52 protein-coding genes and 2 pseudogenes (1 of these 54 cut by a window edge) are annotated in these 56665 nt (G+C 63.2%); 18 read left to right on the forward strand and 36 right to left on the reverse strand.

The features are described from left to right. Positions 1-288: 288 nt before the first annotated feature. The 5 genes from ACZYOF_RS13940 (at position 289) to ACZYOF_RS13960 (ending at position 4139) form a co-directional block, all read left to right on the forward strand. Positions 289-918 carry an HAD-IA family hydrolase gene (locus ACZYOF_RS13940; protein ID WP_463716113.1) on the forward strand — a complete coding sequence of 210 codons (630 nt, stop codon included), beginning with the start codon at positions 289-291 and terminating at the stop codon, positions 916-918. 9 nt (positions 919-927) lie between these two features. Beyond that, complete coding sequence (locus ACZYOF_RS13945; RefSeq protein WP_463716114.1) at positions 928-2142, forward strand: molybdopterin molybdotransferase MoeA; 1215 nt, start codon at positions 928-930, stop codon at positions 2140-2142. A 204-nt stretch (positions 2143-2346) separates the two neighbouring features. Then, entirely contained in the window at positions 2347-3048 is a 702-nt protein-coding gene (gene lexA / locus ACZYOF_RS13950; RefSeq protein ID WP_028162734.1) for a transcriptional repressor LexA, read from the forward strand. Between the two features lie 293 nt (positions 3049-3341). Then, positions 3342-3767, forward strand: a complete 426-nt coding sequence (locus ACZYOF_RS13955; RefSeq protein WP_130583616.1) for a hypothetical protein — start codon at positions 3342-3344, stop codon at positions 3765-3767. A gap of 186 nt (positions 3768-3953) precedes the next feature. Then, positions 3954-4139, forward strand: a complete 186-nt coding sequence (locus ACZYOF_RS13960; RefSeq protein WP_463716115.1) for a hypothetical protein — start codon at positions 3954-3956, stop codon at positions 4137-4139. Between the two features lie 9 nt (positions 4140-4148). Here the strand turns inward: ACZYOF_RS13960 and ACZYOF_RS13965 are convergent, their stop codons facing one another. Continuing rightward, entirely contained in the window at positions 4149-6437 is a 2289-nt protein-coding gene (locus ACZYOF_RS13965; RefSeq protein WP_463716116.1) for a ComEC/Rec2 family competence protein, read from the reverse strand. Positions 6438-6839: 402 nt separating this feature from the next. On the opposite strand from ACZYOF_RS13965, the gene ACZYOF_RS13970 reads away from it, so the two are divergent. Further along, complete coding sequence (locus ACZYOF_RS13970) at positions 6840-8168, forward strand: MFS transporter (RefSeq protein WP_130577942.1); 1329 nt, start codon at positions 6840-6842, stop codon at positions 8166-8168. A gap of 105 nt (positions 8169-8273) precedes the next feature. On the opposite strand, the gene ACZYOF_RS13975 is transcribed toward ACZYOF_RS13970, so the two are convergent. Beyond that, positions 8274-8636: an SPW repeat domain-containing protein gene (locus ACZYOF_RS13975; protein WP_165421042.1), complete on the reverse strand. Its 363-nt coding sequence runs from the start codon at positions 8634-8636 to the stop codon at positions 8274-8276. A gap of 248 nt (positions 8637-8884) precedes the next feature. On the opposite strand from ACZYOF_RS13975, the gene ACZYOF_RS13980 reads away from it, so the two are divergent. Both ACZYOF_RS13980 and glnA read left to right on the forward strand, forming a co-directional pair. After that, a complete protein-coding gene (locus ACZYOF_RS13980) occupies positions 8885-9067 on the forward strand; it encodes a hypothetical protein (RefSeq protein WP_463716117.1) in 183 nt (60 codons plus the stop codon). 116 nt (positions 9068-9183) lie between these two features. Beyond that, positions 9184-10614 (forward strand): type I glutamate--ammonia ligase, encoded by a 1431-nt coding sequence (gene glnA, locus ACZYOF_RS13985; RefSeq protein ID WP_282528888.1) that lies wholly within the window; start codon positions 9184-9186, stop codon positions 10612-10614. A gap of 29 nt (positions 10615-10643) precedes the next feature. Here glnA and ACZYOF_RS13990 read toward each other — a convergent pair whose 3' ends face one another. Together ACZYOF_RS13990 and ACZYOF_RS13995 are read right to left on the reverse strand one after the other, a co-directional pair. Then, on the reverse strand, positions 10644-11036 hold the full coding sequence (locus tag ACZYOF_RS13990; RefSeq protein ID WP_130577975.1) for a YybH family protein: 393 nt from the start codon (positions 11034-11036) through the stop codon (positions 10644-10646). Positions 11037-11047: 11 nt separating this feature from the next. Beyond that, the gene (locus ACZYOF_RS13995; protein WP_463716118.1) at positions 11048-12745 is read right to left on the reverse strand and encodes a glutamine--tRNA ligase/YqeY domain fusion protein; all 1698 of its coding nucleotides are present in this window, start codon (positions 12743-12745) and stop codon (positions 11048-11050) included. Between the two features lie 222 nt (positions 12746-12967). Here ACZYOF_RS13995 and gltX point away from each other — a divergent pair, with 222 nt between their 5' ends. After that, positions 12968-14392 (forward strand): glutamate--tRNA ligase, encoded by a 1425-nt coding sequence (gene gltX, locus ACZYOF_RS14000; RefSeq protein ID WP_463716119.1) that lies wholly within the window; start codon positions 12968-12970, stop codon positions 14390-14392. A gap of 161 nt (positions 14393-14553) precedes the next feature. Continuing rightward, positions 14554-15858 (forward strand): citrate synthase, encoded by a 1305-nt coding sequence (gene gltA, locus ACZYOF_RS14005; RefSeq protein WP_130577947.1) that lies wholly within the window; start codon positions 14554-14556, stop codon positions 15856-15858. A gap of 94 nt (positions 15859-15952) precedes the next feature. Here the strand turns inward: gltA and ACZYOF_RS14010 are convergent, their stop codons facing one another. Beyond that, positions 15953-16339 (reverse strand): carbohydrate porin, encoded by a 387-nt coding sequence (locus ACZYOF_RS14010; protein WP_463716140.1) that lies wholly within the window; start codon positions 16337-16339, stop codon positions 15953-15955. Continuing rightward, on the reverse strand, positions 16291-17286 hold the full coding sequence (locus ACZYOF_RS14015) for a carbohydrate porin (protein ID WP_463716120.1): 996 nt from the start codon (positions 17284-17286) through the stop codon (positions 16291-16293). The genes ACZYOF_RS14010 and ACZYOF_RS14015 overlap by 49 nt, the downstream gene beginning before the upstream one ends. A 252-nt stretch (positions 17287-17538) precedes the next feature. Between ACZYOF_RS14015 and ACZYOF_RS14020 the strand changes: the two are divergent. Both ACZYOF_RS14020 and ACZYOF_RS14025 read left to right on the forward strand, forming a co-directional pair. Continuing rightward, positions 17539-17697, forward strand: a pseudogene (locus tag ACZYOF_RS14020) (transposase domain-containing protein); the annotation flags it as partial. Between the two features lie 13 nt (positions 17698-17710). Further along, entirely contained in the window at positions 17711-18082 is a 372-nt protein-coding gene (locus ACZYOF_RS14025; protein WP_245475797.1) for a DUF3024 domain-containing protein, read from the forward strand. Positions 18083-18244: 162 nt separating this feature from the next. On the opposite strand, the gene lpxB is transcribed toward ACZYOF_RS14025, so the two are convergent. From lpxB to ACZYOF_RS14120, 19 genes and pseudogenes are all read right to left on the reverse strand, one after another. Continuing rightward, positions 18245-19432, reverse strand: a complete 1188-nt coding sequence (lpxB, locus tag ACZYOF_RS14030; RefSeq protein WP_165421041.1) for a lipid-A-disaccharide synthase — start codon at positions 19430-19432, stop codon at positions 18245-18247. Further along, positions 19432-20289, reverse strand: a complete 858-nt coding sequence (locus ACZYOF_RS14035; RefSeq protein WP_130577952.1) for an LpxI family protein — start codon at positions 20287-20289, stop codon at positions 19432-19434. Before ACZYOF_RS14035 ends, lpxB begins: the two co-directional genes overlap by 1 nt. 19 nt (positions 20290-20308) lie before the next feature. Further along, complete coding sequence (gene lpxA, locus ACZYOF_RS14040) at positions 20309-21106, reverse strand: acyl-ACP--UDP-N-acetylglucosamine O-acyltransferase (protein WP_282528882.1); 798 nt, start codon at positions 21104-21106, stop codon at positions 20309-20311. 156 nt (positions 21107-21262) lie between these two features. Then, positions 21263-21721 carry a 3-hydroxyacyl-ACP dehydratase FabZ gene (gene fabZ, locus ACZYOF_RS14045; protein WP_130577954.1) on the reverse strand — a complete coding sequence of 153 codons (459 nt, stop codon included), beginning with the start codon at positions 21719-21721 and terminating at the stop codon, positions 21263-21265. Beyond that, complete coding sequence (lpxD, locus tag ACZYOF_RS14050; protein WP_394566918.1) at positions 21721-22788, reverse strand: UDP-3-O-(3-hydroxymyristoyl)glucosamine N-acyltransferase; 1068 nt, start codon at positions 22786-22788, stop codon at positions 21721-21723. Before lpxD ends, fabZ begins: the two co-directional genes overlap by 1 nt. 32 nt (positions 22789-22820) lie before the next feature. Further along, entirely contained in the window at positions 22821-25400 is a 2580-nt protein-coding gene (bamA, locus tag ACZYOF_RS14055) for an outer membrane protein assembly factor BamA (protein WP_463716121.1), read from the reverse strand. A gap of 175 nt (positions 25401-25575) precedes the next feature. Continuing rightward, positions 25576-26727 carry an RIP metalloprotease RseP gene (gene rseP / locus ACZYOF_RS14060; protein ID WP_463716122.1) on the reverse strand — a complete coding sequence of 384 codons (1152 nt, stop codon included), beginning with the start codon at positions 26725-26727 and terminating at the stop codon, positions 25576-25578. A 42-nt stretch (positions 26728-26769) separates the two neighbouring features. Next, the gene (dxr, locus tag ACZYOF_RS14065) at positions 26770-27993 is read right to left on the reverse strand and encodes a 1-deoxy-D-xylulose-5-phosphate reductoisomerase (RefSeq protein ID WP_282528877.1); all 1224 of its coding nucleotides are present in this window, start codon (positions 27991-27993) and stop codon (positions 26770-26772) included. A 4-nt stretch (positions 27994-27997) separates the two neighbouring features. Then, a complete protein-coding gene (locus ACZYOF_RS14070; protein ID WP_463716123.1) occupies positions 27998-28846 on the reverse strand; it encodes a phosphatidate cytidylyltransferase in 849 nt (282 codons plus the stop codon). Continuing rightward, a complete protein-coding gene (locus ACZYOF_RS14075; protein WP_463716124.1) occupies positions 28843-29601 on the reverse strand; it encodes an isoprenyl transferase in 759 nt (252 codons plus the stop codon). The genes ACZYOF_RS14070 and ACZYOF_RS14075 overlap by 4 nt, the downstream gene beginning before the upstream one ends. Positions 29602-29615: 14 nt before the next feature. Then, positions 29616-30179, reverse strand: coding sequence for a ribosome recycling factor (frr, locus tag ACZYOF_RS14080; protein WP_130229726.1), 564 nt, complete (start codon positions 30177-30179; stop codon positions 29616-29618). Positions 30180-30391: 212 nt separating this feature from the next. Next, positions 30392-31108 (reverse strand): UMP kinase, encoded by a 717-nt coding sequence (gene pyrH, locus ACZYOF_RS14085; RefSeq protein WP_394566912.1) that lies wholly within the window; start codon positions 31106-31108, stop codon positions 30392-30394. A gap of 66 nt (positions 31109-31174) precedes the next feature. Beyond that, positions 31175-32098: a translation elongation factor Ts gene (gene tsf / locus ACZYOF_RS14090; protein ID WP_463716125.1), complete on the reverse strand. Its 924-nt coding sequence runs from the start codon at positions 32096-32098 to the stop codon at positions 31175-31177. 126 nt (positions 32099-32224) lie between these two features. Beyond that, positions 32225-33223, reverse strand: a complete 999-nt coding sequence (locus tag ACZYOF_RS14095; RefSeq protein ID WP_130577963.1) for a 30S ribosomal protein S2 — start codon at positions 33221-33223, stop codon at positions 32225-32227. Positions 33224-33397: 174 nt separating this feature from the next. Beyond that, positions 33398-33664, reverse strand: a pseudogene (locus tag ACZYOF_RS14100) (type II toxin-antitoxin system RelE/ParE family toxin); the annotation flags it as partial. A 16-nt stretch (positions 33665-33680) separates the two neighbouring features. Next, positions 33681-33947, reverse strand: coding sequence for a CopG family ribbon-helix-helix protein (locus ACZYOF_RS14105; protein ID WP_463716126.1), 267 nt, complete (start codon positions 33945-33947; stop codon positions 33681-33683). Between the two features lie 64 nt (positions 33948-34011). Continuing rightward, on the reverse strand, positions 34012-37458 hold the full coding sequence (dnaE, locus tag ACZYOF_RS14110; RefSeq protein WP_463716127.1) for a DNA polymerase III subunit alpha: 3447 nt from the start codon (positions 37456-37458) through the stop codon (positions 34012-34014). Between the two features lie 444 nt (positions 37459-37902). Beyond that, a complete protein-coding gene (locus ACZYOF_RS14115; RefSeq protein WP_463716128.1) occupies positions 37903-38088 on the reverse strand; it encodes a hypothetical protein in 186 nt (61 codons plus the stop codon). Between the two features lie 137 nt (positions 38089-38225). Then, positions 38226-38975: an outer membrane protein gene (locus tag ACZYOF_RS14120; RefSeq protein ID WP_130577966.1), complete on the reverse strand. Its 750-nt coding sequence runs from the start codon at positions 38973-38975 to the stop codon at positions 38226-38228. A 296-nt stretch (positions 38976-39271) separates the two neighbouring features. On the opposite strand from ACZYOF_RS14120, the gene ACZYOF_RS14125 reads away from it, so the two are divergent. Then, the gene (locus ACZYOF_RS14125; protein WP_282528870.1) at positions 39272-39568 is read left to right on the forward strand and encodes a DUF3551 domain-containing protein; all 297 of its coding nucleotides are present in this window, start codon (positions 39272-39274) and stop codon (positions 39566-39568) included. Between the two features lie 139 nt (positions 39569-39707). After that, a complete protein-coding gene (locus tag ACZYOF_RS14130) occupies positions 39708-40001 on the forward strand; it encodes a DUF3551 domain-containing protein (protein WP_130577968.1) in 294 nt (97 codons plus the stop codon). Positions 40002-40011: 10 nt separating this feature from the next. Here the strand turns inward: ACZYOF_RS14130 and ACZYOF_RS14135 are convergent, their stop codons facing one another. The 8 genes from ACZYOF_RS14135 to ACZYOF_RS14170 all read right to left on the reverse strand — a co-directional run bounded on the left by ACZYOF_RS14135 (position 40012) and on the right by ACZYOF_RS14170 (position 48845). Continuing rightward, positions 40012-40710: an ABC transporter ATP-binding protein gene (locus ACZYOF_RS14135; RefSeq protein ID WP_028162765.1), complete on the reverse strand. Its 699-nt coding sequence runs from the start codon at positions 40708-40710 to the stop codon at positions 40012-40014. An 8-nt stretch (positions 40711-40718) separates the two neighbouring features. Then, positions 40719-41999, reverse strand: a complete 1281-nt coding sequence (locus ACZYOF_RS14140; RefSeq protein ID WP_130577969.1) for a lipoprotein-releasing ABC transporter permease subunit — start codon at positions 41997-41999, stop codon at positions 40719-40721. A 74-nt stretch (positions 42000-42073) separates the two neighbouring features. Next, the gene (gene proS, locus ACZYOF_RS14145; protein WP_130577970.1) at positions 42074-43393 is read right to left on the reverse strand and encodes a proline--tRNA ligase; all 1320 of its coding nucleotides are present in this window, start codon (positions 43391-43393) and stop codon (positions 42074-42076) included. Positions 43394-43694: 301 nt separating this feature from the next. After that, the gene (locus tag ACZYOF_RS14150; protein WP_130577971.1) at positions 43695-44225 is read right to left on the reverse strand and encodes a copper chaperone PCu(A)C; all 531 of its coding nucleotides are present in this window, start codon (positions 44223-44225) and stop codon (positions 43695-43697) included. Between the two features lie 31 nt (positions 44226-44256). Continuing rightward, entirely contained in the window at positions 44257-44760 is a 504-nt protein-coding gene (locus ACZYOF_RS14155; RefSeq protein WP_463716129.1) for a TlpA family protein disulfide reductase, read from the reverse strand. Continuing rightward, positions 44757-45947: an exo-alpha-sialidase gene (locus ACZYOF_RS14160; RefSeq protein WP_463716141.1), complete on the reverse strand. Its 1191-nt coding sequence runs from the start codon at positions 45945-45947 to the stop codon at positions 44757-44759. The genes ACZYOF_RS14155 and ACZYOF_RS14160 overlap by 4 nt, the downstream gene beginning before the upstream one ends. 47 nt (positions 45948-45994) lie before the next feature. Beyond that, positions 45995-48388 (reverse strand): TonB-dependent receptor family protein, encoded by a 2394-nt coding sequence (locus tag ACZYOF_RS14165; protein ID WP_463716130.1) that lies wholly within the window; start codon positions 48386-48388, stop codon positions 45995-45997. Between the two features lie 88 nt (positions 48389-48476). Further along, positions 48477-48845 (reverse strand): DUF2946 domain-containing protein, encoded by a 369-nt coding sequence (locus ACZYOF_RS14170; RefSeq protein WP_463716131.1) that lies wholly within the window; start codon positions 48843-48845, stop codon positions 48477-48479. Positions 48846-49297: 452 nt separating this feature from the next. Between ACZYOF_RS14170 and ACZYOF_RS14175 the strand changes: the two genes are divergently transcribed. From ACZYOF_RS14175 to ACZYOF_RS14190, 4 genes are all read left to right on the forward strand, one after another. Continuing rightward, a complete protein-coding gene (locus ACZYOF_RS14175) occupies positions 49298-49702 on the forward strand; it encodes a globin (RefSeq protein ID WP_463716142.1) in 405 nt (134 codons plus the stop codon). 118 nt (positions 49703-49820) lie between these two features. Next, positions 49821-50843 carry a sugar ABC transporter substrate-binding protein gene (locus ACZYOF_RS14180; RefSeq protein WP_463716132.1) on the forward strand — a complete coding sequence of 341 codons (1023 nt, stop codon included), beginning with the start codon at positions 49821-49823 and terminating at the stop codon, positions 50841-50843. 9 nt (positions 50844-50852) lie between these two features. Beyond that, complete coding sequence (locus ACZYOF_RS14185) at positions 50853-52355, forward strand: sugar ABC transporter ATP-binding protein (protein WP_463716133.1); 1503 nt, start codon at positions 50853-50855, stop codon at positions 52353-52355. 11 nt (positions 52356-52366) lie between these two features. After that, positions 52367-53401, forward strand: coding sequence for an ABC transporter permease (locus ACZYOF_RS14190; protein ID WP_463716134.1), 1035 nt, complete (start codon positions 52367-52369; stop codon positions 53399-53401). A 55-nt stretch (positions 53402-53456) separates the two neighbouring features. On the opposite strand, the gene ACZYOF_RS14195 is transcribed toward ACZYOF_RS14190, so the two are convergent. The 3 genes from ACZYOF_RS14195 to ACZYOF_RS14205 form a co-directional block, all read right to left on the reverse strand. Next, positions 53457-55259 (reverse strand): NAD(P)/FAD-dependent oxidoreductase, encoded by a 1803-nt coding sequence (locus ACZYOF_RS14195; RefSeq protein ID WP_463716135.1) that lies wholly within the window; start codon positions 55257-55259, stop codon positions 53457-53459. A gap of 85 nt (positions 55260-55344) precedes the next feature. Further along, a complete protein-coding gene (locus ACZYOF_RS14200) occupies positions 55345-56421 on the reverse strand; it encodes a 2,3-butanediol dehydrogenase (RefSeq protein WP_463716136.1) in 1077 nt (358 codons plus the stop codon). Positions 56422-56500: 79 nt separating this feature from the next. Next, positions 56501-56665, reverse strand: partial view of a hypothetical protein gene (locus ACZYOF_RS14205; RefSeq protein WP_463716137.1) — the 3' end only. It continues 312 nt past the right edge of the window; only the last 165 of its 477 coding nucleotides appear in the window; its start codon lies off the right edge, out of view — the gene reads right to left on this strand; it ends in the stop codon at positions 56501-56503.

Raw genomic sequence — 56665 nt, forward strand, 5'->3', positions numbered from 1 at the left:
CGACGTATCCATTCCAATGCGGATAATCTGCGTCACGGACGGCTCCCTCGTTTGAGATTTCGACAACCTCATTCTGGCACAACTGATGCCGTAGGGGGCCGTCCACCCCATCAACCACAGGCCTTTGTAGTGCGCTCCGCTACCACCGCTTGCTCACGCCACAACAATCGCCTGTGGTTATGGGTCCCGTCTTTCGACGGGACGACAGCGGTATGTGTGTCACCGTTCCCGGTTGTTACAATCGAAGACATTGCCGCCTCCTTGGGATTTTCGTACACAGCCCTCGCCATGACTCAACCGCCCCTCTCCCCCGGCGCCGCCGATGTCCTGTTGTTCGACCTCGGCCGCGTCGTGCTCGATATCGATTTCGGCAAGGTGATGACCACCTGGGCCGGCCATGCCGGCTGCGAGCCCGGCGAGCTCGCCACCCGCTTTGTGATGGACGAGAGTTACAGACATCACGAGGTCGGCAAGATCGATGACGCCGCCTTCTTCGCAAGCCTGCGGCAGTCGCTCGGCATCGGCATCTCCGACGCCCAGTTCCTGGAAGGCTGGAACGCGATCTTCGCCGGCGAGATGCCGGGAATCGCCGCGCACCTGGCGCGCGCCAAGACGCGCCTGCCGCTTTATGCTTTCTCGAACACCAATCCGCCCCATATCGAGCATTTCTCGACAGCCTATTCGGACGTGCTCGGCCACTTCCGCCAGATCTTCTTCTCGTCGACGATCGGGCTACGGAAACCCGACGCGGAAGCCTATGATTACGTCGTCAAGGCGATCGGCGCGCCGGCCTCGCGCATCGTGTTCTTCGACGATTCCACCGAGAACATCCGCGGCGCACGGGCGGCGGGTCTCACAGCCATTCACGTCACATCGTCAGATGATGTGACGAACGCGCTTCTCGCGCTCGGAATTTAGGAGTTGCCCGTGGCCCTGATGCCGGTCGCCGATGCGCTAGCCGCGGTCCTCGCCGGCGCGGAACCATTGCCGGAAGAGATGGTCGCGCTCGATGCCGCCTATCACCGCACGCTCGCCCGTGACGTCGCAGCAAAGCGTACTCAGCCGCCACTGGCGATGTCGGCGATGGATGGCTATGCGGTGCGATCCGCCGATGCCGCCGATCTCAGCGCGCGGCTGAAGGTGATCGGCGAAGTCGCCGCGGGCCGGCCGTTCGATCGGGAACTTGGTCCGCGGGAAGCGGCACGGATCTTCACCGGCGGCGTCATTCCCGCCGGCGCCGATGCCGTCGTGATCCAGGAAGACACCCGGGTCGATGGCGATCACATCACCATCACCGAAGCTGCCATCGCCGGGCGGCATATCCGTCCCGCCGGCGTCGATTTCCGTGAAGGCGACGTGCTGCTCAGGCGCGGAAGCCGGCTGACCGACCGCGCGCTGTCGCTGGCGGCGGCGTCGATGAACTATCCGGAACTTCCCGTGCGGCGCCGGCCGAAGGTGGCCGTGCTCGCGACCGGCGACGAACTGGTGATGCCGGGCACCTCTCCGGGCCCGGGCCAGATCGTCTATTCCAACGGCTATGCGCTGCGGGCGCTGGCGCGCGCGGAAGGCGCTGAAGCGATCGATCTGGGGGTCGCCGCCGACACGGTTGCCGCCACCACCGAGGGCATCCGCCGCGCGCATGCCGCGGGCGCCGACATCCTCATCACCACCGGCGGCGCCTCGGTCGGCGACCACGACCTCGTAAAGCCGTCGCTCGAGGCCGAGGGCGTCACCATGGCGTTCTGGAAGATAGCGATGCGGCCCGGCAAGCCGATGATGCATGGCCGACTCGGTGCGATGCGGGTGATCGGCCTGCCCGGCAATCCGGTGTCGTCCTATGTCTGCGCCTACCTGTTCCTGGTGCCGTTGATTCGTGCCCTCCTCGGCCGCTCGGCGATTCATCACGTCATGGAAAGCGCCCTGCTCGGCCGCGATCTCGCTCCCAATGATCAGCGCGAAGATTATCTCCGCGCGCTTCTCGAAGAGCGCGACGACGGCACGCTGATCGCAACGCCAGTCACCAAGCAGGACAGTTCGCTGCTTGGGAATCTCACTGCGGCGCAGGCACTTGTGATCCGTCCGCCATTCGCGCCGGCTGCCGCAAAAGGCGCGTCTTGCGACATTCTCCGATTGCCTGAATGACGCCGCGACCAGCACCTACTGGAGCAGCATCTCTGATCGCGTTCACCAGAAATTAAGTGGTTGCGGAACACATATCGAACATATAGTGTCCGTTCATGATTTGTTTCGAAACTCGCTGTCTACGAATGGGAGTGCGTGACTCCCGAGATCAGCTCTTCACAAGTCTCGGATCGAACGACGCTACCAACCGGGGGAATGCTCGCGATGCTTACGCGCAAACAGTATGAACTTCTGCGTTTCATCAACGAACGGCTGAAAGAGGCCGGCGTGCCTCCTTCCTTCGACGAGATGAAGGACGCACTCGACCTGCGCTCGAAGTCCGGCATCCACCGCCTGATCACGGCGCTAGAGGAACGGGGCTTCATCCGCCGCCTGCCGAACCGCGCCCGCGCGATCGAGGTGATCAAACTGCCTGAGCTCTCGGCCGCCGGCAACGGCCGCCGCGGCTTCACGCCGAGCGTCATTGAGGGCACGCTCGGCAAGCGCACGACCAGCGCGGCCGTGGCCGAGGACGATGGCAACCGTCCCGTTGCTGTTCCCGTGATGGGCCGGATCGCGGCGGGTACGCCGATCGAGGCGCTGCAGACCCGCAGCCACACCATCAGCGTGCCGCCCGACATGCTCGGCTCCGGCGAGCATTATGCGCTCGAGGTGCGCGGCGATTCCATGGTGGAGGCCGGCATCCTCGACGGCGACATGGCGCTGATCCAGCGCAACGACACCGCCAACACCGGCGACATAGTGGTGGCGCTGATCGATGAGGAGGAAGCGACGCTGAAGCGCTTCCGTCGCCGCGGCGCGTCAATCGCGCTTGAGCCTGCCAATGCGGCTTACGAAGTCCGCATCCTGCCGCCGAACCGGGTGCGGATCCAGGGCAAGCTGATCGGGCTTTATCGCAAGTACTGAGCGGCCGGCGACGCAGCAGCTCGTCCGGTACTTTGGTGGGTGCTCTGCCCTCAAGGACACTGACAAGAGCTGCTTAGAATGATTAGAATAAGGCCCCCGGTAAGTTCGCCGGGGCACTCTCGGTGCAAGGAGATGTGCGGCGGCGCCTCGCTATCGTGTTTGTGAACGGTGAGAGGGCGCGGGCCGTACAAATGCCAAGAACGGAGCAGAGGCTTATTAGTTATCGTCCACTCTGATAGAGGCCTGCGCCTCTCCCAGGCCCGGGTCGGCTATCTCGAATGAGGAGCAATCCGATGTGTGACTATAGCCTGCACGCCGTGGCGACGCGTCCCGCCCAGGTTGGAGAGACGCTTATCACCACCACCTTCCGCGGCACCTCGACCCGCGGCTTCGCTTCGGAAAGCGATCCGACGGTCGCAGTCTGCATGCTTCCCGGGACCGAACTCGCGTTCGCCGATAACGTCCGTTACGACAATCGCTGGATCTGGACCAAGACGACCGGCTTCCGTGTCGGCAAGTTCAACCAGATCGATCCGCATATTCGGGATCGTCATCACGACGCGATCGAATTCCCCGATGGCAGCCATGTGCTGGTGACCCAGCTCTGCGAAGGGCAGCGGGCGACCGTGCTGCAATTGCCAGTGACGCATCATGTTGCAGAGCCGGCACCGAAGGCGGTCGAGCAGCGCCCCGCGCCGAACCCGCTGTTCATCGGCTGACAGCTTCCGGCAGCGTGCGCCGCCGGTCTCGGCCGGCGGAGCGTTGCCGCGAGTGAAAAGCAAAGTGTTTTGAGCGGCCCCGGAGGTCATCCGGGGGCGCATGTGATTTTGTGTTGAACGGACGCTTTATTCGCCAAGGGGGCGTGATCGGTGGTCACCAAGATCACGTGGCAAAGAGCCGGACGAGTGGCTGAGCCCGGCCGATACATGTTCAGGTTCGGCTGGCTCACCGTCGCAGCGGAAGATCTCGCGATCTGGGAGCGATTTCCGGATGCGACCTTCACGCTTGTGCAAATGCCGTCGCATTCGGGCGGCCCGGATGAGTTTCGGCTCGGCGCCTTCGAGCTAGCGGCCAACGCCGGCGGAGATTGAACGGGGCGCTCAGTCTTCCGACTGCAGGTCGGATTCGGACGGGGTCGCATCGATGGCGCGCGGCACGGGTGCCCCCTGGATCCGGATCGTGGTCTCGACCTCGCCTTCGCCTGACATCGCAGGCGACCACGGCCGGTCGAGGCCGGCGGGCCTGACCGCGTCGATGACGAAGCCGTTCCGGTTCCGCCTTAGCGCCAGCCCGCCCTGCCGCCGCAGCCGCTCGGCATCGATGACCGCCGCCGCGCAGCCTGGCGGCACCGGCCGTGCGGTCACGATCAGCACCGCCCGCTCGCAATCGTCCGCGAGCGCCTCGGATCGCTGGGTGAGCGCGATGAACGCGCCACCGGCCGCAGAGGTCACGCAGCCGCTCTCATCGCAGGACACGCCCTCGGTCAGCGACGAATCGCCCGCGGTGCGGGCATCGGCATCCGCGGCCAGCCACTCCTTGGCGAGAAACGCATCCTTCGCAGTCCGCATCAGGTGCAGCCGCCCGTCACCGCCGCGGACGGCGACATTGCGGCCGTCGCCGGAAATCAGGATGTCCGGTTGCGGCGCCCCCACCGCCCAGACCACCGCAATGAGAAGCACGGCCGCGCCGACGAAGCGCAGCGGCGTGCGCAACAGCCCGAGCAGGATGACGCCCAGGCTCGCGGCGATCAGCGGGCCGATCCCGAACGCACTGACGTGGCCGACCGCGCCCGGCAGCGCGGCGACTCCCTGCGCGACCACGATCATCCAATCGATTCCAGTGCCCATGATCGCCCAGAACACACCGTCGAAACCGAACGGCATCGCCAGCAGGCCAAGCAGGCCGGCCGGCATCACCAACGCCGACACCACCGGCATCGCCGCGAGGTTGGCGAGCACGCCAAAGGGCGCCACCCGGTGGAAATGAAAAGCGGCATAGGGCGTGGTCGCCAGCCCCGCCACCAACGACGCCAGCAGCAGCATCGCGACCTCACGCCCGCCCCACAGCGCGATCCGCGCGGTCGTGGAATGGTCTGGCGCGGCAAACAGATGCGGCATGCCGATCTGCACCAGCGCCACCAACCCGAGCGTCGCCGCAAACGACATCTGGAAGCTTGGATGCACCAGCGCCTCCGGCGCGATCGCGAGCACGATCATGGCCGCGACCGCGAGCGTCCGGAACGTCACCGCGCGGCGGTCGACCATGACGGCGATCAGCACCACTGCGGTCATGAGGAACGAGCGCTGCGTCGCGACCTCCGCACCCGACAGCAGAAGATAGAAGGCGGCCGCCACGAGCGCCGCCGCGGCAGACCATTTCTTGATCGGAAAGCCCACGGTGAGCACCGGAAACAGCGCAAGCAGCGCGCGAACCGCGAAGAAGACCACGCCCGCGACCACGGCCATGTGGTAGCCCGAGATCGACAGCACGTGCCCGAGCCCCGAGATGAACATCGCATCATTCACCGGCTCGGAGATCGCATCGCGCCGGCCGGTCAGGAGTGCGGTCGCGATCGCGCGATTGTCGCCTTCGAGCACGTTGCGGATCCGCGCATCGATCGCATCGCGCATGCCCTGCATGAAGGCCGCATAGCGCAGCGTAAATCCGCGGCCTTCCGGCGGCGCGGTCGTCTTGATGGCGCCGAGTACGAAACCGGACGCGCCGATGCCCTGGAAATAGAGATCGCGGCCAAAATCGTAGCTCCCGGGCCGCAGAGGAGCGAGCGGCGGCTGCAGCCGCGCCTTCAATTCGACGAAGCTGCCGACTTCGGGGGCAGTGCCCTTCTTCACCGACAGCCGAACGCGCTCAAGTTTCGGCGTGCCGCGCTGGCTTTCGATGCTTGCGACGCGCAGCACGAAACGGTCGGTGCGCTCGCGGATGTCACGCGTCTCGACAAATCCGGTGAGTGACACCGAGAACATCGGCCGCGCCAGCACGCCATGCGCGACCCGCGCGGTTCGCCAGGTGGCAACGGCAAAACCCGCCGCAACGGCGGCAATCATGACGGCGACAGCGAACGCCTGCCGTCGCCTGAGCAGGAACGCGACAGCGCACAGCGCGATCGCGACGATGACCGCGACCGACAGCACCGGCTCATGGTCGGCGGCGAAGTAGAGCGCGATGCCGCTGCCGAACGCGACCGGCACCCAGGGCAGAAGCCGTCCGGCGCCCGCTTCGGCGCGGGCCCACTGGCGCAACGTCTCGACGATTGGCGGCCAGGCGCCGACGCCGATCGGGGCATACCCACCCGCCGGCGCCACCGCCTCGCGCGGCGGCCAGGTGCCGGCATAGCCGCGCCTGCCGCCCGGCGTCCTGCCCTCGTCCGACATCCTGCGCCCTGGACTACCCCTGTTTCCGCAAAGCTACCGGAAGCGGGTATCCACGGGATAGCGGAACAGATGCGAACGTCGTGCCGGTACGCTTCCGATCCCGGCGCTGGTGTCTTCAGCCGGCTTCAACCCCGACTGCGCCGAAAGTCTCATAAGGCCGCAGTCCCATTGAGGATTAGACTGTGGCTGCGCCTCCGCCCGGACAGACGGGATGAGGCAGTGGTGGCTCGCGGTTCGAAGACCGCTGGAGCCCTTCTCAGGTGGTTCAAGGCTTCCCTGAGACCGGCGTTGCGGACGCAACTTGCAAATCAAGCTTGTAGCGTCGCGCATCACGCGTACTCCGCGAGCGAATAGAGCGCTGAAAAACGCGAGGAGAAGTCATTGAACTAATGGGAGCAGCACATGGCAATTCAGGTACCGAGCGATTTTCGCCGCGTGATTGTTGCCGCGTCGGTCGGAAACATCATCGAATGGTATGACTTCTATATCTTTGGCAGCCTGGCCGCCGTTCTGTCGGTCAAGTTCTTCGAACAATCCCACCCCGTCGCAGCCCTGCTGAGCACGATCGCCCTGTTCACTGCAGGGTTCCTGATCCGTCCGCTCGGAGCATTCCTCTTTGGATGGATGGGCGACCGGGTCGGCCGCAAATATACGTTTCTCATCACGCTCACCGGAATGGGACTGGGAACGGGCGCGATCGGCCTGATCCCGACCTATCAGTCGATCGGTCTCACCGCCGCGTTCGTGCTGTTCGGGCTACGCATGATCCAGGGCCTGTGCCTGGGTGGCGAATATGGCGGCGCCATCACCTATGTTGCCGAGCATGTGCCCGACGATAGACGCGGCTACTACACCGGCTGGCTCCAGACCTCGCCGACGCTCGGGATCGTGGTGTCGCTGGCCGTGATCATTCTGACCCGGATCTATTTCGGCGATCAGGCCTTCAACGAATGGGGATGGCGCGTTCCGTTCCTGCTCTCATTCCTGCTGGTGGCCATCGCCATCTACATCCGCCTCCAGCTCCAGGAGACGCCGATCTTCCAGGAGATCAAGGCCCGTGGGCAGATGACCAGGAACCCCTGGAAGGAAGCGTTCCTTAGCTCGAACATCAAATACATCGGAATCGCCATCATCGTCCTGATCGGACAGGGCGTAGTCTGGTACAGCGGACAGTTCTGGGCGCTGTACTTCCTGCAGCAGGTCTCCAAGGTGGACGCTCTGACCTCGGCCTACATCGTCGGGGCCGCGCTGCTACTTGCGACGCCGAGCCTGATCTTCTTTGGCTGGCTGTCGGACCTGATCGGCCGCAAGCCGGTGATCCTGGGAGGCATGCTGCTTGCCGCGATCACCTACTATCCGCTGTATCTGTGGCTCGGAACGGTCACGCAGCCCGGAAACATCAACTATCCGATCGCAGTCTTCATCATCTTCATCCTCGTCTGTTACGTCGGGATGGTGTACGGGCCGGTCGGCGCGTTCCTGGCCGAATTCTTCCCCAGCAGGATCCGCTACACATCGGTATCGGTGCCGTATCACATCGGCAACGGCTGGGGCGGCGGCCTGGTGCCGTTCATTACCTCGGCGGCTTTCGCCGCCACCGGCAGCGTCGGCTACGCGCTGATCTATCCGATCGTAGTTCCCGCGGTCTGCTTCGTGCTCGCCGTTTTCCTGATGCCCGAGACACGCAAGATCAGCATCTGGCAACCGATAGAGCCTAAGACAGCGTCGTGATCGAATAGCCTTGGTGCGGGGCCGTGAAGCCCTGCGCTCCGCACAATTCCCGCCCCCCGGCCGCCACCAGACGGCGGTCGGTGCAAGGCCCGTTCGACTCCGTTCTCAGCCGGCGCGGTGATGCCAGCGATCGTGCCACCAGGTGGTGAAATCACGATCGGTCACCAGCTCCCAGCCAGCGAACAAGATCACCAATATGCCCGATAGCATGCTGCTTACCGTCGCCGAGACGTGCTCGTAGCCGACCGTCCAAGGTGCCAGCAACAGAGCCAGTCCGAGGAGCATCTCGCCCCATTCCTCCAGATAGGATGGAATGACAAATGCCTCGATGGCAAACAGGATGACAGCCAACCCAAGCGCGATGGTTATCCAGACGGCCGCCCCGCCGAAGCCCAGGGCAAAGGGCGACACGACCAGCCATACACCCACCAACAAGCTGGCAACGTCCTGCCAGTGTTGAATGCGCATGACGCTTACCTCCCCTCTCCCATGGATATGGTGAAGCGGCACTGGAAAGACATCCGCCCGACCTGCGTTGTGTTGCCGCTGCCCGTGTTCCGGAGCCGCTTCCCGGCCGCCCATCACGCGGAAAGCACTCTTGCAAGTGCGCCGCAGCAGGATGCACACTGCTGCGCTTAACCAGGTGTCAACGTCTACGGCTCTCGGCCCGACTGGAATTTCACGGTTGCGCCCCGGAAGGAGAGGAGCATGACGCCATGCGAGAAATCGAAATCCACGATTATGCGCGGCAGCTCTTGGAAGCACATGGCGCCAAGGCCATTGGGGAGGCTGCCCAGAACGCCATCGAGCTCGAAGCAAAGGGCGACGTCGAACTCGCCAAGACCTGGCGGCATATCGAAGACGCCATGAAGCTGATGCGCGGGCCGCACCAAAGCTGAGGGTGCCGGTGCGGCGACCGAGAAGGTGGAGCAGAATTCGTCGCAAACCGTTCTTGGTCGCGGCGGAGCGACAACGTGATCTCTAATGACCGGCTCTCCATGACAGGAGCGAAGCCATGTTTCCCAAATGTACGACAGCCGAAGATCTCGTAAAGGCGATCGCGGATGAGAAGGTGCAGATGATCGACCTGCGCTTCACTGACCTGCCGGGGGTGTGGCAGCATTTTTCCGTCCCGCCGAGCGCGGCAAGTATCGATGCTCTCAGCGAGGGCATCGGATTCGACGGCTCATCGATCCGCGGCTTTCAGGAGATCCAGGAAAGCGACATGCTGGTCGTCGCGGACCCGACCACGGCCTTCCTCGACCCGTATTCGCTGGCATCGACCCTGGTCCTGATCTGCAACATCCGCGATCCCGTGACCGGTCAATCCTATAGCCGGGATGCCCGCTACATCGCGCAGAAGGCTGAGACCCATCTAAAGGGCACCGGGCGCGCCGAGACGAGCTACTTCGGTCCGGAGGCGGAGTTCTTCGTGTTCGACGACGTCCGCTACGGACAGGGCATCAATTACGCCTTCCACGAAATCGATTCTGGGGAAGGCAGTTGGAACACAGGCAAGGAAGAAGTGCCGAATCTGGGCCACAAGCCGCGCCCGAAAGAGGGATACTTTCCCGTTCCCCCAACCGACAGCATGCAGGATCTCCGCACCGACATGGTGCTGACAATGGAAGAACTCGGCATCCAGATCGAAGCCCATCACCATGAAGTCGCGACCGGCGGCCAGAACGAGATCGACATGCGCTTCACCACGCTCACGCGCATGGCGGACAATCTGATGATCTACAAATACGTGGTGAAGAACACCGCAAAGCAGCATGGCATGACCGCGACGTTCATGCCCAAACCGCTGTTCGAGGACAATGCTTCAGGGATGCACGTTCACCAGTCGCTGTGGAAGGGCGAGACCAATCTGTTCTACGACAGGGGCGACTATGCCGAGTTGAGCCAGCTTGCCCGCTATTATATCGGCGGTCTCCTGACCCACGCCTGGGCGCTGTGCGGGCTGTGCGCCCCGACCACGAACTCCTATCGGCGCCTGGTGCCGGGCTATGAGGCTCCGATCAATCTGGTCTACTCCCAGCGCAACCGCTCGGCCTGCTGCCGCATTCCGATGTATTCGCCGAACCCGAAGGCCAAGCGCGTCGAGTTCCGCTCGCCGGATCCTTCCTGCAATCCCTATTTGGCCTTCTCCGCGATGCTGATGGCCGGCCTTGACGGCATCAACAACCGGATCGACCCGGGCAGCCCGATCGACAAGAACCTCTATGACCTGCCGCCCGCCGAGGCCAAGGATGTGAAGTCCACACCCGGGTCGCTGGATCAGGCACTCGATGCGCTCGAGCGCGATCACGCCTTCCTGCTCCGTGGCGACGTCTTCACCGCCGACGTGATCGAAACCTGGCTCGACTACAAGCGGAAGAAAGAGATCGATCCGATCCGGCTACGCCCTCATCCTTACGAGTTCCACCTCTATTACGACATCTAGCGACGACCACCGCTGACGGAATGAGCGGCCTAGCGGTCAATCAGCGGCGCTTTCGACGAGACGTGATGGCTGACGATTTTCCAGTCGCCGTCTTCGCGGACGATCACCCAGGTAATCTTCACCGAGAGCGGCGGTTCGCCGTCGCCCAGGAAGAATGACGCCGTGCCGGCCATGTTGATCACGTTCGGGGTGACCTGCGCCGCGCGCACGTCGGAAAACTGAACGGTCGGAGAGCGCCATCGCGGCAGGCCGTTGAAGTAGGCCGAAACCCCTTCCCTGCCACGATAGAGTGTCGGATTGGAGCCGAAGAAGAACGCGCCCTCCGAATAGAGCGAAGCGAGTGCTGCGGCATCCAGCCTGCTGAAGCCGGTGGACCATTTTGCCATGATGGTGGAAACGATGTCGTCGGCTTCGCCGTGCATCTCGCCCACCTCTAGCTCTTGCCGCCGACTTCCTTGGCGAAGGTGTCGCGCAGGCCGATGGTGCGGTTGAACACCGGCTTGTCCGCCGTCGAGTCGGGGTCGCGAACGAAATAGCCCTGGCGCTCGAACTGCATCACCTCGTTCGAATTGCTCTCGGCGATCGCCGGCTCGATGCGCGCGTCCGTCAGCACTTCCAGGGACTGCGGATTGAGATCGGCGGCGAAATTGCCGGCGTCCGGACTGGGCGTCGCGAAGAGCTGGTTGTAGATGCGGATCTCGGCCGGTTTCGATTGCGCCGCAGGTAGCCAATGCATGGTCGCCTTCACCTTGCGGCCGTCGGGCGCGTTGCCGCCCTTGGTCGCGGGATCATAGGTGCAGCGCAGCTCGACGATCTCGCCGGCGTCGTTCTTGATGACGCCGGTGCACTTGATGAAATAGGCGTAGCGCAGCCGCACTTCAGTGCCCGGCGAGAGGCGGAAGAATTTCTTCGGCGGGTTCTCCATGAAGTCGTCGCGCTCGATATAGAGCTCGCGGCCGAAGGCGACCTTGCGGGTGCCGGCTGCGGGATCGTCGGGGTGGTTGATCGCCTCGATCTCCTCGACCTGCCCTTCCGGATAGTTCTCGATCACGACCCTGAGCGGCCGCAGCACCGCCATGCGCCGGAGCGCGGCGCGGTTCAGCTCCTCGCGGATGCAGAACTCCAGCATGCCGACGTCGACGACGCTGTTGGACTTGGCCACGCCGATCCGCTTGATGAACTCGCGGATCGCCGCCGGCGGCACGCCGCGCCGCTTCAAGCCTGCAATGGTGGGCATGCGCGGATCATCCCAGGCGGCGACATGACCCTCGCGCACGAGTTGGGTCAGCACGCGCTTGGAGAGCAGCGTGTAGGTCAGGTTCAGGCGCGCAAATTCGTACTGCCTGGGCTTGGACGGCACCGGCAGCTTGTCGAGCAGCCACTCATAGAGCGGCCGATGATCCTCGAACTCAAGGGTGCAGAGCGAATGCGTGATGCCCTCGATGGCGTCCGACTGGCCGTGGGCATAGTCGTAGCTCGGATAGATCGACCATTTGTCGCCGGTGCGCGGATGGTGCGCGTGCAGGATCCGGTACAGCACCGGGTCGCGCATGTTGATGTTCCCCGAGGCCATGTCGATCTTGGCCCGCAGCACCCGCGCGCCGTTCGGGAACTCGCCGGCCTTCATGCGGCGGAACAGGTCGAGGTTCTCCTCCACCGGGCGGTCGCGATAGGGCGAGTTCTTGCCGGGCTCGGTCAGCGTGCCGCGCGAGAGGCGGATCTCCTCCTGGCTCTGGTCGTCGACATAGGCGTCACCCTGCTTGATGAGGCTTTCGGCCCATTCGTAGAGGCGCTCGAAATAGTCGGAGGCAAAATAGAGATTGTCGCCCCAGTCGTAGCCGAGCCAGCGCACGTCGGCCTGGATCGCGTCGATATATTCCTGCTCTTCCTTGGTCGGATTGGTGTCGTCGAAGCGCAGGTTGCAGTGGCCGGGAAACTCCTGCGCGATGCCGAAGTTGAGTGCGATCGACTTGGCGTGGCCGATATGCAGGTAGCCGTTCGGCTCCGGCGGGAAGCGCGTCACGACGTGGCCGTGCTTCTTTGCAGCGAGGTCGGCCTGGACGATATCGCGAATGAAATCGCGTCCGGTCTCCGTCGCCACCGCTTCTGCCGCCACTGGTTCTGTCGTCATCGAGGGTTCCTATGCATGGTCCGGAAAACCGGAAGCCGCCTTCCCGAAAGATCATGCTCAAAAAAGGGATCAGCCGCCCTTCTGCCAAATTCGCCCCGGCCCGCCAAGCCTGCTTTCGAGGCTGCTTTCACACAGCCCAGGCCTTTAGTAAGGCCAAGGCTTTAGTTATGCGTTGTTCCTGCTATACACCAGCGCCGTTCAAGCCCGAGCCCGCATCCGGTCATGTCTGATTCCGTCGTCACACGCTTCGCCCCCTCGCCGACCGGCTTCCTCCATATCGGGGGGGCCCGCACCGCGCTGTTCAACTGGCTCTATGCCAGGAAGCACGGCGGCAAGATGTTGCTCCGGATCGAGGACACCGACCGCGAGCGCTCCACCAAGGAGGCGATTGACGCCATCCTGGACGGCCTGACCTGGCTCGAGCTCAATTGGGACGGCGAGGTCATCTACCAGTTCAGCCGCGCCGCCCGCCACCGCGAGGTCGCCGAGCAGTTGCTCGCCGCCGGGCGGGCCTATCGCTGCTACGCGACTTCAGAGGAACTTGCCACCATGCGCGAGAAAGCGCGCGCCGAGGGCCGTACCCGCCTCTACGACGGAATGTGGCGCGACCGTGATCCGGCCAGCGCGCCGCCCGGCATGAAACCCACGATCCGGCTCAAGGCGCCCCTGACCGGCGAGACCGTGATCGAGGATCAGGTCCAGGGCCGCGTGGTCTGGCAGAACGAGAACCTCGACGACCTCGTCCTGCTCCGCGGTGACGGCACGCCGACCTACATGCTCGCGGTGGTGGTCGACGATCACGACATGGGCGTCACCCATGTGATCCGCGGCGACGATCACCTGATCAACGCCGCGCGCCAGAAGCAGATCTACGATGCGCTGGAGTGGAACATCCCGAGCATGTCCCATATCCCGCTGATCCATGGCCCCGACGGCTCAAAGCTCTCCAAGCGCCACGGCGCGCTCGGCGTCGATGCCTACCGGGCGATGGGCTACCTGCCGGCGGCGCTGCGCAACTACCTGGTCCGGCTCGGCTGGAGCCACGGCGACCAGGAGATATTCTCCACGCAGGAGATGATCGAGGCGTTCGACCTGCCGGCGATCGGCCGTTCGGCGGCGCGGTTCGACTTCGCCAAGCTGGAGAATCTCAACGGCCACTATATCCGGCACAGCGACGATCAATCTCTCGTGACTCAGTTCGAGAGCGTGCTGGACTACGTTCCCGACGGCGCCGCCATCAAAGCCAAGCTCAACGACACGACGCGCGCGCAATTGCTGCGGGCGATGCCGAGTCTGAAGGAGCGCGCCAAGACGCTGATCGAATTGATCGCGGGCGCGTCTTTCATTTTCGCCGACCGGCCGATCGAGATCGAACCAAAAGCCGCCGCGCTGCTGACGCCAGAAACGCGCGCGCTGATCGGGAAGCTTCGCGCGGCACTGGAGACGGTCACTGACTGGCGGCTGGAGACCACGGAAGCCGCCATGCGGAATTTCGCGGAGCAGAACAATCTCAAGCTCGGCGCCGTCGCCCAGCCGCTCCGGGTGGCATTGACGGGACGCACCACCTCACCGGGTATTTTCGATGTCCTGGCGGTATTGGGGCGGGAGGAAAGTCTTGCCCGCCTGCGCGATCAGTCGGCTGTGTAAGCCCTGCCATGCCCCTCCAAGGGTCCACCTTGCAGCGCACAGGGCAATAAGCTACGCATCTGGCGAGGCCTTCTAGACAATCCGGCTTGTCCCGACATCCGCCGTAAAATAGCAACTCGGGCAGGTTCGATTTTCGCAACAAATTCATCGGGGACAACACGATGGACGCACAATCCAGCAGCAAAACAGCTACCCTCACGATCGGCAACAAGACCTACGATTTCCCGATCCTGAGTGGCACCGTCGGCCCTGATGTCATCGACATCGGCAAGCTGTACAGCCAGGCCGGCGTGTTCACCTACGACCCGGGCTTCACCTCGACGGGAAGCTGCCAGTCCAAGATCACCTATATCGACGGCGACGCCGGTATCCTCGAATACCGCGGCTATCCGATCGAGCAACTCGCCGAACACGGCGACTTCCTGGAGACCTGCTATCTCCTGCTCTACGGGGAGCTTCCGACTCCGGCGCAGAAGAAGGATTTCGACTACCGCGTCACCCATCATACGATGGTGCACGAGCAGATGGCGCGCTTCTTCCAGGGCTTCCGCCGCGACGCTCATCCGATGGCGATCATGGTCGCAGCCGTCGGCGCGCTCGCCGCGTTCTACCACGACTCCACTGACATCAATGATCCGCAGCAGCGCATGATCGCTTCCATGCGCATGATCGCGAAGATCCCGACGCTGGCGGCGATGGCCTACAAATACACCATCGGCCAGCCCTTCATGTATCCGAAGAACTCGTTGAAGTTCGCCGAGAACTTCCTCAATATGTGCTTCGGCGTGCCTTGCGAGGAATACAAGATCAACCCGGTGCTGGCGGACGCGCTGGAGAAGATCTTCATCCTGCATGCCGACCACGAGCAGAATGCGTCGACCTCCACGGTGCGCATCGCCGGCTCCTCCGGCGCCAACCCGTTCGCCTGCATCGCGGCCGGCATCGCCTGCCTGTGGGGCCCAGCGCATGGCGGCGCCAACGAAGCCGCGCTGAACATGCTCTACAGCATCGGCAAGGTGGAGAACATTCCTGACTTCATCGCCAAGGTGAAGGACAAGAACAGCGAAGTCCGCCTGATGGGCTTTGGCCACCGCGTCTACAAGAACTACGATCCGCGCGCCAAGATCATGCAGAAGATGTGTCATGCCGTGCTGAAGGAGATCGGCCACGGCGACGATCCGATGCTGAAGGTGGCGATGGAGCTGGAGAAGATCGCGCTCAGCGACCAGTACTTCATCGAACGCAAGCTCTATCCGAACGTCGACTTCTATTCGGGCATCACGCTGAAGGCGATGGGCTTCCCGGTCTCGATGTTCACCGTGCTGTTCGCGGTCGCCCGCACGGTCGGCTGGATCAGCCAGTGGAGCGAGATGATCGAGGATCCGCAACAGAAGATCGGCCGCCCGCGCCAGCTCTACACTGGCGTCGCCAGCCGCGAATACGTCCCGATCGACAAGCGGAAGTAAGCTTCAAGGTTCGCGAAGTTCGAGACGGCGCCATCATTTCTGGTGGCGCCGTTTTCGTTTGCCGCGGGCTGCGATCTCCGCCGACGACGGCTAGCTAATACGCGATCGTGCTGCGTACGCCGATCAGCGCCCCGCTCTTCACCGGCGAACTCGGCAAGATCGGGTCCGGAACGTGTCCACCGGGATGGACGACGTATTCAAAGACCGGCTGAAGCGTCCAGCCTGGCTTGATCTGGGCTTGGTAGGAGAGCTCGATCGTGAGCTCGAAATCCCTGAGCGGCTGATGGATTCCGGTCAGGTCGATCATGTCACGATCGAGCGCGCGCGCCCGATCGGATATGTGCGCGCAGATGAATGAAGCTCCGAACTTGTCCTCAGGCCTGCCGGGCAGCAGTCCTGAGAACACGATTCCGGCGTCGAGGAAGAAGTCGATCAGGTTGCGATCCGATGGAGTGCCCGAGATCCGGCCGAATACGGCGATGCCGCTTGTGGCGTCGCCGCCCTCGGGTCGATAGTCTGCTGATCGATGATGCCGTAAATGCCGCTCGACCCGCGAAACAGACGCGCGTTCCCGCTGGCGAACGGGCTTGCCTGCGAAAGGCCGGCATCGTCGAACCTCATGTCTGCGAACATCCCGAAATGGTGCCATCCGCCGAATCGCAACGTGCCGGCCAGCCCGCGCGAATCCTTGTCCTGATTGTAGCGGTACTGCAGTTCTCCCATCAGCAAGGGCGGATCGTTCACGCGGAAATTGGTGCCGGTGCGATTGATGGTCGCTTGCCCGCCCGGGTCGCCGTTGAACAATCCGACCAGGGCTGTCCAGCTTGGGCTGGGATCGAACTTCAGCCGGATGCCCGGCGTCGCGAGAGGATAAGCGGGACCGCCACTTGGCAAATTGCCACCGGCGATTGTCGGCCAATCGCTGCTGATGAGCGTCTTGCTGTAGTCGCTGACGAAGAACTCGGTGTCCGCCGCAAGCTGGCCGAAGCGGATGCTGAAGCGGTCATCGAACAGCTTCTGCTCCAACCATAGTTCGGACAGCCGTGTCGACGGCACGGCTTCGATGTTGCTGATCGTGATCAGGCTCTCGAAATGCTGGTCGCGCAGCCCCGCCGTATGATGGATCTGGAAGGCATTGGCGAAGAAACCCAGCCCCGGCCAACCCGCGAGCTTCTCCAGGTCGGCCGCGACGAAACCCTCGAGCTTGCCCTCATAGAGCCCTCCGCGCCGAACGCCTCCTGACAGGTTGCGCAACGCTTCGCCGGTATAGATCAGCCCAAAAGTGATCCCGCGTTCCGCGAGCCATCTTCGGAAGCCAGTGGGATCGCCGTCGGCCGAAAGGCTGGTCGCGATGGACGACGGGGGAATGCCGTTCAGCGAGGCGGCGTCGTCAGCGAGGGCGGGAGCGGAAACAAGAAACGCAGCCACCAAGCCCACCACCATTGAGGTCTGGGGTCGGCGACGGAACGCTCCAAGATGCAATTGCGATGCATTCGCAAATCTACCTGTAGACCTCTCCGAAATCGTCGATCTGCCGCCTCACCCGCACAGCCGCCCACCCCAGTTGCGAATTACTCGCAAGATTGACACAGGCGGTTCCGCTAGGCAAGCCTCATGCAACTAAGTCGCAACTGCAACAAGCTGCAAGTGGCCTCCTTGGAGGCGAAGCGCGGCTCGAGGTACACCCTTATTGCCAGCGCCAAGCTCGACGATCTCGATTCACAGGCTTGGCTCGCCGACGTGCTGGCGCGCATCAACGATCATGCTATCCGGAGGCAGGCTGAGCTTCTGCCCTGGAACTGGCGAAAGCTAACGCCGAGCCATGTCGAAGCGGCGTGAGCCAGGAGGACACATGAGAGCGAGCGGTCTGTCCGCGGCAGATAAATCGGCGGTGACGGCTGCCTGCCAGCAACTGATCGACGACTTCCTGAAGCGTCGCTTCCTGTCCACTATCCGGCCGACGCAATTCAACTATCCCGTCGATATCCTGGGAAAGTGGCACGGCACCAAATATCGCTTCATTCAACGCTACCGCTCCGGCTTCCCGGAGAATCCCGGCGAAGAGTTCGACGCGCCGTTCGCCCGCCTCGACTGGATCAGCCGCAATCGCTTCGACATCCAGTGGCACCGTCACACCGGAGAATGGTTCTGCCTCCATCGCGGCCTCACCCTCGTCGAAGCGATTGACACGCTAAGATCCGACGGATTGCTCCATCCACCTTGAACGCCGGAACTCTGCACGCTCACGTACCTCGCGGTCCTCGCCGAACGGATACGCTCGAAGGGCCGATAGAGATCCGATCGGCCAGTCGGGGGCTCAATGGATGAATGAATCCGGGCCCGATGCGCGCCGGCGCGCTGAAAGAGGGCCGTGAACGACGGCTAGCTAGCTCGTCCGCCGGCCGTTCCGCATCGTCGCCAGCACGATGTCGGCGGCGCGAACGCTCGGCGGCTGGTTGCCGGTCGACATGATCGCGTCCATCGTGGCGAAGGCCTCGACCTGGCTCCGGCGCAGCGCAGAATCCGCGAGCACCTCGCCAAGCGCCTGCGACAGCTTCTCGGGCGTTGCGTTCTCCTGCAGGAACTCGGGGATGACTTCCTTGCCGATCACGAGATTGGCCAGGATCACCGATGGCACGCGGATCGCACGGCGCAGGATGAAGGCCTCAATGGCGCCGACGCGATAGGCCGTCACCATGGGAACGCCTGACAGCGCAAGCTCCAGCGTCACGGTGCCGGATTTGGCGAACGCGGCATGTGCGATCCTGAACGCTGCGCGCTTCTCGCTCTCGCCGACCACGATTTGCGGCTTGACCTGCCAGCCCTGCACGCCCTCGCGGATCACAGCTTCCAGATGCGGCATGGTCGGCAGCACCGGCTCGAACGCAACGCCGCTTGCGCGCAATTGCGCCAGCGTTTCGCCGAACAGCGCGAGGTGATGCCCGATCTCGCTGCGCCGGCTCCCGGGCAGCACCAGCAGGACCGGCGGCTGCGCATCGCGCCGCTTCGCTTCCTCGGCATTCGGCCGCAGCGAGGCAAACTGCTCGGTCAGGGGATGGCCGACATAGCTGCAGGGCGGCCCGCGCAGCTTGCGATATTCTTCCGGCTCGAACGGCAACAGCGCCAGCACATGGTCGACATAGCCGAGCATCGCGCGCGCCCTGCCCGGCCGCCAGGCCCAGACTGATGGCGACACATAGTCGACGATCGGAATGCCGGGATTGCGCGCGCGAACGCGGCGAGCGACGCGATGGGTGAAATCGGGGCTGTCGATGATGACGAGCACGTCCGGTGCCGCATCGATCGCGGCATCCGTGGCGTGCCGGATCAATCGCAGGATCTTCGGCAACTGCTGCACCACCGCGGCAAGGCCGACGATCGAGAGTTCTTCGATCGGAAACAGCGACGTGAGGCCCTCGCCCGCCATCATGCGGCCGCCGACGCCGGTAAATTGCACGGCATCGCCGAGCCGCTGGCGCAGCACCTTCATCAGCGCAGCCCCGAGGCGATCGCCGGATTCCTCCGTCGCGATCAGGAAGATCTTGCGCGTGATGTCTGGGGCGCGGCCGTGCATCAGCTTGGCACACCGATGACGAACAGCCGTCTTGCGTCCGCAGCCTCGATTATGGCCTGCGGTTCGGCGGCAAGCGTGTTGCCGGCAATGACGGCAATACCGGCAAGTCCGGCTTTCGCGGCGCCCTCGACCGTGCGCGGCCCGACCGTCGGCAGATCGTAGCGCAGGTCCTGGCCGCTCTTGGGTGCCTTCACCAGCACGCCGCGGCCGCTCTGGGCACGGATGCGGCCGTCGGCACGCAGCCGCGCCACGCGCGCCAGAAGCCCGTCAGTTCCCTCGATGTCCTCAACCGCGACCACATGCCCGTCGATCACGACCGCGGCCTGGCCGATGTCGAACGGGCCGAGCGCGGCAAGCACCTCGCGCCCCCGCGCAATGTCGGCGCTGGCGTTGCCGGCCGGTGTCGTGCGCGTGATGCAGCCTTCGGGCATCAAGAGGTCCGGGGCGACATCCTTGATCCCGACCATGCGAAATCCATCCTGCTCGAGAATGCGGCCGACGCCGGATAGCAGATGATCGTCACCGCCTCGAAACGCGCGGATGACGTTTGCGAGAACACGGAGCGTCTTCAGATCCAGCCGGATTTCGGACAGCGCTGGCCGCATCAAGGTGCCGATGAAAATCAGGTCGCGGCAACCCTCCTCGCGAAACAGCCTTGTCGCCCGCCCGAGCTGGCCGACCGAAATCCAGCGGTGGCGGAAGCCCTCGACACGGACCGGATCGCACGCGCCGCGCAGCGCGAACAGCACCGGCGCCATGCCGCGTTTGGCAAGCGACTCCGCGACCGCAAACGGCATGGCGCCGCCACCTGCGATGACGCCAACCGGAGAGGAAATCGCTGGAGCCGCTGACGTCATGGCTCGGGCGCCCCTCGCATCAGTGCTTGCCGTCGACAGCCGGAAGACAGAGCGGCCGCTTGCCCTTGCCGATGAAGGCGAGGATTTCGGCGATCGCCGGATCCTCGGCCGCCAGCGGCTGCACCGCGGCCAATCGCTCGGCGAAGACACCTTCGCCATGGAACAGCTTCTGGTAGAAGGCGCGGACGGTCACCAGCCGCTCCCTCGTGAACTTGCGGCGCTTCATGCCGATGATGTTGAGACCTTCGAGCACGGCATATTGGCCGTTGGCGAGGCCGAACGGGATGATGTCGTCGCGCACGCCGCAGACGCCGCCGACCATCACCTGCCGCCCGATCCGGGTGAACTGGTGCACGGCCGAGAGCCCGCCGATATAGACGAAATCCCCGATCTCGCAGTGACCGCCAAGCGTGGCTGATGTGGCGAAGATCACGTCATTGCCGACCATGCAGTCATGACCGACATGGCTGTTGTTCATGAAATAGCCGCGGTCGCCGACGCGCGTCAGCCCGCCGCCTTTCACCGTGCCGATGTTCATCGTCACGCCTTCGCGGATGGTGCAGCCCGTGCCGATCTCAAGCCGCGTAGGCTCTCCGCGGTAGCTCAGATCCTGCGGCGGCCCGCCCAGCACCGCAAACGGCGAGATCACGCACTCCGCGCCGATCGACGTATGGCCGGAGACGGTCACATGCGCAACGAGCTTGCAGTTCGCGCCGATCGCGACATTGGGGCCGATGATGCAATAGGGACCGATCGAGGTACCCTCGCCGATCACGGCGCCATCCGCAATCCGCGCGGTGGGATCGATCATGCTCATTACGACAGGCCCGCTACTGGTTGATGCGCAAGCGCGCTAAACAATCGAATTTTCGGGTGGTTAGCGCGACATTGCCCGGCATGTCCAGTGACGTATCATGACCGCATATTGCAGCGCGCGGTACACGGGACGAAGATTGAAGTCGCGCCGAGCCGATCAATCCGTCAGCATCGCGCCGACATCGGCTTCGGCGACGATCTGACCGTTGACCTTGGCGTCGCCGTGAAACCACCACATGGTCTTGCGGCGGCCGATCGAGCGCATGTGGTACTCGATGGTGTCGCCGGGCATCACGGGCTTACGGAATTTGCACTTGTCGATGGTGAGGAAGTAGACCGCGCGCGGCCTCTCGGTGCCCTCCACCGACTTGATGCCTATCACGCCGGCGGTCTGCGCCATGGCCTCGATCATCATCACGCCGGGATAGACGGGGCGTTCGGGAAAATGCCCGAGGAATGATGGCTCGTTGAACGTGACGTTCTTGACGCCGATGCCGCTATAGTCGGCGCGGATGTTGATGACCCGGTCGATCAACAGCATCGGATAGCGGTGCGGCAGCGTCTTGAGGATGTCGTTGATGTCCACAAGCTCGAACCTGACCGGTGACTCCTCCATCACTCCCTTTCCTCGCCTTTCGAAACCGGCGCACCGTCACGCACCAGGCGCTCCACCGCAAGGATCTCCCTAAACCACTGTTTGGTCGGTTTGGCAAAGTGACCGCCCCAGCGGCCGTTGGCTGGAATGTCGTCCTTCACGGCGCTCATCGCCGTGACCTGGGCGCCATCGCCGATCTTCAGATGGTTGTTGATGCCCACCTTGGCGCCCAGCGCGACATTGTCGCCGATGGTCAGGCTGCCCGCGAGGCCGATCTGGGCCGCGAGCAGGCAGTGCCTGCCGATGGTCACATTGTGGCCGATCTGGACCTGGTTGTCGATTTTGGTGCCCTCGCCGATCACTGTGTCGCGCAGACTGCCGCGGTCGATGGTGGAAGCGGCGCCGATCTCGACATTGTTCTGGATCAGGACCCGCCCGGTCTGCGGCACCTTGAGGTGGCCGTCGGGCCCGAAGAAGATGAAGCCGTAGCCGTCCTGGCCGATATTACAGCCGGGATGGATCAGCACGTTGTTGCCGATCAGGGCGTTCTGAATCGTCGTCTTGGCGCCAACATTGCAGTCGCGCCCGATCTTGACGTCGGCCGCGATCACCGCGCCTGCGCCGACGACGGTACCGGAACCGATCTCGACCCTGGCCCCGATCACTGCCAGCGGGTCGACGATCACGCCGTCCTCCAGATGCGCCGTGGGGTCGATGATCGCCGACGGCGCGATGCCCTCGACACCGAACCACGAGCCGGGCCTGAGCGCGTCGCTGTGCCATTGCCGGGCCAGATGCACGAAGGCGTGGAACGGCTTTGCGGCCCGCAACACCGCCACATGGGCAGGCACGTCGGCCTCGAAGCGCGGGCTGACCAGACAGGCACCAGCCTTGGTCGAGGTGAGCTGGTCGACATATTTGAGATTGTCGAAAAACGCCAGATGCATCGGGCCGGCCTCGTCGAGCGAGGCAAGCCCTCTGATCACGTGGCCACCCCTGGAGGGGTCGACCAAATGCGCCTTCGTCAACGCGGCGATGTCAGCCAGCGTCGACGAAGGGGGACTCTTGAAGAAGATCGGCTGCGCCATTCCATCCGTCGCAGTGCGGCCGACGATCGCGGTTAGAACGATGTTCCGCCGCCAAACTTGAATTGCTGCACGCGATCGAACTGACCCTTGGTAAGCGGGACAGCATAGTCGAAGCGCAGCGGACCGAACGGCGAGGCCCAGATCAGGCCGACACCGACCGAGGTGCGGACGACGTTACCATTATCATACTGCAGTCCGAGGCAGGTTCCGGGATTGGACGGGACCACCCCGTTGCCGACGGTTGGCGGAATGCAGCCCGGCACGTTGACTTCGCCGGTCTGCGCCCACGACGTCGGTCCCTTGTAGTCATATAGACCACCGGCGTCGGCATAGATCGAACCCTTGAGCCCAACTTCCTTCGGCAGGAACCAGAACGGCATCTGCAGTTCCGCCGACACGCCCCAGTACTTGGTGCCGCCGAGCGCGTCCATCGTACCGAACGGGTTGATGTCGCGCGGACCAATGCCGTTCGGAGCAAAACCGCGGACCAGGTTCGGACCCATCTGGAAGTGGTCGAGCATCCGGATCTGATCGTTGCCGACCTGGTTGAGAATACCGCCCTGGGCATGGATCAGGCCGACGATATCGGCGACCAGCGGAGTGTAGTACTTCACGTCGATCGCGGACTTGATGTAGCTGACGTCGCCACCGACGCCGGCGAAGTCCTGCTTGAAGTCGACCAGCAGGCCGTCGGTCGGGTTCTTGTTGTTGTCGAGCGTGTTGTAGTTGAGCGAGTAGCCGAGCGCCGACGTGAGCGTCTTGCCGCCCTGCAACTCCTTGCGGACCGGCAGCGAGGCTTCGCCGTCGCTGTAGCACCACAGGCCGAGTCCGGAGCTGTCAGTGGCGCTCTGGCCCCCGGCCGTCGCAGTGCCTCCTGCAGGAATTCCGTTCAGTTGCGCGAAGGCCGGCGACGGGTTGAAGGCAAGCAGGCCGTTGTTGGGATTGTTGTTACAATTCGCCAACTGGAACGGCAGGCTGATCTTCTGCTGATAGATCGAGTAGCGGAGCTGCAACGCGAGGTCTTCACGCAGGCTGAAGCCTAGCCGCGGGCTGAAGCCGAGCGTTTCGGTACCGTACGAAATATAGCTGTTTGCGAGTTGCTGGCGCTGGTACATGTCGAGGCCGAGCGCCACGCGATAGTCGAGCAGGTACGGCTCGACGAACGACAGCGAGTAGCCGCGCGCATATTGTCCATAGGTCACGGACGCCTTCGCAAACAGGCCTCGTCCCAGGAAGTTGCGTTCCGAGATACTGACTTCGGCGAGCGCACCGTCCGTGGTCGAATAGCCGCCGGAGACCGAGAAGTCGCCGGTCGACTTTTCCTCGAGATCGACCACCAGAATCACGCGGTCGCTGGAGGAGCCCGGCTCGGTGGTGATCTTCACGCTCTTGAAGAAGTCGAGGTTCTTCAGCCGCCGCTCGGCGCGGTCGACCAGGGCGCGGTTGTAGGCGTCACCCTCGGAGATATCGAATTCGCGGCGGATCACGTAGTCGCGGGTGCGGGTATTGCCGCGAATATTGATACGCTCGATATAGGTTCGCGGGCCCTCGTCCACGGCGAACACGATCGAGACCGTGTGATTCTCGAAATTGCGATCACCGCGCGGCCGCACGATGGCGAAGGCGTAGCCGCGCCGCGAGGCTTCGATCTGCATTTCCTCGACCGATTTCTCCAGCGCCTCGGCGTTGTAGAGCGAGCCGACGGAAACACGCGAGAACGAGCTCAGCGAGTTCGGATCCAGCGTCGCGATCGAAGACTGGTAGCTGACGGACGCCACCCGATACTGCTGTCCCTCCTCGATCTTGAAGGTGACGAGGAAGCCCTTCTTTTCGGGATCGTATTCGGTCAGCGCGGCCACCACCTGCACGTCGGCGAAGCCGTGCTTGAGGTAGAAGCGGCGAATCAGGTCGCGGTCGGCCTCGACCCGATCGGGATCGTAGGTGTCTGCGCCGCCGAGGAAGCTCAGCAGGTTTGATTCGCGGGTCTTGATGACGTCGCGCAGACGATAAGAGGAATAGTAATTGTTGCCGATGAACTCGATCGACCGGACACCGGTCTTCTGGCCTTCGGTGATGGTGAAGATCAGGTCGACGCGGTTGTTCGGCTGCTCGATGATCTCCGGGTTGACGCGCACGTCATAGCGGCCCGAACGGCGGTAGATTTCGACGATACGCTGGGCATCGGACTGCACCATCGGACGCGAGAAGGTACCGCGCGGCTTCGACTGGATTTCAGCCGAAAGCTGGTCGTCCTTGACCTTCTTGTTGCCCTCGAAGGCGATTCGGCCGATCACGGGGTTTTCGACCACGGTCACGACGATCCGGCCGCCGGTGGGGGTGATTCGGACGTCCTGGAACAGGCCGGTCTCGATCAGCGCCTTCAGGCCATCGTCGATGTCAGCCTGGCTCAGGCGCCCGCCCGGACCCGGCTTGAAATAGGAGCGGATGGTCTCGACCTCGACACGGCGGTTCCCCTCCACCGTGATCGCATCCACCGTCTGCGCGACGGCAGGCTCAGACACAAGCATAGCCGCCAGCGAGGCGGCCACCGGCACAGCGAACATGATCAGGGCGGCAAGCAAGCCCCCCCGCACTCGCATTCCAACAATCATGCGCACCGCGCCCTTATCATTCCACGGCCGGCCCGTTCCCCAACGGACCGGCAGATTCCCAACCTTGCTGCACAGCTTGTAGCCAATTTTGTTACGTCGGCAACCGACTGACGGCTGTACAATTCCATTTTCATTCCAAGACGTTGCCGTTAGGCAACGCCACAAAAAAGCCGTTTCACGATGCCGCGAGATGGAGAATGTCGTTGTAGGTCGCGAACACCATCAGCATTAGCACCAGAGCGAGGCCGATTCGGAACCCCATTTCCTGTGCGCGTTCAGATAGCGGCCGGCCGCGGATCGCCTCGACCGCATAGAACAAAAGGTGACCGCCATCGAGCAGCGGTACTGGGAACAGGTTGAGGAGCCCGATCGAGATCGAGAGCACGGCGGCCAGGTGAATCAGCGCGGCAAGGCCGATGCTGGCGACCTGGCCCGAGATTCGCGCGATCCCGAGCGGCCCGCCGACCTGGTTTGCCGCCTCGCGCCCGGTGAAGACACCGCCGATATAGGACAGTGTCCGGTCGACCACGAACCAGGTCTCCTTCACCCCGAGCCAGAGCGCGGTGGCGGGATCGACCCGCTCGGTCACGGCCTCGCCCGGCGCGGTGGCGCGGGTGATTCCCAGAATGCCCTGCCGGTGGGCGTTCCCGAAGGGATCCTTGATGTCGCGAAGCTCGGGCGTCGCCTGCAACTGGATCGTGGAACCGCTGCGCTTGATGGTGAAAGTGAGCTGATCGCCGCCGTGGATGCTGACGACGCGCTGCATGTCCGAGAAGCTGCCGATCGCGGTACCGTCGATCGCGGTGATGACGTCGCCGACTTGGAAACCGGCGACCGCGGCGGCACTTCCCGGCTCGACCTTGTCGACCTGCGCCGTGGTGCTCGGCTTGCCGAAGAAGGTGAACAGGCAGGTGAAGATCACGATCGCCAGGATGAAATTGGCGATCGGGCCGGCGGCGACGATGGCCGCGCGCGGCGCGACCTTTTTGTGATGGAAGCTGCCCTTGCGCTCCTCCGCGGTCATCGCCGAGAGGGTCTCGGTCGACGGCGTAGAAGCTTCACTATCGTCGCCGAAGAATTTGACATAGCCGCCGAGCGGAATCGCGGAGACCTTCCAGCGCGTGCCATGCCGGTCGTTGAAGCCGAACAGCTCCGGGCCGAAGCCGAGCGAGAAGGTCAGCACCCTGACACCGACCCAGCGAGCGACCAGGAAATGGCCGAGCTCGTGAAAAAAAACGACGATGGTCAGGACAAACAGGAAGGGAACCACATAACCGACGAGCCCGTGGCTCAACGTATTGAAACCATGTACGAAAAACTCGGTCATTCAGTTCCCCTCGACCAGGGCTACAAGCCTGGTTCCAACCCTCTATGATGCCTTTAAGGCAATTTGAGGCAATAGGGAGGCAGCCCTATTTCTCGCGTTATGGTCAACGGAAATCGCATCATCTGCCGATGTCAGAGGCGCCAGATTGCCGGACCTGATCCAATCGTTCAGGGTCGCCTCCACCAGCCGCGCGATCGCGCCGAACTTGATCTTGCCGGCGATGAAGGCGGCAACCGCCACCTCATTGGCAGCATTATATACTGTGGTCGCGCCCCGACCGGTCCTTAACGATTCGTAAGCCAGCCGGAGCCCCGGGAACCGCTCGAAATCCGGCGCCTCGAAGGTCAACTGGCCGACCTTGGCCAAGTCGAGCTTGGCCGACGGCCCGACGATGCGATCGGGCCAGCCGAGGCAATGCGCGATCGGAATGCGCATGTCGGGCGTGCCGAGCTGCGCGACCACCGAACGGTCCGAGAATTCCACCATGCCATGGATGATCGACTGCGGATGCACGAGCACGTCGATCTGATCCGGCGTCAGCGCGAACAGATAGGAGGCCTCGATCACCTCGAGCCCCTTGTTCATCATCGAGGCTGAGTCGATCGTGATCTTCTGACCCATGCTCCAGTTCGGATGCTTCAACGCCTGCTCCAGAGTAGCCTGCTCGATGTCAGCGGGCGCCCAGGTGCGGAACGGCCCACCGGAAGCGGTGATGATCACCCGCACCAGTTCCTCGCGATTGCCGGAGCTCAGCGCCTGAAACAGCGCGTTATGCTCGGAATCGGCCGGTAGGATGCAGGCGCCAGCCTTCAGCGCGCGCTGCATGAAAAAGTCGCCGGCGCAGACCAGACACTCCTTGTTGGCGAGCGCGACCGTCGCGCCGCGATCGATCGCCGCGAGCGCCGGCTTCAGGCCCGCTGCGCCACTGACCGCCGCCATCACCCAATCCGCCGGCCGTGCGGCGGCCTCGATGATCGCGCTTTCGCCGGCGCCGCATTCGATCCGGGTGCCCGCCAGCGCATCCTTCAATTCGGACAGCTTGCTCGGATCGGCCACGGCCGCAAAGCGCACGTTGAATTCCCGGGCGAGCTTGGCCAGGGCCTGCGCATTGCCATTGGCGGTCAGCGCCTCGACGCGGAAGCGGTCGCGCGCACCGCGCAGCAAGTCCATGGTGCTGTCGCCGATCGAGCCGGTGGCGCCCAGCACGGTCACGGTGCGGACCGCGGATGCCGCGGCCTTGTTGTTTCGCAATGGGACAGCGCTCATTTCCTCACCAAACCATAAGACCGCGGCCGACGCCATCCGCGCCGCCCCGCAAGAAGCCGAAAATTGCAGCAACGGCAACCGCGGCGACGAAGCCGTCCAGCCGGTCCATCAGCCCGCCATGGCCGGGAATGAGATGGCTGGAATCCTTCACGCCGAACCGCCGCTTCACCGCAGACTCGAAGAGATCGCCGAACTGGGAGACCACCGACAGCACCGCGCCCAAGACCAGCACCGGCACAACCGCCCCGAGGCCGAACACCGCAAAGCCCGCCGCGACGACGAGACTACCAACGAAGCTGCCGACCGCGCCCGCCCAGGTCTTCTTCGGGCTGACCCGTGGCCAGAGTTTTGGGCCACCAATGCTGCGTCCGGCGAAATAGCCGCCGATGTCGGTCGCCCAGACGACCAACAACACGAACATCAGCGCCACAAAGCCTTCTTCCGGATCCTGTCGCAGCACGACCGAGGCGACTTCCGCGACGGCGGCGTAGCAAAATCCGGCTATCGTCCACCGACGTTGCTCGGATGAAATCACGGCGACCACGATCAGCCCGACCGCCAGCACCGATAGCGAGGCGTCAAGCCGCCCTGCCCCGAGACAGAGCCCCGCTGCCGCCAGCGCAAGTGCACCGGCCACGGTCACGCGCAGCGTGTGTCCGACGCCGATGACCATCAGCCATTCGACATAGAGGCCAATCGCGGCGAGCGTGACCAGAAGCGTCCAGAGAACACCGCCGGCATAGGCGATCGCAATCGCAACCGGCGCCAAGAGCAGCGCCGCGATGACGCGCATCAAGAGATTGCGCGAGGACGGCTCGCTCGTTGCCGCGGGTGCGGCTTTATCTTGGGTCACGATGCGGTTTTCGCAGCCAGACCGCCGAAGCGGCGCTCGCGTCTGGCGTATTCGGCGATCGCACTTTCCAGCGCCGCCTTGTCGAAGTCCGGCCAATGGATCGGCACAAACACGAGCTCGCTATAGGCCGCCTGCCACATCAGGAAATTCGACAGCCGCTGTTCGCCGCTGGTGCGGATGATCAGATCGGGATCGGGAATGTCGGGCGCGTTGAGATATTGCCCGAGCGCGTCGGCATCGATCGATGCGGGATCGCGCTTTCCTTCCGCCACCTCCTGTGCCAGCCGCCGCGCGGCGCCGGCGATCTCCTGGCGCGAGCCATAGTTGAAGGCGACGACGAGATTGAGCTTGGTGTTTGCCCTGGTCAACTCTTCGGCTTCGTTGAGCAGCGCGCAGATATCCGGGTCCAGCCCCTCACGCTCGCCGATGACGCGCACCCTCACCCCGTCCCGGTGCAACGTCGCCAGATCATTGCGGATAAAGCGGCGCAAGAGGCCGAAGAGATCCCCGATCTCGGTCGCCGGACGCGACCAGTTCTCTGACGAGAACGAGAAGATGGTGAGATAGAGTATGCCGAGTTCGTGGGAGGCGCGCACCACCCGGCGCAGCGCCTCCACGCCACGCCGATGTCCCTCCGCGCGCGGCAGGCCGCGTGCCGCCGCCCAGCGCCCGTTGCCGTCCATGATGATCGCCACATGCAACGGACTGCCGGTTCGATCCGGTCCGGCAGTTGCAGGTGCGGGGGCGTTCGACATCGGCGCTGTCCAAATCAAACGGTCAGGATTTCCTTTTCCTTGGCCGCCAGCAACTGATCGATCTCGGCGATCACGCCGTCGGTCGCCTTCTGCACCTCGGCGGCGAGTCGCTCCTGATCGTCTTCGGAGATCTCGTGATTCTTCTCGAGCTTCTTGACGACATCGAGCCCATCGCGGCGGACATGACGGACCGCCACCTTGGCCGCTTCCGCATATTTATGCGCGACCTTGACGAGTTCCTTGCGACGCTCGGCATTGAGTTCGGGAATGCGCAGCCGCAGCACTTGCCCTTCGGTCGCGGGGCTGAGGCCGAGATTGGAATCGACGATCGCCTTCTCCACCGCCTTGACCATCGTCTTGTCCCAGACCTGCACCGAGAGCAGCCGCGGCTCGGGCACGCTGACGGTGGCGAGCTGGTTGAGCGGCATGTGCGAGCCATAGGCCTCGACCTGGACCGGCTCCAGCATCGACGCCGCGGCACGGCCGGTACGCAGACCGCCCAATTCGTGCTTGAGGGACTGGGTCGCACCTTGCATACGGCGCTTCACTTCGTTGATGTCAAAACCAGGCGTGGGCATGACGCTCTCCCCTTCCTCTGGATGGTCCGATCAGGTGGGATCGGATCGTAATCTCATTTCTTCAGCTTAGGCACGATCTCGTCGAAAAACCGGTTCCCGCTTTTCCGGATCATGCCCTATTCTTTGTTTGAGCATGATCTTTTCGGAAAACCGGTTTCCACTTTTCCGGATCATGCTCGAGAAACCAACCGCCATGCCGCAACGCCCAAGCGTCAGCCGGCGACGACCGTACCGTGGCCCGTGCCGCGCAGGATGGCGCCGATCGAGCCAGGCTCGGCGATCGAAAACACGATGATAGGCAGCGACGTCTCGCGGGCAAGTGCGAATGCGGTCGCGTCCATCACCTTGTAACCACCCTCAATCGCCTGCGAATGCGTCAGGCGATCAAAGCGTTTGGCCGACGGGTCCTTCTTGGGATCGGCGCTGTAGACGCCGTCGACATTGGTGGCCTTCAAGACCGCGTCCGCGCCGATCTCGGCCGCGCGCAGAACCGCGGTGGTATCGGTGGTGAAGAACGGATTGCCGGTTCCACCGCCGAGCAGGATGATCTTGCCCTCGGCGAGGTATTTGTGCGCCGCACTGCGGGTGAACAACTCGGAGATTTCCGGCATCACGAAGGCTGACAGGGTGCGCGCCGGCGTGCCCTTGCGCTCGATCGCCGATTCCAGCGCGAGGCAGTTCATTACGGTCGCCAGCATGCCCATGGTGTCGCCGGTGGTGCGGGACAGGCCATGGGACGACACCTGCACTCCGCGTACCATATTGCCGCCGCCGACCACGACGGCAATCTCAGTGCCGAGATGGCGCGCCGCGATCAGGTCGTCGGCGATGCGGTCGATGGTGGGCTGGTCGATGCCGAAGGATTGGCTGCCGGCGAGGTATTCGCCTGAAAGCTTGATCACCACGCGACGATAGACCGGCTCAGCCATGATGCTCCCTCATCCCGCGCAAGCAGGTTCCGGCGCGATGGCGCCGGAACCGTTCGATCCACGCGGTTACTTCTTGCCGCTGGCCGCCGCGACTTCGGCTGCGAAATCGGATTCCTGCTTCTCGATTCCCTCACCAAGAGCATAGCGCACAAAACCGGCAATCTTCACCGGCGCGCCGACCTTGCCCTCAGCTTCCTTAACCGCCTGCGCCACGGACTTTCCGCTATCGTGGATGAAAGCCTGCTCCAGCAGGCAGACTTCCTTGTAGAAGGTCTTCAGGCCGGACTCGACAATCTTCTCGATCACGTTCTCCGGCTTGCCCTGCTGACGGTACTTGTCGGCGAGCACGTCCTTCTCGCGCCGGACGACGTCAGGATCGAGCCCGGCGGGATCGATCGCCTGCGGGTTGGCCGCGGCGACATGCATGGCGAGCTGGCGGCCGAGCACGGCAAGCTCATCGGTCTTTCCGGCCGATTCCAGCGCCACGATCACGCCCATCTTGCCGGCGCCCTCGATGACGGCCTTGTGGACGTAGCTCGACACCACGCCCTTGCCGACCTCTAGCGAAGCCGCGCGGCGCAGCGTCATGTTCTCGCCGATGGTCGCAATCGCATCGTTGATCGCAGCTTCGACCGTGACGGCGCCGACCTTGGCCGCCTTGATCTTCTCGACGTCGGCGCCGACCTCGAGCGCGACCTGGGCGATCATCTTGACCAGACCCTGGAATTGATCGTTGCGCGCGACGAAGTCGGTCTCGGAATTGACCTCGACGACGACGCCCTTGGTGTCCTTGGTCAGGGCGCCGATCAGGCCCTCGGCGGCAACGCGACCGGCCTTCTTGGCGGCCTTCGACAGGCCCTTCTTGCGCAGCCAGTCCTGTGCGGCCTGCATGTCGCCGGCGGCCTCGGTCAGCGCCGCCTTGCAATCCATCATTCCCGCGCCGGTCGACTCGCGCAGGTCCTTGACCATCGCTGCTGTGATCGTTGCCATCATTGAATTCCTTCTTGCCTGTGAAGCGCGGCGGCGCCTTTAGGGCGCCGCCGCGAGCGACAGGGAATGCCTTGATCTGGGAATTGAAGCGCTGGCCGGAAAGGTCCGGCCGCGCCGCCGTTCAGGTTATTCCGCTTCCGCGGTGAGCGCCTTGGCCTGGGCGACCCAGGCGTCGGCACGGCTCGGCAGACCGACCTGTTCGCCGATCTTGTGGGCGGTGTCGTGATCGAGCTCGGCGAGCTGCCAATAGTGGAAGATGCCGAGATCGTTGAGCTTCTTCTCGATCGTGCCCGACACACCGGTGAGCTTCTTGAGGTTGTCGGCAGTGCCGCGCGGTCCCGGCAGCCCCTGGAAGCCGGTCGTCGCCGACGGCGCCGGGAGTTCTTCCTGCTGCGGCTGGAGGGAGGCGCCGATATCGATACCGGCATCACCCTGCGCGCGCGAGATGCCGTCGATCGCGGCCCGCGCGACCAGGTCGCAATAGAGCGAAATCGCCCGGCCCGCGTCGTCGTTGCCCGGCACCACAAAGGTGATGCCCTTCGGGTCCGAATTGGTGTCGACGATCGCGGCGACGGGGATGTTGAGCCGCTGCGCTTCCTGGATCGCGATGTCTTCCTTGTTGGTGTCGATCACGAAGATCATGTCGGGCAGGCCGCCCATGTCCTTGATGCCGCCGAGCGAACGGTCAAGCTTGTCGCGCTCGCGCTGCAGCGTCAGCCGTTCCTTCTTGGTGTAGGAATTGGCTTCGCCGGACGAGAGCACCTCGTCCAGATGACGCAGCCGCTTGATCGAGGCCGAGATCGTCTTCCAGTTGGTCAGCGTACCGCCGAGCCAGCGCGAATTGACGAAATACTGCGCCGAGCGCTTGGCCGCATCCGCGACCCCGTCCTGCGCCTGCCGCTTGGTGCCGACGAACAGGATGCGGCCGCCCTTGGCGACGGTATCGCTGACCGCCTGCAACGCACGGTGCAGCATCGGCACGGTCTGAGCGAGATCGATGATATGGATGTTGTTGCGGGCGCCGAAAATGTACTCCGCCATTTTCGGGTTCCAGCGGTGGGCCTGGTGGCCAAAATGCACGCCAGCTTCCAAAAGCTGACGCATGGTGAAATCGGGTACCGACATCGTTTTGATTCTCCGGTTGGTTCCTCCGGAAACGCGTGAGCAAGCGAGCCTTCTCGGCCCGGCTGCCACCGGACGGCCTTCTAGAGCCATGTTTCCGTGTGAGATGGCGCGCTGTATAGCGCGATTTCCGCCAGAAGCAAGGAAATATGGGCGGATTTGGGGGCGTCCCCCCCTTTAAAGGGTCTCGGGCCACCGCCGGGCGCCGTGAAATACCCGCAAAACCTGCACGGTCTGGCCCGCCACACGATAGGGCACAATATACGGCGTCATCGGAATCACCAGTTCTCGCGTTCCTGGAACCCGGCCCGGCCTTTCCATTTCGGGATTATCGGATAGCAGCATCTCCACATTGTGCATGATGTAGAGCACAATACGCTTCGCCGCCGCGGGGCTGCTCTGCTCAATATAGGCTCGTATCGCGATCAGGTCCTCGACAGCTTCAGGGGACCAGACGCGCTCATGTCCGCTTGGGAAACGGCTTTTCTTTGCCGCTACCCCACGATGTCACCCAGTCTTCGACCTCGTCGTGCGAAATTCCCTCGCCGCGATCGAGTGACGCGATCGCTCGCTTGACGCCCGCAATCTGCCATTCGTTGACGTCGAGATACTCGTTGATCGCCTCGGCGGCGAGAAAGGAACGGCTGCGCCCGGTGCTCTTGGCCAGCTTTTCCAGCCGCTTCTTTGCCGCGAAATCTACGCGCACTGTGAAGGTGGTAGAGGCCATATCTCACCCGATGTACCAGCTCGTGTACAAATAAGCACAGGCTGCCCGATCCGCGATCCGGCGTTCATAGCGTCTCGACCATCTCGACGCCGCTGACCGCCTTGATGGCGCCCGCGATCTGCGGGGACACCTGGAAGCGGCCTTCGAGCTTGAATTCGACTTCGGTCTCCAGATCGAGCCGCAGCACCAGCGCGATATCGCCGCCGGTGCCATTGCCGGGCTGCAGGCGCTTGGCGATCGAGTCCAGCGGCTTGGTGTCGCGCAGGAAGATGCGCAGGCCCTTTTGGGTCTTGGCGGCTGCGGCATCGAGCGGCTCGGCATGCAGCACGCGGGCGCGGACGTCCTCGCCCTGCAGTTCGGCGCCGAGCTGCAGGAGCACGGCGGCGCCCGGCTCCAGCACGTCGCGGTATTGCGCCAATCCTTCAGAAAACAGCACCGCTTCGAAATGGCCGGTGGGATCCGACAGGCCCATGATGCCCATCTTGTTGCCGGTCTTGGTGCGCCGCTCCATGCGCGACACCACCGTTGCCGCGACCTTGCCCGCGGTCGCACCTGTCTTCACCGCGCGCGAAAACTCGGCCCAGGACTGCACGCGCAATCGCTTCAAGGCTGTGGCGTAGTCGTCGAGCGGGTGACCCGAGAGGAAGAATCCGATGGCGTCATATTCGCGTCGCAGCCGATCCGCCGGCAGCCACTGCTCGACCTGCGGCAGCACGATGCTCGGCGCGTCCGAAAGCCCGCCGAACATATCGTTCTGGCCCGATGTCGCGGCTTCATGGCTCCGCTGGCAGGCGGCGAGGATCGCATCGGCGCCGGCGAAGACGCGGGTCCGGTTCGGGTCGAGCGAATCGAAGGCGCCGGCGGCGGCGAGGCTTTCGATGATGCGCTTGTTGATCGCGCGCGGGCTCACGCGCGCCGCGAAATCGGCCAGCGACGTGAAGGCGCCCTTCTTCCGCTCCTCCACGATCTGCTCGACCGCCTGCAGGCCGACGCCTTTCAGCGCGGCCAATGCGTAGTAGATGGTGTTGCCGCCGACGTCGAAGGTTGCGCCGGAGCGATTGACGTCGGGCGGCTCGACCTTGATGCCGAGCCGCTGCGCCTCGGAACGGAATTCGGAGAGCTTGTCCGTGTTGTTGAGTTCGAGCGTCATCGACGCTGCCAGGAACTCCACCGGATAATGCGCCTTCATGTAGGCGGTCTGATAGGAGACCAGCGCATAGGCCGCGGCGTGGCTCTTGTTGAAGCCGTAGTCGGCGAACTTGGCGAGCAATTCGAAGATCGTCTCCGCCTGCCCTTTCGGCACGCCATTCTTGACTGCGCCGGCGACGAAGATCTCGCGCTGCTTCTCCATCTCGGCGCGGATCTTCTTGCCCATGGCGCGGCGCAGCAGGTCAGCTTGGCCGAGCGTGTAGCCCGCCATTTGCTGCGCGATCTGCATCACCTGCTCCTGGTAGATGATGACGCCGAACGTCTCTTTCAGGATCGGCTCCAGGATCGGATGCAGATATTCCGGCTCTTCATCGCCGTGCTTGCGCGCGCAATAGGTCGGGATGTTGGCCATTGGGCCGGGGCGATAGAGCGCCACCAGCGCGATGATGTCCTCGAAACGGTCCGGCCGCATGTCGATCAGCGCGCGCCGCATGCCCTGGCTTTCAACCTGGAACACGCCGACCACATCGCCCCGCGCCAGCATCTGGTAGCTGTCGGCATCGTCGATTGGCAGCGTCGCCAGATCGACGTGCACATCGCGCTGCTTGAGCAGCCTCACGGCGACATCAAGCACCGTCAGCGTCTTCAGGCCGAGGAAGTCGAACTTCACCAGCCCCGCCGGCTCAACCCATTTCATATTGAACTGGGTCACCGGCATGTCGGATTTGGGATCGCGGTAGAGCGGCACGAGCTCGCTCAAGGGGCGGTCGCCGATCACGATGCCGGCGGCGTGGGTCGACGCGTGTCGGGTCAGGCCTTCCAGGCGCTGCGCGATGTCGAAGGCGCGCGCGACCACCGGATCCTCGTCGCGGAAAGCCTGCAGCTTGGGTTCGCCCTCGATCGCCTGCGCCAGCGTCACGGGCGCGGCGGGATTCTGCGGCACCAGCTTGGTCAGCTTGTCGACCTGGCCATAGGGCATCTGCAGCACGCGGCCGACGTCGCGCAGCACGCCGCGCGCTTGGAGCGTACCGAAGGTGATGATCTGCGCCACCTGGTCGCGGCCGTAGCGCTCCTGCACATAGGAGATCACCTCGCCGCGGCGATCCTGGCAGAAGTCGATGTCGAAGTCCGGCATCGACACGCGCTCCGGATTGAGGAAGCGCTCGAACAGCAGCCCGAACCGGATCGGATCGAGATCGGTGATAGTCAGCGCCCAGGCAACCAGCGAACCTGCGCCGGAACCACGGCCCGGCCCGACCGGAATGTCGTGCGCCTTGGCCCATTTGATGAAGTCGGAGACGATCAGGAAGTAGCCCGCATAGTTCATGCGGTTGATGACATCGATCTCGAAAGCGAGACGCTTCTGATAGTCCTCTTCCGTGATGCCCGGCGACAAACCGTGGATCCGCAGACGCCTCGCGAGCCCCTCCTCGGCCTGGCGCATCAGCTCCGCAGCCTCCTCGCTTGCCGCATCGGACCCCGATCCCGCGCCTACAGTGAAGCGCGGCAAGATCGGCTTGCGCGTCTTCGGCCGGAACGAGCAGCGCTCGGCGATCTCGACCGTCGACGCCAGGGCTTCCGGAATATCCGCAAACAGCACCGCCATCTCGGCGCGTGTCTTGAAGCGGTGGTCGGGCGTGAGCTGCTCGCGATCGGTCTCTGCGATCAGCCGGCCGCCGGCAATGCACAGCAGCGCATCGTGGGCCTCGTAGTCGTCGGTGCTCGCGAAATAGGGCTCGTTGGTCGCAACCAGCGGCAGGCCCCTCGTATAGGCAAGATCGATCAGGCCGGCCTCGGTGCGGCGCTCCTTGTCGATGCTGTGGCGCTGCAGCTCGATATAGAGGCGGTCTCCGAACAGGCTTGCCAAGCGGTCGCAACGCGTGGCGGCAAGGCTGGCGTGATCGGCCGCGAACGCAAGCGTGATCGGTCCGTCCGGACCGCCGGTCAGCGCGATCAGGTCCTCGGCATCGTCCGTCAGCCAGTCGAACTTGATATGCGGCAACTGGTGGACGGGCGTCTCCAGGAACGCCCGCGAGTTCAGCCGCATCAGGCTGCGATAGCCGCGTTCGCGCGCGGCGAGCAGCACGATTCGGGCCGGAGCGCCGGCCAGCACACTGCGCGAATTCGGATCGACGTCGCCGAAATCGATCGCGAGCTCACAGCCGACGATAGGCTGGATGCCATAGCCGGCCATCTTGTCGGAGAATTCCAGCGCGCCGAACATGTTGTCGGTGTCGGTCAGCGCCAGCGCCGGCTGGCGGTCCGCCTTGGCAAGCTCGCCGAGCTTGGCGATCTTGATCGAACCCTTCAGCAGAGAATAGGCCGAATGAACGTGAAGATGGACGAATCCGGCACTGGGCATGGGTGCTTCGATGGGCCTTGGTTTGGTGGAGGAACGCAACCGCCGGGCTCGGGCACAAGGCCGCCGATCCCGACTCGCCATTCAATGGTGATGCGTCCGATCCCCGGAGTCCACGCCGAACGCGCCATCGTGATGCGGCGTCCCGCTTTTCCCCAACGGATGGCAACCGATGGCGGCCGACGAAATCGGCACGCCCCCTCCTCCCCGCTCAGAACTGCGGAATCAACTGGGCCCAGACCGCGATCATCCCAATGAACAGCGTGATCGATGCCAGCGCCGCCGCCTCTTCGACGAAAATCTTCAACATCGGCCGTCTCCTTGATGAGAACATACGAGGAACATTGTTCCTCATTTGTTCCCGGAGTCAAGGCCGAGCATCGGTTTGGCGAGGAGAAGCGAACGCGAATGAAGCGGGTGGTTAATGCGCGGCCGCAACCGGCGAGGTCATCCGAACACTTTTTCTGGTTGGACCGTCAGCCTGTAAGCGACGTAGGGCTTCTCGCTGTAGCGCTCGAGGAGTTCGTCGCAGACCAGGCAACGGAATTCCCCCGGCTGGCCGGGAAGCGAATCGACCTCGATGCGGCGGTAACCGGCTTCGCATCTCGGACATTGCACGTCGGATTTCAGCATGGCGCTGACGATGCGCCGCGATCGCGGCATTTTCGCGCCGCGCGCCGAGAATGATCAGGGGCCGACCGACGGCAAACCAAGAAAAAGCCCCGGGCAAATTGCCCGGGGCTGATTGTGCCGCGTTGGTTTCGCGAGGATCAGTACTTCGCGATAAGCGGAGCGCCGCCGAAGCCGAACTTGTAGTTCAAGCGGACGGTGACGAGGTCGGCGTCCTGCTTGATGTCGTCGATACGCGTCACGCCGAGAATCGGGCTGACGAAGGTGTGGCTCTCGGTGTCGAGGAACAGATGGTTGTATTCGACGCCAGCCGACCAGCCGGGAGCGAAGGCGAATTCGACGCCGGCGCCGACGGTGCCACCCCAACGGGTCTTTTCGACGCTATCAAGGGTCACGCCAAGGACCGAGCCCTCGTGCTTGCTGTTGGTGACCGCAGCACCGCCCTTCGCGTAGAGCAGCACGTTGTTCCAGGCGTAACCGACCTGGCCGGTGATCAGGCCGAAGGCATCGATCTTGGAGCGATTGGTGACAGCAGGTGCAATGAGGCTGACGTTCGAGCCGCTGAAGTCGGCCCAGTTGCCCTGGCCTTCGACACCGAACACCCAGTTGCCGGCCTGCCAGCGATAGCCGAGCTGGCCACCGACCGTACCGCCGGTCGCATCATGGGAACCTTCACCGACGCCGAAGCCGAAGACCGACGTGTTGGTCCAGGTGTTGTGGCTCGAGCCCCAGCCGCCGTTGACGCCGATGTAGAAGCCGCTCCAGTCGTAGATGGCCGCAACCATCGGCGGAGCCTTGGTGTAAGGACGCGCAGCGAGATCCGCGGCGACCGCGGGCGCAGCGGCGCCAAGGGCGACCAAGCTCGCCGTTACAAGCAAAACCTTTTTCATTTTTATTTCCCGTTCCAGATGTGATGACCCCACGGTCTTCACGCGCCTCAATAAACACGGTTCCTCAAAATTGCTGTAACTTGGCTGCAACAGATGCGGTGAAACGATTCTGACGAAAACGTGAGTTAATGTTGTATTACTTACACTTAGCCCCGAAGATCGTACCGTTCCCCTGCCACAAAAAATTCACACTTCGGCCTTCGCCACACTCCTTGTGTTGCATATTTGTTTGACGTCCTCTCGGTTGTACGGCTTGGATCGGCTGACGAGCGACGAGCTGCGATCAAGGAGAAGAGATGCGCAACGTAATCCTGGTTTTGTCCGCGGCCGCGGGGATCGGCACCCTTGGAACCGCGCCGGCCGCAGCGGTCGGCACGCGCTATCCATTCTGTATCCAGGGGAACGAACATCCCGGGCTCAGCAACTGCACCTTTACCAGCTACGAGCAATGCCAGGCAACGGCGTCCGGCCGCTTCCTGTGGTGCATTCCCAACCCCTTCTATGCCGGCGACAGCAACGGCCGGCGGGCTTCGCGCCGTCCTCTGCCGCCGCCCCAGCCCGTAGTCCCCTTCTTCGAGCCTTTCAACGATTGAGTCGGAGCGCACCTCCGCTCCGCGAAGGGCAAATGATCGGCGCGGGAACGTGACTTGACGGTCCCGCCCGCGAATACTCTGTTCCGAGTGGGGTTAGCGATGGGAGGACGGAATAGTCGTCCTGACGCGGGAGGAACCGATGCGCATTCCGATGTTGGCGATCCTGACGCTTGGCGCGGTCGCGGCGGCATCATCCGCCCGCGCGCAGATCTATGACCCGAATTATCCGGTCTGCCTGCACGTCTACGGCCCCGTCACCTACTACGAATGCAGCTACACCTCGCTGCCCCAATGCGCGATGTCCGCGTCGGGCCGGGCGGCCCAATGCGTGGTCAATCCTTACGCGGCCAACGCCTACCCTTATCCTTACGCGGCTAACGCGTATGTCGATTCGTCACCGCGGCGTCACAAACGCTATCGCCGGGCCTACTGAACCCCTGTCCTTAATCAAGCTCGACCACCTGCCCGTTCGCCAGCGACACGCGGCGGTCCATTCGGGCGGCAAGGTCCATGTTGTGGGTCGCGATCAGCATCGCCACCCGCGTCGCCTTCACCAGTTGCATGAGCGCGTTGAAGACGTGGTCAGCAGTCTGCGGATCAAGGTTGCCGGTCGGCTCGTCGGCCAGCAGCGCCCGTGGCGCGTTCGCGACCGCGCGCGCAATCGCGACCCGCTGCTGCTCACCGCCGGAAAGCTCGGCCGGCCGATGCTTGATGCGGTCGCCGAGGCCGAGATAGGACAAGATCTCGGTCGAGCGTTTCACGGTCTCGGAGCGTTTGAGGCCGCGGATCATCTGCGGCAGCATCACGTTCTCCAGCGCGGAGAATTCCGGCAACAGCCGGTGCGACTGATAGACGAAACCAATATCGGTGCGGCGGATCTGGGTGCGATCGATATCCGACATTTGCGAGGTCGGCGTGCCCCCGACATAGACTTCGCCGTCGTCGGGGGTCTCGAGCAGGCCCGCGATGTGCAGGAGCGTCGATTTGCCCGAGCCGGACGGCGCCACCAGCGCCACGGACTGTCCCGGCCACAGCGCGAGCTTGGCGCCGTCCAGAATCGTCAGCGTCGCCTCACCCTGCCGGTACTGGCGCTTGATGTCGTGGAGATAGATGACCGGCACATCTTGCGCCCCCTCCGCCATCTCAGCCCTCACTCGTAGCGCAGTGCTTCGACGGGATCGAGCCGCGCGGCCCGCCACGACGGATAAAGCGTCGCCAAGAACGACAGCGTCAGCGCCATGATGACGACGGCCGTGGTTTCGCCGAAATCGATCTCGGCCGGCAGCTTCGACAGGAAGTAGAGCGTCGGGTCGAACAATTCGGTGCTGGTGAGCCAGGACAGGAATTGCCGGATCGATTCGATGTTCACGCAGATCAGCATGCCCACGAGGAAACCGACGATGGTGCCCACGACACCGATCGAGGCGCCCGTGATCAGGAAGATGCGCATGATCGATCCTTGCGAGGCGCCCATCGTGCGCAGGATCGCGATATCCTGTCCCTTGTCCTTTACCAGCATGATCAGGCCGGAGACGATGTTGAGCGCCGCGACCAATACGATCATGGTCAGGATCAGGAACATCACGTTGCGCTCGACCTGCAGCGCGTTGAAGAAGGTCGAGTTGCGCTGCCGCCAATCGACCAGGAACACCGGCCGTCCCGCGGCTTCCGTCACGGTCTTGCGAAACGTGTCGATGCGATCGGGATTGGTGGTGAATATCTCGATCGCGGTGACGTCATTGTTGCGGTTGAAATAGGCCTGCGATTCCGCAAGCGGCATGAACACGAAACCCGAGTCATATTCGGACATGCCGATCTCGAACACCGCCGCGATCTTGTAAGGCTTTATGCGCGGCGTCGTCCCCATCGGCGTCACCGCACCGCGCGGGGCCACCAGGGTGATGCTGTCGCCGGCATGCAGCGACAATTGATCGGCCAGGCGGCGGCCGATCGCGACCCCCTGCCCTTCGTCGAAATTCTCGAGGCTGCCCTGCTTGATGTTCTTCGCGATCGAGAACAGGTTGTTGAGATCTTCCGCCCGCATGCCACGCACGAGCACGCCGGAGGCATTGAAGGCGGAGGACGCCAGCGCCTGGCCGTCCACCACCGGCGCCGCAAGCCGGACACCCTGCACCTGGCTGATGCGCTCGGCGACATCCTTCCAGTCGGTGAGTGGCGATTCCAGCGGCTGGACCAGGAGATGGCCATTGAGGCCGAGGATCTTGTCGAGCAATTCCTTGCGGAAGCCGTTCATCACGGCCATCACCACGATCAGCGTGGCGACGCCGAGCATGATGCCGAGAAAGGAAAAGCCGGCAATCACGGAAATGAAACCTTCCCTGCGACGCGCCCGCAGGTAACGTCCGGACAGCAGCCATTCGAAGGGCGCAAAAGGCGGGGTGCGGACTTTTTCGGTCATGGCCTCATCCATGTGTCGATAATCCCATGATTCGGGGCCAAATGTGGCCGGACTGGCCAACCGCACGCGGGTGCGGTGGATAAACGCTATCCCGCGATCTTCACAAGCGCGTCGTCGAGCGTGAGGTTCTCGCGCGTGCCGTCGCTGCGCCGCTTGATCTCGACTTTGCCTTCGGCAAGGCCTTTCGGGCCGACCAGGACCTGCCAGGGGATGCCGATCAGGTCGGCGGCGGCGAATTTCGCGCCGGCGCGCTGATCAGTATCGTCATAGAGCACGTCGACGCCCTTGGCCTTCAAATCCGCGTAGAGCTTTTCGCAGGCCGCATCAACGGCGGCATCGCCCTGCTTCAGGTTCAGGATCGCCGCCTTGAACGGCGCAACCGCTTCCGGCCATTTGATGCCGGCATCATCGTGGCAGGCCTCGATGATGGCGCCGACCAGCCGCGAGACGCCGACGCCATAGGAACCGCCATGGATCGGCACTTCCGCGCCGTCGGGGCCCGCGACCAGCGCCTTCATGCTGTCGGAATATTTGGTGCCGAAATAGAAGATCTGGCCGACCTCGATGCCACGCGTATGCACCCGCTTCTCCGCCGGCACCTCACTCTCGAAGCGCGCGGCGTCATGGACGTCCTCGGTCGCGGCATAGACCGAGGTCCACTGCTTGATGATGTCAGTGAGATCGCCGTCGTAGTCCACATCATCGGGCGGAATCGGCAAATCGAGCACGTCGCTGTTGCAGAACACGCCGGACTCGCCGGTCTCCGCAAGCACGATGAATTCATGGCTCAAGTCGCCGCCGATCGGCCCGGTTTCGGCGCGCATCGGGATCGCCTTCAGCCCCATCCGCGCAAACGTGCGCAGGTAAGCGACGAACATCCTGTTGTAGGTGCGCCGCGCGCCGGCCTCGTCGAGATCGAAGGAATAGGCGTCCTTCATCAGGAACTCGCGGCCGCGCATCACGCCGAACCGCGGGCGCTGCTCGTCGCGGAACTTCCACTGGATGTGATAGAGATTGAGCGGCAGGCTCTTATACGACTTCACATAGGCACGGAAGATTTCCGTGATCATTTCTTCGTTGGTCGGCCCGTAAAGCAGCTCGCGCTTGTGGCGGTCGGTGATGCGCAGCATTTCCGGGCCGTAGGCGTCGTAGCGGCCGCTCTCGCGCCAGAGGTCGGCGAGTTGCAGGGTCGGCATCATCAGTTCCAGCGCGCCGGCGCGGTCCTGCTCCTCGCGCACGATCTGCTCGATCTTCTGCAGGACCTTGAAGCCGAGCGGCAGCCAGGCATAGATGCCCGCGGCCTCCTGCCGGATCATGCCGGCGCGCAGCATCAGGCGATGCGAGACGATCTCCGCCTCTTTCGGGTTTTCTTTCAGGATAGGCAGGAAAAACCGCGACAATCGCATGGGCGCACTCAGGAATCAGTTGAGGAGGCAAGAGAAACGCAGTGAAACCGGATCGGATACGAAAACACAAGGCCGGTACTTGCGAAAAAGCCGCCAAATAAGCCGATTTGCGGGCATTGCGCCGATTTGTAATGAGATCGCCGGGGGTGGGTAAAGCAAACCTTACCGGACGTTCACCCTAAATCTGGCCGACCTGTAGGGTGGGCAAAGCGCAGCGTGCCCACCATCAAACATTCCACTCGTAGCGGTGGGCACGCTGCGCTTTGCCCACCCTACAACCTCAAGCGCCTCTTGCCCGGCCTCACATCTTGCTGCCGGAATGATCGTGCGACTTCTTCATCTCCATGTGACTGCCATGGTCGCCGCCCGGCGCCGTCGCTCCGACAGCCTGCACGTCGAGCGACAATGTCACCTTGCCCGCCTTCTCGAATTCGAGCGTGACCGGCACTGTGTCGCCCTGCTTCAGTGGATTCTTCAGGTCGAACATCATCAGATGATAGCCGCCGGGCGCGAGCTTGACGGTCTTGCCGGGCTCGATCACGAGACCCTTCTCCAACGGGCGCATCTTCATCACGCCGTTCTCCGTCGCCATCTCATGCACCTCGAGCTTGCCGGCGATATCGCCGGAGGCCCCCACCAGCCGGTCCGGTGACGAGCCCTTGTTCTCGATCGTGAGATAGCCGCCAGCGACCTTCGCGCCGCTCGGCGTCGCCCGGCTCCAAGCCTGGCTGATGACGAGATCGCCGGCCTTGATGTCTTCGGCCTGCGCCGGGACACCGAGCAAGATGGCCAGGAGAGGAGCGAGCGTAATGATGGAAGAGCGTTTTTTCATGTTGTTCTATCCCGTATTTCAGATTGACTTGTTATCTTGATCCCGTCGTCGCGGCCTGTCCTTGTGCCCATTTGTCGAGCTCCGGCATCTCGGCCGCTCCCTCGATCGTCGTGACTGCGCCGCCGCGCGCGATCAGCATCGTGCGCGGAATATCGCCCTGCCAGGCCGGATCGATTTCAAATCGCAGCCGATCGGCAAAGCCATCGCTGAACATCCAGTTCTCGGCCGCGGAGAGCCCCGCTTTCTGCAGCATCGATTGCGTCGCCTCTGGGAGATTGGGCACCAGGTCCGCACTGATCGTGACCACATCGATTCCAGGATGGTCCTTCATGAACTTGCCGAGCTGGGGTAACTCGACCTTGCATGGACCACAGGTCACGCCCCAGAAATGAACCAGGGTAGGACGACCGGCGTGTGAACGCAGAATCTGCTGCCAGCTTCCGCGTTCGAATGACTTGAGCTCGGCGTCCTCCGCGGTTGCTGCGGCGGAAAGCGCCCCCAACAGAAATGCTGCGGCAAGCAGTTCGCGTTTCATGGCTCTCTCTCGATTGGTTGGAAACGGTATCCATCGGCCTTCGTCATCCAGGAGAGATAGACTCGCCGGCTGTCCGAGACGAGCAGCGGATGGTCGGAATTGTCGGTCGTGCTGGCGATCACCCTGGATGTCGACCAGGTCGCTCCATTGTCCTGTGACGTCATCAGCTTCACCTCGGTCTTCTCGCCGTCGAACTCCTTCCAGACCATCGCAAGCCCATCCGGTCCGGCGATGACCTGAGGCCGCGACGGGCTTCGGCTGGGCTCGCCGATCGGCAGTGGATCCGAGAAGGTTTTTCCGCCGTCGGTCGAGCGCGCATAGAACAGCCCCTTACGCGCCTTGCCGTTCGTGTACCAGGCGACATGATAGGTTCCGTTCGGTGAGATTGACAGGCTCGGTCCGTGATGCGGGCAGGCCGCGATTTGCCAGTCATCCCGGCTGACGCGGTGAACCTCCCCCGGCGAGGCCGGGCCTGAGAAGGTGACGACGGCGTGATCGCGGACACCGCCCTCAAAGATATTTCTGAACACGATGACCGGACGGCCGCTGCCATCCAGGGCCAGGCCGAGGCGACAACATTCGCAGGTGTTGTCGGCGACGATCTGCGCGTCGGAGTAAGTCGAACCGCCATCCTTCGATGTCGCGAAGAACAGGCCTGCGCCATCGTAGGGCTTGCCGTTCTGCCGCGCCGGCACGCGGTTGCGCTTGTCGAGCCAGGCCGCGAACACGGTACCGTCAGGCGCGAAGGCAATAGCCTCGAAGCGCTGGCTCTCGTTGTTTGCGGTGATCGGGCGCAAGGGAGCAAAGCTCTTGCCCCCATCGCTCGATTGCGTCGTGAGCACCTGACCGTTGAAGGCCTTGTCCCTGAAGATCGAGAACACCAGCGCAATCCGCCCCTTGCCATCGATGGCGATCTTCGGACGTGCATCCGGTCCCCAATCCAGATTAAGGCTCTCGCGCGTGACCTGTACTGGCGAAGAAAAGGTCTTTCCTTCGTCCTTCGAACTTGCAACGGAGATCTGACCGCCGGCCATCCAGACCAGCCAAAGCGCGCCGTCGGAACTGAACACGGGCGTAACCTTGCTCGCGCAGCGCAGGACCGTCTCCTCGCATGCGGCTTCCGACGCGTGCTGATGGTTCATCTGCGCGAATGCGCTACCGTCCCAGAGGATGAAGGCGGCGGCCATGGCAGCAGCACCGAGAACAGGTCTCACGTCTCTCATGACAACGCACCTCATTTGAACGCCAGTTTCATGCCGGCCACAAACGTTCTTGGCGCTCCGGCATAGATCGAGCCGGTGGTGTTAGCCAGCACGCTCGCGGGGTTTTGAATGCCCCCCGCCGTCACCGCATCAGCAATGTTGTTGGCGGAAGCCACGTACGTCCGGTCAAAGACGTTCCGCACCTCGAAATAGAGGTTGATCGCCTTGAAATAGTCCGAGACCAGGTCGGTGCCGTAGTGGACATTGAGGTTGACCAGCTCATATCCGGGCGCCTTCAGGAGATTGGCGTTGTCCATGTAGAAGGAGTCCTTCCACTGCACTTCCACGAACGCGCCGAGACCGCGAAGCGGCCCGGACAACTGGTCGTAGGAAAGCCGTGCGGTCAATTCGTTCGGCGAGATGCCGGGGATCTTGTTTCCCGCGCGGTTGAAGCCGAACACCGCACCATTGGTGATGTTCTCGACGTACTCCGTATAGACCTCGTCGAGATAGGTGTAGGCCGCCGTCAGCCGCCAGCCCGGGAGGAACCGCCAGTCGGCGGCAAGCTCCACGCCGCGATGCTCGGATCGCGGCGCATTGAACGTATAGCTCGCATTGGGCGCTCCGACCGGAGTTGCCTGCGACACCAGTTCATCCTTGAAAAACTCGTAGAAGCCGGTGGCGCTCAGCTTGAGCGCGCTGTTCGGCGTCCAGTCGAAGCCCAGATCGTAACCGAGGTTTTTCTGCGCCTGCAGCCCTGTATTGTTGCCGTTCTGACCGTTTGACAGCACAAAGAGGTTTCCGACCTGCGGCGTCCCGTATCCGGTAGCCACCCTGCCGCGGAATTGCCACTCGCTGTTCAGCCTGTAGAGAAGCGCAAGCTCCGGCGCGGTGTTCTGGAATTGCCGATCGGCGGTCGTCACCGTCGTCGTCGTGATCCCCGTCGGGCCAGTATAGGTGTACGCCGTGTTCCTTCCCTTAAGGTTGGTCGTTTCCCATCCAATGCCCGCGATCGCCGTGAGCGACGGGTTGAGCTTGAGTTCCTGTCGCGCGCGAACGCCGTAGTTGGATGTATCGCTGTACAGATTGCTGGATAGCGCTCCAAGCGTGGCATTGCCGCCCGGCGCGACATTGCGCGTATCGCTGGAGGCGGCGAGCGTGTTGTACCAGCCCCCGAAATAGGTGGTCGAGTCCATGCCAAGGATCTCGCCGCGCCGCGTGATGTCGCTCATATAGTTGTAGGACGGGAAATCGCCGATTGCGCTGGTCGCTCCGGTCGGCTGATTGATGTTGCGGTCGTCGAACACGAACTGGTTGCGCCAGGTGGTCTGATTGTCGAAATCATGCTCCCAGCGGCCGCCGACGATGGTGCGACGATCGTTACGGCCGAGCCCCGCCTGTAGCGCAGTCTCCCTGTCGATTCCCGCCGCCGCGTTGAAGCCGTTGTTGAACAGCGGCACCGTTGCGCAGCCCAGCGCCGCGGTGGCGCCGGTCACGCAGCCGCTCTGGAAAGGGTTCTGGTTGTACTGGTTCAGCGACAGCCGGATCGGCAGCCGCGCGCTCAGGTCGTTGTTGATGAACTTGACCGTGAAGCGGTCATCGGGCGTGGCCTGCAGCGTGCCGAGGAAATTCACCGTCTGGGTGTTGAACCAGCTATTGCTGATGTAACCGTCGCCGCGCGCATCACTCGCAAACAACGAGCCCTCGAAATTGCCAACCTTCTTGCCTGCGGCCAGATAGTTGTTCAAGTAACCGAAGCTGCCGCCGTCGACGCCGTATTCGACACCGTCGATCGTCCTGCCCGGCCGCGTCCGGAAATTCAGCGCGCCGCCGGTCGCGTAGTTGCCGAACAGCGCCGAGGACGGTCCGCGGATCACGTCGATTGCGCCATAGGCGTGCGGATCGATCAGGTCGCTGCGCGACAGTCCGTCCGGCTGGGTGACCGGAAAACCGTCCTCGAAGATGACGAGGTTGCGAATCCCGAAGCCGTTGCGGGCGTTCGATCCGCGGATCGAAATGCCGACGTCGCGCGGCCCGTTGCCCTGTTTGATCGAGATGCCGGGGCTCTCTCTCAGCACGTCTCCGACCGAGAAGGCCGGCCGATTCTCGAACTGGCTGCGGTCGACAGTGGTTTGGGTCTGCCCGCTGGGCGCCTGGTTGAGCCCGTCGCGTAGAACCGAGGGCGTAACGTCGCGCTGCACCAAGACGGTCGGGATGGCGGTGGTCCTCGGCGGCGTCACCCGCGGCCGGGCGACGAGCGTGCGCCCCACCGGCTTCGGTTTCGCCGGCTTGGCGCGGGCTTCTCGGGGTGCATCCACATTGACCGGCGGCAACGCGGTTTGGGCTGCTGCCGGGGATGGATCGGTGGCGAGCATGGCACCGAGCACCAGCGTGCCGGCACCGCTCGGGAAAGCGAGGCGTAACATTGGGGGAAATTCCTGACACCGGCTCTGCGGCCGGCTTGATTGACGGCATCAACCGGCGCAGCGAAGGCGCACCGGCAGCGAACGGCAGTCAGGAAATCGATGGTGGGGCGCGTGCCTGCGCGTGGGAGCGTGCCCGCACATCCGCCAGACGGGAGACGAAATCGACCCATGCCACCTGTCTGGGCGACCGCTCGATAACGCCGGCGGTCATCTCGGGCGGATCGACCGGAGTGCCGGTCTGCAGCACATTACAGATCGAGCAGCAGCCGTCTCGGACGTGCGGCCCGCCTGGGTCGGTTTCGCCGGAACCGACGGTGTTGTCATGGCAGATGATGGCGGCAGCCAGCGGATCGGAAGCGGCGATTCCGGCCGCCCAGCAGGCAGCGATCGGCGCAAAGATTTGCACCATCAGCGCAATCAGGAAAACGGGCAGAAAATTCTTCAGCCGCCGGCGCATCGCAAAACCCATCCGATGGCGGAACTAATCATTGCGCCCAGCCGGAGTCGAGAGTGGAAACGCCGCCTTTTTGTCCCGGCGCAAGGAATAATCGGCTGGGACCAAGTGTCCGCCCGCGCCCTACCCCTTTACCCCGCGACGGGTCCTGACCGCAGCTCTACAACCGGCAGTGGCGAAATCCCAATCATTTCGCAAATTGCTCGAATTTTGAACAATCGTTGCTGAAATTGATGACAAAACAAAAAAGATGGTCTACCAATTCGGGCTCAGGCCAGCCACAGGGCGGACGGTCTGGTGGTCCAAGTCTCGGGAGGAGCTCGGCGCGCGGAAGCAGCGTCACCCCATCAATCAAGATCAAATCCGAATTTTTGGGGAAAATAGGGTCGACACAATTTCTCGAGCAGGGCTTGGTGCCCTGCTCTTTTTTCTTTGGGCCATCGCGATCGCCGATCATGTCATCGGCAAATCCGATCGAGCGCAGCTTCGAACTTGCGGCGGCGCGCTGTGATGATCTGACGCCGCTGGTCTATCGTCGCTTGTTCGAAGCGCATCCCGAAGCAACGGCGATGTTTCGCACCGAAGGCAGCGAGCTCGTCAAAGGCTCGATGCTGGCGCTGACCATCGAAGCGATTCTCGATTTCGCCGGCGAGCGGCGCGGCAACTTCCGCATGATCGAATGCGAGGTCGCCTCGCACGACGCTTACGGCACGCCGAGAGAATTGTTCGTCGCGTTCTTCGCCGTGATCGCGGGCGCGCTCCAAGAAATTCTTGGCGTGGAGTGGACAGTCGAAATCGATGCTGCGTGGCAAAAATTGCTGCGCGAAATCGAAAGCATCGTGATGCCTGATGTCGGCTAGCGCAGCCGCGGAATCGGAACCGTTGGCATGAACGCTCCGATTGTGACAGAATTTCCGTGATCCGCGGCGCGTGCAACCGACGCCGACGGCGCCAAGAACAGATATCAGGGAGCGTGCGATGCCAGCGAAGGACACATCCTCAAGGACCAGGCGCGATCTTCTTCAGACAGCGGCAGCCGGCGGCGCAGCCGCCGCGCTGCTCGGCGGGATTGGCGTGAGCCCCGCGCTCGCGGCCGAAGTTGGACGTTCCGAGAAACCGCTGAAGGCTGCGTTCTCCAACGCAGGCCTGCAGGCTACCTGGTGCGCGCAAGGCAAACAGGCGGCCGAATACTGGGGCAAGCTCTTCAACGTCGAGGTCACCTGGTTCGATGGCCAGCTCGATGCAGTCAAGCAGCGCGCCGCGATCGACAACATGGCGTCGCAGAAATGGGACTTCGTCGCCATCCAGGCATTCGGCATCGGCACGCTGACCCAGCCGGTGCAGAAGATGATCGACGCCGGCATTCCCGTCATCGACATGGATACGCTGATCGCTCCGCTCGATCAGATCAACGTCCATTCCTTCCTCGCCCCCGACAACGAATTCATGGGCTCCTCGGTGACGCAGGCGCTCGTCAACGCCATCGGCGGCAAGGGCAAGATCATCATGACGCAAGGCGCGCTCGGCCACACCGGCGCGCAGGGCCGCGCCAAAGGCTTCAACTCTGTCGTGAAGCAGTATCCGAACATCGAGGTGCTCGATACCCAGCCGGCCGATTGGGATGTCTCCAAGACCGCGCGTCTGTGGGAGACCTATCTCACCAAATATCCGCAGATCGACGCCGCCTTCTTCCACAATGACGACATGGCGCTCGCCGCCTACAACATCATGAAGGCGCGCAACCGTACCAACATCCTGATCGGCGGGGTCGACGCCATGCCGCCGGCGATCCAGGCGGTGAGCGAAGGCCGCATGTTCGCAACCGTTCGTAATCCATCCTGCCGCATCCACGGCGGCGCCATCATCGCCGGCGTTGCCGCGGTGACCGCGGGCGAGAAGAGCGGACAGGGCATTCCAAAGAGCGTGGTGACCGACGGCCCTGTCGTAACCAAGGCCAACGCCGCGGGGATGCAATGGATGGAGGATCATTTCCTGATCTGAGCCGCCCGCATGCCACAGGGACGCTCACCCATCCTCGAACTGAGGGAGATCACGAAGGCTTTCGGCGGTGTCGAAGCGCTTCGTGGGGTCGACTTCGCGCTCTATGCCGGCGAGATCCACGGTCTCGTCGGCGAGAACGGCGCTGGAAAAAGTACGCTGATGAAGATCATCGCCGGCGTGCATCCGGAATTCTCCGGCCACATCGCACTCGACGGGCGCGAGGTCCGTTTCCGCTCGGCACGCGATGCCCATGCGGCCGGCATCGCCATGGTGCATCAGGAGCTCAGCGTCGCGCCCGATCTTTCCGTCGCCGAAAACGTCTTTCTCGGTACCCAGCCGACCAACCGTTTCGGCCTGGTTCAATGGCGGAGAATGGCGCGCGAGGCGGGCGAGCAGCTTGCGCGTTTCGGCATCGACGTCGATCCGATGACGCGGCTCGGCGATCTGCCGATCGGCCTGCAGCAACTGATCGAGATCGCCCGCGTGCTGTTTTCCGGCGCCCGCATCATCATCCTGGACGAGCCGACCTCTGCGCTCTCCCCACCCGAGGTCGAGCGGTTGTTCGCGACCTTGCGACGGCTGCGCGACGAGGGCACCGGCATCGTCTTCATTTCCCATTTCATCGAGGACATCCTGCGCATCTCCGACACCGTAACGGTGTTCCGCAACGGACGGAAAGTCCGCGAAACGGAGGCCGCTGCGACCAGCAAGGCCGCGCTGATCGAAGCGATGATCGGCAAGGGCCGCGAGGCGCTGGAAGAGACCTATGCGCACGACGTCACGCTGCCGCCGCGCGCTGACCGCCCCGTGGTCCTGAAGGCCGACGCACTCTCGCTCGCCCGCAGCGTTCAGGACGTCTCGTTCGAGGTGCGCGCCGGCGAAGTGCTCGGCATCTACGGCTTCATGGGGTGCGGTCAGCTCGAATTGGCGCGCGTCCTGTTTGGCAAGATCAAGCCCGATAGCGGCGTGGTGCTCATCGACGGCGACCGTAAAGCCTTCGCCAGCACGGCCGCCGCCCGGCGCGCCGGCATCGCCTTCGTTCCCGAGAGCCGCCGCGCGATGCTGTTCCACCAGGAGCCGGTCTATAAGAACATCTCGATCAGCGTGCTCGATCGGATATCCGCGCTTCTGCTCAAGCCGGCGCGCGAGCGGTCGATTGCCGTCCGGCAGGTCGATCAGTTGCAGATCCGCCCTGCGGCGGTCGAGCTCGATCTCGGCATGCTCTCGGGCGGCAATCAGCAGAAGGTCGCGCTCGCCAAATGGCTGAGCTATCCGCCGCGAGTGCTGGTGCTGTGCGAGCCGACCCGCGGCATGGATGTCGGCGCCAAGAACGATGTCATCAACATCGTCCGCGAGCTCAGCGCCAAGGGGCTCGCTATCATCGTGCTGTCGACCGAGCCCGAGACGGTGTTGTCGCTTGCCGATCGCATCATCGTCATGAAGCGCGGCGCGGTGGTACGCGAATTTGCGGGTGAGGTGGTCAGCAAGGACCGCCTGCTCGAGGCGGCCTGACGGAGAAAAGCATGGCGACCAGCGAAGGGGTGACTGCAACAGTGCATCGCGGCGGACAGCGTAGCGCGGCTGCGATCCTGCGCTCGCAGATGCGCAACATCGCGCCGTTCCTGACCCTGATCTGCCTGAGCGGGTTCTTCGCGATTGCGAGCCCCTCCTTCGCGACCCTCGACAATCTCGGCAACATCCTGACGCAGGTCTCCGTGACCGGCATCATCGCCGTCGGCCTGACCTTCGTGATCCTGTGCGCAGAGATCGATCTCTCGATTGCAGCCATCGCCAACGTCACCGGCATTGCGGTTGCCTATTTCACGCTGCAGGAGTCCTATGTGAACATCGCCAATGTCCCGCTGCCGGGCTGGGCGGCGATCATGCTGTCATTGGCGCTCTGCGCACTGCTCGGCCTCGTCAACGCGCTGGGGCTGACCGTGATCGGCATCCCCTCCTTCATCATGACGCTGGCGATGATGCAGATCGCGGCCGGCATCTCGGCGCTGCTGGTGCGCGGCCAGATCGCCTACAAGGTGCCCGACCTGGTCACGACGCTCGGTTCCGGCTCGATCGGCGGCATTCCATGGATCGTGATCGTCGCGGCGGTGATGCTGCTCGCCGGCCACCTGGTGCTCACCTACACCCGCTTCGGCCGCTACGTCTACATGGTCGGCGGCAATCGCGAAGCGGCCGAATATTCCGGCCTCAACGTCAAGCTGATCCTCGGCAGCGTGATGGTGATCTCCGCGGTCTGCTCCGGCATCGCCGGCATGCTCGGCGTGGCACATTTCGGCAGCGCGCAGCAGAACGAATTCGACACCTACCTGCTCGATTCGATCGCCGCTGTGGTGGTCGGCGGCACCAGCCTGTTCGGCGGCCGCGGCGGCATCGGCAACACCATTGTCGGACTGTTCGTATTGGGCGTGCTCAACAACGGCCTCGACCATGTCAACATCGACAGCTTCCTGAAGATCCTGATCCGCGGCCTGATCCTGCTCGCCGCGCTCGTCATCAACGTCTATGCGCAGCGGCTGCGTGCAAGAGCGGCGGAGTAGCGAACCGATGGCGTGCGGCGACATGAATCGCTGCACGCCATCGCGTCAATGCACCTCAGGAAAGATGATGGACTTCCTGCAGGCCGTAAACCGGCGTCGCAAGTCCCTCCTTTCGGGCCTTTAGCTGCAATGAAAGATACTGGGAATAGTGGCGCGACTGGTGCAGATTGCCGCCGTGGAACCAGAGACCTTCCTGTTGCGTCGGTTTCCACATGTTGCGCTGTTCGCCTTCCCACGGGCCAGGATCCTTGGTCGTGTTGGAGCCGAGTCCCCAGCATTTGCCGACCTTGTCGGCCACGTCCTTGGAGATCAGGTCCGCGGCCCAACCGTTCATCGAGCCGTAGCCGGTGGCGTAAACGATCAGATCCGCATCCAGCTCGCGGCCATCATCCAACAGAATCGAATGCTCCTTGAGCTCGCGAACGTTCACGCCGCTCACCAGCTTGATCCTTCCATCGGCAACGAGATCGCAGGCTCCGACATCTATGTAATATCCGGAGCCGCGGCGCAGATATTTCATGAACAGGCCGGACTCGTCGTCGCCGAAATCCAGCATGAAGCCGGCCCTTTCCAGCCGCTTGTAGAACGCTTCGTCCTTCTTACGAATGGCGTTGTAAATCGGGATCTGGAATTCGTGCATGATGCGATAGGGGAGCGAGGCGAAAATCAGATCCGCCTTGCGGGTCGTCATGCCTGAGGTGACGGCACGCTCGGAATAGAGATCGCCAAGGCCAATTTCCATCAGCGAGTCCGATTTCACGATGTGGGTTGACGAGCGTTGCAACATCGTCACATCGGCCCCGGCCTCCCAGAGCGCCGCGCAGATATCGTGCGCGGAGTTGTTGGATCCGACGACAACCACCTTCTTTCCCTTGTAGGCGTCCGGTCCCGGATGTTGCGACGAGTGCTGCTGCTCGCCCTTGAAAACATCCTGCCCCCTGAACTTCGGGATGTTTGCCTTGCCCGACATCCCGGTCGCCAGCACGAGCTGTTTCGGCTTCAGCACGATCTCCTTGCCGCCACGCTCGACGACGACCGTCCACTCCTTTGCCCTCTCGTCGTACTTGGCGGATTTGCACGTCGTGGAACTCCAGTAGTTCAGCTCCATGACCTTCGTGTACATTTCCAGCCAATCGCCGATCTTGTCCTTCGGCGCGAACACCGGCCAGTTCTCCGGGAACGGGATGTACGGCAAATGATCGTACCAGACGGGATCGTGCAGGCAGAGCGACTTGTAGCGCTTGCGCCAGCTATCGCCCGGCCGCTCGTTCTTCTCGATGATAATGGTCGGCACGCCGAGCTGCCGCAATCGTGCGCCAAGGGCGATGCCGCCCTGACCGCCGCCGACAATAAGGACGTAAGGTTGCGTCTTGATGCCGAGTTCGGCGGTCTCCTGTTCGCGCTTTTCCTTCCAGGTCTTGCGACTAGGGTCGCTGCCGTGCTCGGCCCCCATGGGCCGCATCGGCCCTTTCGGCTCCTCGTGGCCTTTCAGTTCCGTCAAGGTCGTGAGCAGCGTCCATATCAGCCCGTTCTTCAGCCGGATATGGCCGTAGCCACGCGCCACTTCGGTCTCGAATTCAAACCAACCATCCGCGACGCCGTCGGCTTCGCTCGCGGGATTGCTTGGATCCTGACGAAAATGGCGCGGTTTGATGCCGGCGAGCTGCGTCGTCAACATCTCCCGGATCTGGCCCTGGCCTTCCATGGTGCGCAGGTTCCAGGTGAAGGCCACGAGATCGCGCCAGTAGCAGTCGGCCTGAAACAGATTCACCGCGACATCAATCTCGCCGCTGGCGAGCGCGTCCTCCAGCTTACCGAGGGCAGCCTCCACCTTGGTGTGAGGGCTATTGTCCAGCATAGTCGTCTCCTCTCTCTTGTATTTGGTAATGTCAGTCAATGCGGCGCTCGCCATGCCTGGCGAGCGACCGCGCCTTTCGCAGAAGCTATTTCGTCAGATCGATCAGGATTTTCAGATGCTGACCGGCAGGATCGAGCAGCACGTCGAAACCCTCTCCGACCGCCTGATCCAGCGTGATCTTCTTGGTCACCACCTTCTTCGCCGGAAGCAGACCGGTGCTGATCAGCCTGATAACACGCGGCCAGTAATGCGTCGGATAGGCCCACGAGCCGCGTATATCGATGTCCTTGAAGGTGACCTGGAACCAGTCGAGCGGATTTTCGTGGGGATGAAGACCGGTCTGCACCACCACCCCCTGCTTCCGCACCGCGTCCGTGCAAGCTTTGAGAGCCTGCTCGTTGCCGACGCATTCGATCGCGACGTCGCAGCCGACATTGCCTTCGCTCAACGAGCGGACCACATCGCCGGGATTGTCGCGCTTCGGATTAATGGTGACGACGTCAGGCAAGATGGACTTGGCGAATTTCAGTCGCGCGTCGTTGATATCTGAAACGAAAAGCTGAGCAGCACCCGCCGCCCGCGCAGCCAGCAGCGTCAATATCCCGATTGGGCCCGCGCCGGTTACCAGCACGCTGTTGCCTGCCGTCACGCCACCGCGGTCGCAGGCGTAGACGGCCACCGCCGTCGGCTCGACAAGCGCAGCTTCCTCATCAGTCATCTCGTCCGGGATCTTCTCAACGTTATATTCGTTGAGCAGGGCATATTCCGCCATTCCGCCGGACACCCAGCTCAGCCCCGCCAATGCAAGTTGCGAACTGAGATGAAAGAGACCGCGGTCGGCGAAATAGTCGCCGGAGCGTGGCATGATCAACGGCTGAACCGATATGCGGTCGCCCGGCTTTACCGATGTGACGCCCTTCCCGACCGCTTCGACCACGCCGCCGAATTCATGACCGAGAACCTGCGGCCCGCTGGCGCCTGTAAACGGATGCGGTTCGACGGGGATGAAGATCGGCCCGTAAGCATACTCGTGCAGGTCAGTGCCGCAGATGCCGACGAAGCGGTTCCGGATCAGCACCTGACCTGTGGCAGGCGTTTCCGATGGTATTGGAATCGTATCGACACGCAGATCTTTGGCTGCATGAAATCGTAAGGCTTTCATTCTTTGCTCCTGTAAGTATTTGCGTTGGTGGTTTGCTGCATATGATCGCGAGTTGCCCAGTTCGGCGCCTCTCTCATCCTCACGGGACATCGTCCCAAGAGCCTGGCGTCCTCTGTCCCTTCCAGAGATAGGGCTCAGCCAGGCCGTAGCCGAACAGCATCGGAACGATGAAGGACCAGTGCGTGCCCATGTAGCCGTAGGTGAAGGCTTCACTGATGTTGCCGAAAACCGGCCCGATCAGGTC

The sequence above is a fragment of the Bradyrhizobium sp. LeoA1Lang genome (assembly GCF_055413685.1).

What these genes read in the sequence shown, in the direction of transcription:
- ACZYOF_RS13940 (WP_463716113.1), top strand. Translation starts at nt 289, where the DNA reads ATGACTCAACCGCCCCTCTCCCCCGGCGCCGCCGATGTCCTGTTGTTC.
- lexA (WP_028162734.1), top strand. Translation starts at nt 2,347, where the DNA reads ATGCTTACGCGCAAACAGTATGAACTTCTGCGTTTCATCAACGAACGG.
- ACZYOF_RS13955 (WP_130583616.1), top strand. Translation starts at nt 3,342, where the DNA reads ATGTGTGACTATAGCCTGCACGCCGTGGCGACGCGTCCCGCCCAGGTT.
- ACZYOF_RS13965 (WP_463716116.1), bottom strand. Translation starts at nt 6,437, where the DNA reads ATGTCGGACGAGGGCAGGACGCCGGGCGGCAGGCGCGGCTATGCCGGC.
- ACZYOF_RS13970 (WP_130577942.1), top strand. Translation starts at nt 6,840, where the DNA reads ATGGCAATTCAGGTACCGAGCGATTTTCGCCGCGTGATTGTTGCCGCG.
- ACZYOF_RS13975 (WP_165421042.1), bottom strand. Translation starts at nt 8,636, where the DNA reads ATGCGCATTCAACACTGGCAGGACGTTGCCAGCTTGTTGGTGGGTGTA.
- ACZYOF_RS13980 (WP_463716117.1), top strand. Translation starts at nt 8,885, where the DNA reads ATGCGAGAAATCGAAATCCACGATTATGCGCGGCAGCTCTTGGAAGCA.
- glnA (WP_282528888.1), top strand. Translation starts at nt 9,184, where the DNA reads ATGTTTCCCAAATGTACGACAGCCGAAGATCTCGTAAAGGCGATCGCG.
- ACZYOF_RS13990 (WP_130577975.1), bottom strand. Translation starts at nt 11,036, where the DNA reads ATGCACGGCGAAGCCGACGACATCGTTTCCACCATCATGGCAAAATGG.
- ACZYOF_RS13995 (WP_463716118.1), bottom strand. Translation starts at nt 12,745, where the DNA reads ATGACGACAGAACCAGTGGCGGCAGAAGCGGTGGCGACGGAGACCGGA.
- gltX (WP_463716119.1), top strand. Translation starts at nt 12,968, where the DNA reads ATGTCTGATTCCGTCGTCACACGCTTCGCCCCCTCGCCGACCGGCTTC.
- gltA (WP_130577947.1), top strand. Translation starts at nt 14,554, where the DNA reads ATGGACGCACAATCCAGCAGCAAAACAGCTACCCTCACGATCGGCAAC.
- ACZYOF_RS14025 (WP_245475797.1), top strand. Translation starts at nt 17,711, where the DNA reads ATGAGAGCGAGCGGTCTGTCCGCGGCAGATAAATCGGCGGTGACGGCT.
- lpxB (WP_165421041.1), bottom strand. Translation starts at nt 19,432, where the DNA reads ATGCACGGCCGCGCCCCAGACATCACGCGCAAGATCTTCCTGATCGCG.
- ACZYOF_RS14035 (WP_130577952.1), bottom strand. Translation starts at nt 20,289, where the DNA reads ATGACGTCAGCGGCTCCAGCGATTTCCTCTCCGGTTGGCGTCATCGCA.
- lpxA (WP_282528882.1), bottom strand. Translation starts at nt 21,106, where the DNA reads ATGAGCATGATCGATCCCACCGCGCGGATTGCGGATGGCGCCGTGATC.
- fabZ (WP_130577954.1), bottom strand. Translation starts at nt 21,721, where the DNA reads ATGGAGGAGTCACCGGTCAGGTTCGAGCTTGTGGACATCAACGACATC.
- lpxD (WP_394566918.1), bottom strand. Translation starts at nt 22,788, where the DNA reads ATGGCGCAGCCGATCTTCTTCAAGAGTCCCCCTTCGTCGACGCTGGCT.
- bamA (WP_463716121.1), bottom strand. Translation starts at nt 25,400, where the DNA reads ATGATTGTTGGAATGCGAGTGCGGGGGGGCTTGCTTGCCGCCCTGATC.
- rseP (WP_463716122.1), bottom strand. Translation starts at nt 26,727, where the DNA reads ATGACCGAGTTTTTCGTACATGGTTTCAATACGTTGAGCCACGGGCTC.
- dxr (WP_282528877.1), bottom strand. Translation starts at nt 27,993, where the DNA reads ATGAGCGCTGTCCCATTGCGAAACAACAAGGCCGCGGCATCCGCGGTC.
- ACZYOF_RS14075 (WP_463716124.1), bottom strand. Translation starts at nt 29,601, where the DNA reads ATGTCGAACGCCCCCGCACCTGCAACTGCCGGACCGGATCGAACCGGC.
- frr (WP_130229726.1), bottom strand. Translation starts at nt 30,179, where the DNA reads ATGCCCACGCCTGGTTTTGACATCAACGAAGTGAAGCGCCGTATGCAA.
- pyrH (WP_394566912.1), bottom strand. Translation starts at nt 31,108, where the DNA reads ATGGCTGAGCCGGTCTATCGTCGCGTGGTGATCAAGCTTTCAGGCGAA.
- tsf (WP_463716125.1), bottom strand. Translation starts at nt 32,098, where the DNA reads ATGGCAACGATCACAGCAGCGATGGTCAAGGACCTGCGCGAGTCGACC.
- ACZYOF_RS14095 (WP_130577963.1), bottom strand. Translation starts at nt 33,223, where the DNA reads ATGTCGGTACCCGATTTCACCATGCGTCAGCTTTTGGAAGCTGGCGTG.
- ACZYOF_RS14105 (WP_463716126.1), bottom strand. Translation starts at nt 33,947, where the DNA reads ATGGCCTCTACCACCTTCACAGTGCGCGTAGATTTCGCGGCAAAGAAG.
- dnaE (WP_463716127.1), bottom strand. Translation starts at nt 37,458, where the DNA reads ATGCCCAGTGCCGGATTCGTCCATCTTCACGTTCATTCGGCCTATTCT.
- ACZYOF_RS14115 (WP_463716128.1), bottom strand. Translation starts at nt 38,088, where the DNA reads ATGCTGAAATCCGACGTGCAATGTCCGAGATGCGAAGCCGGTTACCGC.
- ACZYOF_RS14120 (WP_130577966.1), bottom strand. Translation starts at nt 38,975, where the DNA reads ATGAAAAAGGTTTTGCTTGTAACGGCGAGCTTGGTCGCCCTTGGCGCC.
- ACZYOF_RS14125 (WP_282528870.1), top strand. Translation starts at nt 39,272, where the DNA reads ATGCGCAACGTAATCCTGGTTTTGTCCGCGGCCGCGGGGATCGGCACC.
- ACZYOF_RS14130 (WP_130577968.1), top strand. Translation starts at nt 39,708, where the DNA reads ATGCGCATTCCGATGTTGGCGATCCTGACGCTTGGCGCGGTCGCGGCG.
- ACZYOF_RS14135 (WP_028162765.1), bottom strand. Translation starts at nt 40,710, where the DNA reads ATGGCGGAGGGGGCGCAAGATGTGCCGGTCATCTATCTCCACGACATC.
- ACZYOF_RS14140 (WP_130577969.1), bottom strand. Translation starts at nt 41,999, where the DNA reads ATGGATGAGGCCATGACCGAAAAAGTCCGCACCCCGCCTTTTGCGCCC.
- proS (WP_130577970.1), bottom strand. Translation starts at nt 43,393, where the DNA reads ATGCGATTGTCGCGGTTTTTCCTGCCTATCCTGAAAGAAAACCCGAAA.
- ACZYOF_RS14150 (WP_130577971.1), bottom strand. Translation starts at nt 44,225, where the DNA reads ATGAAAAAACGCTCTTCCATCATTACGCTCGCTCCTCTCCTGGCCATC.
- ACZYOF_RS14155 (WP_463716129.1), bottom strand. Translation starts at nt 44,760, where the DNA reads ATGAAACGCGAACTGCTTGCCGCAGCATTTCTGTTGGGGGCGCTTTCC.
- ACZYOF_RS14160 (WP_463716141.1), bottom strand. Translation starts at nt 45,947, where the DNA reads ATGGCCGCCGCCTTCATCCTCTGGGACGGTAGCGCATTCGCGCAGATG.
- ACZYOF_RS14165 (WP_463716130.1), bottom strand. Translation starts at nt 48,388, where the DNA reads ATGTTACGCCTCGCTTTCCCGAGCGGTGCCGGCACGCTGGTGCTCGGT.
- ACZYOF_RS14170 (WP_463716131.1), bottom strand. Translation starts at nt 48,845, where the DNA reads ATGCGCCGGCGGCTGAAGAATTTTCTGCCCGTTTTCCTGATTGCGCTG.
- ACZYOF_RS14175 (WP_463716142.1), top strand. Translation starts at nt 49,298, where the DNA reads ATGTCATCGGCAAATCCGATCGAGCGCAGCTTCGAACTTGCGGCGGCG.
- ACZYOF_RS14180 (WP_463716132.1), top strand. Translation starts at nt 49,821, where the DNA reads ATGCCAGCGAAGGACACATCCTCAAGGACCAGGCGCGATCTTCTTCAG.
- ACZYOF_RS14185 (WP_463716133.1), top strand. Translation starts at nt 50,853, where the DNA reads ATGCCACAGGGACGCTCACCCATCCTCGAACTGAGGGAGATCACGAAG.
- ACZYOF_RS14190 (WP_463716134.1), top strand. Translation starts at nt 52,367, where the DNA reads ATGGCGACCAGCGAAGGGGTGACTGCAACAGTGCATCGCGGCGGACAG.
- ACZYOF_RS14195 (WP_463716135.1), bottom strand. Translation starts at nt 55,259, where the DNA reads ATGCTGGACAATAGCCCTCACACCAAGGTGGAGGCTGCCCTCGGTAAG.
- ACZYOF_RS14200 (WP_463716136.1), bottom strand. Translation starts at nt 56,421, where the DNA reads ATGAAAGCCTTACGATTTCATGCAGCCAAAGATCTGCGTGTCGATACG.